We start from the raw sequence: 57,671 nt of genomic DNA on the forward strand, positions 1-57,671 counted from the left end.
TCCCACATTTGTTTCGGGCCAATTAATCCTGTGGCATAGGCGCGCGGCCCCGTGGTGCCCACGTTGATATCGAGACGGACAAACAAGGCGGTCGCGCGCAAATTTCCCAGACCTCACTGGCCCGAAATAAATGTGGGAGCAGCCTTGTGCTGCGATGCGCCGCGCGGGCGGCGCTCGATCTGATAGGCGCTAAAAATACCCATGGCATGCACCCCAACCCCACCCCTCATTTCGGATACAACGGCGGCAAGCTCCCGGTCTCCCCCGACGGCAGCAACACCTGCTCAGCCGGCGGAATCGTGCCGATCGCTCGCCACAAATCCTCACCCTGCCAATACTGCCCACTCTCGCTGTACAACGCCCCGTTCAACCCATCCAGCGCATCGGACAACGGCACGAACCGCGCTGCCATCTCCGCCAGGGTCTCCGGCTGCTGGCGCGCCCAGGCATCCAGCGCTTGGCGTGTGGTCTGGGGGTCGTTGGCTTGGCAAGCGCGCTTGAGGTCGTCCAGCAGCGTGCGGGGGCTTGGGCCTTGTTGCGCAGCGCGCAGTACCGCGGGTTGTGAACGGGCCCGCCACCACAAGGCGAAGCCCAGCAATGTGGTCAGGGCAAACACCAGCGTGGCCAACTGCCACGGCCACAACAGGCTATTGCCCGAACGGGTGTCGCCGACCGGCGTGTCGGCGCTCAGGGCCGGGTTGTCCTGCACGCTCAGGGTGCGTGCCGGCAGGCTGGTGTGCTCCAGGTGGTCTTCGCGGGTGTTCCACCAGGCCACCTCCAGCGCTGGCAAGGCCAGTTCGCCGCTGTGGGTCGGCACCAGCGCTTCGCGCTCTTCGCGGTTGGCGGTCATGCCGCGCTCGTTGATTTCGTTGCGCAGCAGCGGCTGGTCGGGGTAGCGGCGCAGGCCGGTGATTTCGGTGGCCGGCAGCGGTGGCAGTTGGGTGCTGGACAAGCCGTCGGCGCGCAAGGTGATGTTGCGGGTGAGCGAATCACCGATCTGCGTCTGCTGGCTGCCCGGGTCGGGGTTCCAGTGTTCTTCAAGGGTCAGGCTGCGTGCCGGCAGCCAGGGCGCACCGGCTGGCCAGGCTGCTGGAATCGGGCGCACGTCCAGGCGCAGGGGCAGCGAGCTGACCTGGATCTGGCGGCCGGCACGCGGGGCGGCCGTGGCGGATTGTTCGTTGTCGGCGCTGGCAGCCGCGGTGGCGGTGAAGGTCAGCGCCGGCACTTCGAGGCTGCCACTTTGCTGGGGGTAGACGGCATAGCGGGTTTCGATCACCCCGTGGCGCACGCCGTTGATTTCTTTCTCGTAGGTGCGCGACTCGCCCAGTGGCTCGACCTTGGCGTTTTCCAGCTGCAGTGGGCTGAGGCTGCTGTCGTCATACAGCGCCACCGAATGGTAGATGCGCAAGGTCAGCACGGCCTGGGCCTGAACATAGACCTCGTTGCTGTCCAGGGTCGCCTCGATGAACACCTGGGAGGCGCTTTCCTGGCGGCTGGCATCGGCTTGCAGCACTTGCAGGTCGATGGCCTGGCTGCGCGACTGGCCCAGTTGCAGCTCCGGGATGCGCAGGCTGCCGCTACGCCGTGGCAGCAGGGTGATGATCCAGCGGGTGCTGGCGCGGGTCTCGCCATCAAGGGTGTGCAGGCTGTTCAACTGGCGTGTGCCACGCACTTCGAAGTCGCCTTCAAGGGCACGCAGGTCGGGTTTGCCGAACTGGGTCACGTCCTGGCTTTCGAGGGTCAGTTCCAGGCTTTCGCCGGCCTCCAGGCGGGTGCGGTCGACGCTGGCTTGCAGCATGGGCTCGGCCTGGGCCATCAAGGCCCATGAGACACCGAGCAGAAAGACGCCGAAGCGACTCATCGTGGATTGTCCTGATGCAATTGCTGTTCATACCAGAATTTGCGCCGCAGCAGCTCCGCCGGGTTGTCGGGGATCTCCCGCAGCCATTGTTCAAGGGCCTGACGCTGTTCGGCGTCGAGGTTGGTCGACACCGGGCGCTGGGGGGGCACGGTGACGTTGTCGTCGGCGCCCCCCTGGTTGCCGGGTGTGGCCTGGCTGTTGGTGCTGCCTTCGCCGGGTTCTTCGGCGTTGGCGGGTTCGTCATTGCCAGGGGTGCCCTGGGCCGGGCTGCTGGCCGAACTGCTGTTGCCTTCGGTTTCGCTGCCGGGTGTGCCTTGGGCCTCGGTGCTGGCGGGTTGTTCTTCGGCCTTGGCCTCGCGCTGTTGCAGCAGCTGCTGGACCAGTGCCTGGTTGTCCAGTGCCGGTTGCAGGTCGGGTTGGCGCTCCAGGGCCTGCTCGTAGGCGTCCAGGGCGGCTTCCAGCTCGCCACTGCGGGCCAGGGCATTGCCTCGATTGTAGTGGTCCGCTGCCGTGTTGCCTTGTGAGAATGCCTGGGCTGCACCGGCGTAATCGCCAGCCTGGTACAACGCCATGCCGCGCCACTGTGGATTTTGGAAATGCCGTGCGGCGCTGGCCGGGCGGTTCTGTTCGAGCATGCGCTGGCCCTGCTGGTCGGGGCGCAGCCACAGGTCGTTGAACTCGAAGGCCTGGCTTGGCTGCGGCAAGGCCAGCAACAGGGGCAGGCAGAACAGCCAGCCGCGACGACCGGCGCAGGCCGCCAGCAGTAACAGCGGAATCAGCAGCCAGTAACCCTGGTCTGCCCAGCTGTCCAATTGCAGGGTCTGGCCGTCGCTGCGTGCGGTGCGCGGGGTGTCGAACAGGCCCAGGCCGCGCAGGTCGAGGTCGTCGACCCGGGCATTGCGGTAGCGCCCGCCGGTGCCGCTGACAAATGCCTTGAGGCTGGCGCTGTCCAGGCGCGGCAGCAGAATGCCGCCTTGGTCGTCTTTAAGGTATTCGCCGTTGGCTTGTCGCACCGGTGCCCCGTCTCGGCTGCCGATGCCCAACATCAGCAGGCTCGGGCCCTGGCGGCCGAGGGCCTGCGTGATGCCCTCGCGCTCCGCTGCGCTGAGCGAGGAACCGATCAGCAGCAGGCGCCCTTGCCCCAGGCCGCTCTGAGCCAGCAGGGCCAGGCCTTTTTGCACGGCCAAGTCGGCGCGCTGGCCGGGTTTGGGCATGATCGAGGGGTCGATCGCCTCAAGCAGGTTGCGGGTGGTGCCCAGGTCATCGGACAGTGGCACTAGGGTGTGGGCGGACCCTGCGTAGACGATCAGCGCGGTCTGGCTGTCGTGGCGGCGTTCGAGCAGGTCGAGGACCTTGCGCCGGGCCTGCTCCAGCCGGTTGGGCGGGCTGTCCTCGGCGAGCATCTGTGGGGTCAGTTCGAGCAGGATGACCAGCGGGTCGGCAGGGCGCTGACGGCTCTCTTCCACACGCTGCCAGCTGGGCCCGAGCAGGGCCAGCACCACCAGCGTCCACGCCAGGCCCAGCGCCACCCAAGGCAGTTTGCTGGTGCTGCCGCTGCCGCCGCCGAGCAGCACGGCGTGGAACGCGGGCGGCAGGATCATCTGCCAACGCCCGGCGCGTTTGCGTCGGTGCCACAGCTTGAACAGCAACCAGCCGAGCAGCGGCACTACCAACAGCCAGAGCGGGCGCAACCATTGTGGCCATAGGTCGATCATCGCCGTTTCCTCAGGCGCAGGCGTTTGAGGCGCTGGCGCCATTCCGGGTGCGGCTGCAGAAAGCGCGGTTTGCGCAGCAGGCGCTGCAAGCGGTTGTCTGGCCACTGCACGGCCACCACCAGCAGCACGCTGAGCAACAGTGCCAGGGCCAATGGCCAGGCGTACAAGGCCTTGGCGGTGCGCGCCTGGGTTGGCTGCTGGGCCACTGGCTCCAACTGGTCGAGGGCGTCGCCGATGGCGTTCAGTTCGGCGCCGTCGTGGGCGCGGAAGTAGGCGCCGTGGGTCAGCTCGGCAATTTCCTTGAGCGAGGCTTCGTCCAGGTCCAGGCTCGGATTGAGGCCCAGCAGGCCGGGCGTGCCGCTGGCCTCCGGGTTGGCGCCGATGCCGATGGTATAGATGCGCACGCCTTCCTGGGCGGCCAGGCGGGCGGCGGTCAGTGGGTGGATCTGCCCGCCGTTGTTGGCGCCGTCGGTGACCAGCACCAGCACGCGGCTTTGTGTCGGGCGCTGGCGCAAGCGCTTGACCGCAAGGCCGATGGCATCGCCGATGGCGGTGTTCTTGCCGGCGATGCCGATCTGCGCTTCGTCAAGGAAGGTGCGCACGGTACGCCGGTCGAAGGTCAGCGGCGCCTGCAGGTAGGCCTGGCTGCCAAACAGGATCAGCCCAACCCGGTCGCCTTCGCGGTCCTGCAGAAAGTCGCCAAGCAGCGCCTTGACCAGGTCGAGGCGGCTGATTTCGTCGTTCTTCCACTGCATGTCGGGGAAATCCATGGAGCCGGACACGTCCACCGCCACCAGCAGGTCGCGGCCGCTGGCGGCCACCGGTACTGGGTCGCCGAGCCATTGCGGGCGGGCCGCGGCCAACAGCAGCAACAGCCAGATGATGACAAAGGGCGCCTGCTGGCGCCAGGTGGGCAGGTTGAGCCGTGCCCGGCGCCCGGCCAGGCCTTCCAGCTCGTTCAGGAAGCCCACTTTGAGCACCGGCTCGCCACTGTCGGCGGCTGGCAACACCAGGCGAGCCAGCCACGGCAGCGGCAGCAGGGCGAACATCCACGGCCAGGCCAGTTCAAACATGCTTGCGGATCCAGGTTTCGACGGCCTGGCTAAGCCCGACGATGGCTTTGTCGTCGAGCTTGCACTCAGGCTTGTAGGCGCCCTCGACCAGCACCATCCAACGCGTGAGGCCGGCGGCCGGGCAGCGGTTGTCGAGAAACGCCAGCCACTGGCGGCCGTTGAGGGTATGGCTGTTGGCGCCCGGGTAGTGGCTGCGGCACAGGCGCTTGAGCAGGGCATTGATCTGTTGCAGCCAGGCGCCGGCCGGGGCGCCGTCATACGGGCGTGGCAGCTGGGCAAGTTCGGCCAGGGCGGCCACGCGTACCGGGTCGAGCGGTTGCTCGGCGCGCACGATGCGGCGTTTGCGCGGGCGCCAATGGCGTACGCGCCAGAGGGCCCAGGCAAGCAGCGGCAGCATGGCCAGCAATACCCACCAACCCGGTGCCGGTGGCCACAGGCCGACTGCCGGCGGGGCAATCAGCGGTTGCAACTGGTCCAGCGGGGTCATTTGCTGCTCCCCGGGCGCTGGGCGTTCAGGTATTCGCGCAGTTGCTCGATCATCTCGCTTTGCGTACTCAGCGGCATCAGCACCACGCGCAGCTTCTGTGCCATCAGTTCCCAGCGGGCGATACGTGACTCGGCCTGCTGGCGGTAAGCCTGGCGCAAGCTGGCGTCGAGGGTGTCGAGCTCCAGTTGCGCGCTGCGCTGGGCGAAGCGCAACAGGCCGGCGGCGGGCAGGGCATGGTCGAGCGGGTCGGAGACCGGTAGCAGCAGCAGGTCGCAGTGGCGCGAGAGCATGGCCAGGTGCTGTTCGACCTGGTCGGTCAGCGAGCGCTCGTCGCAGATGACGATCGCCAGGCTGCCAGGGCGCAGCACCTCACGCGCTCGGCGCAAGGCCAGGCCCAGGCTGTCGGCCTGGGGCGTGGCTTCGGTGTGCAGCGCCTGGTTGACCTTGGCCAGGCGGTTAAGCAGCTGCAGCAGGCTTTGCTTGCTGCGCCGGGGTTTGATTTCGTGGTGCTCGTTGTCGCCAAACACCAGCCCGCCGATGCGGTCGTTGTGGCCCAGTGCCGCCCAGCCGAACAGGGCCGCAGCCTGAGCCGCCAGCACCGACTTGAACATCAGCCCCGAGCCGAAGAACAGCCGTTGGCTCTGTTCGACCAGGATAAAGATCGGCCGCTCGCGTTCTTCATGGAACAGCTTGGTATGCGGCTCCTGGGTGCGGGCGGTGACCCGCCAGTCGATGTTGCGCACATCGTCGCCAGCCTGGTACACGCGCACTTGGTCGAAATCCACGCCGCGCCCGCGTAGCTTGGAGTGGTGCAGTCCCACCAGCGGGCTGCGCTGGCCGGGCCGGGAGAACAGCTGAATTTCGCGCACGCGGTGGCGCATGTCGATCAGCTCGGCAAGGCCGATGCGGATGCCGGGTTCGGCCAACTGCGCGGTGGGCATGGGGTCAGGCAACGGCGACGACGTCGAGGATGCGCTGGACCACGCGGTCCTGGTCGATCCCCGCAGCCTCGGCCTCGAACGACAGGATGATGCGGTGGCGCAGCACATCGAACAGCACTGCCTGAATGTCCTCGGGGCTGACGAAGTCGCGCCCGGCCAGCCAGGCGTGCGCACGCGCGCAGCGGTCAAGCGAGATCGAGCCACGCGGGCTGGCGCCGTAGGCGATCCAGTCGGCCAGTTCGGCGTCGAACTTGGCCGGCGTGCGCGTGGCCATGACCAGTTGCACCAGGTATTCCTCCACGGCATCGGCCATGTACAGGCCGAGGATTTCCTTGCGCGCGGCAAAAATGGCCTGCTGGCTGACCCGGCGCTCGGGCTTGGTCTCGCCGCCCAGTGCTTCGCCGCGGGCCTGCAGCAGGATGCGCCGTTCCACCGCAGCGTCGGGGAAGCCGATTTTTACGTGCATCAGGAAGCGGTCGAGCTGGGCTTCGGGCAGCGGGTAGGTGCCCTCCTGCTCGATGGGGTTCTGGGTGGCCATGACCAGGAACAGCGGTGACAGGTCGTACGTGCTGCGGCCCACGCTGACCTGGCGCTCGGCCATGGCTTCGAGCAGGGCCGACTGGACCTTGGCCGGGGCGCGGTTGATTTCGTCGGCCAGTACCAGGTTATGGAAGATCGGCCCCTGCTGGAAGACGAAGCTGCCGGTTTCCGGGCGGTAGATTTCGGTGCCGGTAATGTCGGCCGGCAGCAGGTCGGGGGTGAACTGGATGCGATGGAACTGCGCCTCGATGCCTTCGGCGAGCTCTTTGATGGCTTTGGTCTTTGCCAGCCCGGGGGCGCCCTCGACCAGCATATGGCCGTCGGCCAGAAGCACGATCAACAGCCGCTCGACCAGCTTTTCCTGGCCTAGGATCTGGGTGGAAAGAAAGGTGCGCAGCGCGATCAGCGCTTCACGGTGTTCCATCGGCGACGGTTCCTGGTATTGGGCCGCAGGCGCGCTGGGAACAGCTGCCTCGGCAAGGGGTGATACTTTAATCTATCCGGGGGGGTGGCGACCAATGGCGGCTGGCAAATTTATCCAGGCCGTCGGGCGTGGGCTTGTCGACAAGTCCTGCGCAACCTTCGGCGTTGGCTGATAGCCGGCCGCTGTGCCCTGGCGCTTGCTGATGCTCTTTGAGCAAGCAGGACGCAGGATGATGCAAACCCACCGCAGTACCTTCGATACCCCTGCGCCAACGACGGTGCGCGTTGGCGTGTTCTTTGATGGCACCGGCAACAACCTGGGCAATGCCACGGCGGCGGGCCAGGCTGCGGGGCCGCTGGCTGGTACCAGCTATGGCAATGCCTGGAGCAATGTGGCCTTGCTGCACGCGCTGTACCCAGCCCCCGGCAGCCCTGCGCCGGGCACGATGGCCTTTCTCAAGCTGTATGTCGAGGGCATCGGCACCACCGCGGGGGCGGCGGACTCCAGTTTTGCCTCGGCCACCGGGCGAGGGCGTACCGGCGTCGAGGCGCGCGTCGCCGAGGCCGTGACAATGATTGCCGACCAGTTGCGGGGCTGGTGCTCGGCGTATCCGCAGTCGCGGCTCGCGCGGGTCGAACTCGACCTGTTCGGCTTCAGTCGTGGCGCCGCTGCCGCCAGGCACCTGGCCAATGTGCTGTGTGATGACGCGAGCAACCTGTTGGGCGCCTCGTGTGCTGTGTGCATCAACTTCATTGGCCTGTTCGACACCGTGGCGGCCATCGTCGCGCCGTTGCAGGGGGACTTCGACCCCGCTGACGCTCGCCACGGCGGTTTGCGCCTGGGCCTGGGCAAGGGTATTGCGCGGCACGTGGTGCAATTGGTGGCCGGTGACGAGCGCCGGCATAACTTCCCGCTGGTGCGTAGCGAGGGTGACATTGTCGTGCCGGGCGTGCACTCGAACATTGGCGGGGGCTACCTGCCGTGCATGCAGGAGCAGGTGCTGCTGTGCAAACCGCAGTCGCAGCGGGTGCCTATGCGCACAAAAGCCGAATGCACCCGTGCCTACTCGGCGGCCAGCGCCTTGCTGACATCGGCGTTTGCTGAGCTGGGGGAGCCGCGGCCGTGGGTGCTGACCTGGGAGCGGCCGATTGCTGGCGGCAAGCCGGACGAGGCGCAGAAGCAGGTGTATGCGGCGGTTTATCGGGAGAGGGGCGTGGCCGGCCATCTTTCCCGGGTGTACCTGAGCATCATGCGTGAGTTGGCAGTGCGTGGGGGGGTGCCGTTTGCCGAGTTGGGCGGCGATGAAGCCCATCGGCTGCCCGATGACTTGCTGGACATCAGCCGCAAGCTGCATGGCTTTGCCTTGGGTACCCGCCCCGACGCCGGCCTGACCGAGGACGAGCAACGCCTGCTGCGCGACAAGTACATCCACACCTCGGCGCACTGGAACCCCGTGAAGGGCCTGCGCAACAGCACGCTGGACGTGCTGTTCGTCAATCGGCCTGGCGAAACGGGGCGGGTGGAGCATGCAGACCCGATGGTGTGATTACGGCTGAGTACGTTTGAACCCTGGGGCGCGCCCGTTCAGTATCGCGTAGGCCAGCAGGCCGATGACCAAGCCCCAGAAGGCCCCGCCGATACCCAATAGGGTGATGTTGGCAGTGGCTGCAAGAAAGGTGATCAGCGCGGCTTCGCGTGACTTCGCGTCGGCCATTGCACTGGCCAGGCTGGTGCCAATGGTACCCAGCAGCGCGAGGCCGGCGAGGGTGGTGATGAAGGTGGCAGGGAGTGCCATGAACACGCTGGCAAGCGTGACGCCGAATACCCCCACAAGGATGTAGCAGACCCCTGCGGCGATCCCCGCGATCCAGCGCTTGGCCGGGTCTTCATGGGCTTCCTTGCCGGTGCAGATGGCGGCGGTGATGGCCGCGAGGTTGAACGCGTGCGAGCCGAACGGCGCCATGAGCAAGGAGCCCAGGCCGGTGACTGCGACAATCGGGTTGGCGCTGGTCTTGAAACCGTCGTTGCGCAGCACCAGCATGCCGGGCATGTATTGCCCGGTCAGGGTGATCAGGAACAACGGCAGCGCGACGCTGAGGGCCGCGTTGAGGGTAAAGGCCGGGGCAGTGAACACCGGTGTCGCGATTTCCAGCGTCAGTTGCGAAAGGCCGGCCTGCCCCTGGATCAGCAGGTAAGCAAGGCCAAGGACGAGGATGCCCACGACTGCGTAACGGGCAGTAAAGCGTTTGAACACCGCATACGCCACGATGAGCAACCCGGCCAGCACCGGGTCGACCGACAGGCCGGCAAACGCGCCGATGCCGAACTGTAAAAGAATGCCGGCCAGCAGCCCTGCCGCGACCCCGCCGGGGATGATCCGGACCAGCCTTTCGAAGTAGCCGGTCAGGCCCAGCACTACGAAGCCGGCAGCGGACAGCAGGTACGCGCCAATGGCCTCGGCATAGGGCACGCTGGCCAGTGCCGTGACCAGAAACGCGGCAGCCGGGGTGGACCAGGCCGTTATCAAGGGTTCACGGCTGTACCAGGACAAGACAAGCCCGGTGATACCTACCCCGATCGACACCGCCCAGACCCATGACGAGGTCAGCGCCGGGCTTAGCCCGGCGACCTTGGCTGCCTGGAACACGAGGATGAACGTGCCGCCGTAGTTGACGATGACCGAAACCAACCCGGCGATGGCGGGGTGCAGGATGTCGGTCAGCCCAAGCGATGCCGATGGGTGTTGAGCAGGCGTTGTCACAAGTGGCCTCCGTGCTTATGTGATTGATGAAAGTCCGTGTAGTGAACAAGGTCGGTATTCAAGGCGCTCCCACAGTCCCCTTTAAATCACTGGGCTGAGACCAGCAAGCCTTTCAGGTAGGCACTGCCTTCAGCATCCAGTGGTTGCAGCGGCAGGCGCGGCGCCCCCACGTCAAGGCCAAGCATTTTCAGCCCGGCCTTGATGGTGGTGGGCAGGCCGCGCTGGGTGATGTACGCCAGCAACGCGTACTGTTGGTAGAACAGTGCCCGTGCTTCAGCCAGCTCGCCCTTCTGCACGGCGTCCCACAAAGCCAGGTTCAGTGCGGGGATCAGGTTCGGCGCTGCGGTGCACCAGCCGGCGGCGCCGGCAACCAGGGCTTCCAGGGTGAGCGGATTGCAGCCGTTGTAGAAGGCCACCTTGCCATCGGTCGCGGTGTACAGGCGGTGCATGCGCTGAATGTCGCCGGTGCTTTCCTTGACCATGGTCACATTGGCCACCTCGCCGAGGATGCGCAGGATCAGCTCCACCGACAGGTCGGTGCCGCTGGTGCCCGGGTTGTTGTACAGCATGATCGGGATGTCGATTGCCGCGCCGACCGCCTTGTAGTGGTCGACCACTTCCGCCTCGGTCAGCTTCCAGTAGGAGATGGGCAACACCATCACTGCCGTGGCCCCGCACGCCTGAGCCAGGCGGGCGCGCTGCACGGTACGTGCGGTAGTCAGGTCAGAGACGCTGACCACGCTGGGCACGCGACCAGCGATTTTCTCGAGGCTGTAGCGCACAACCGCTTCCCACTCGGCCTCGGACAGGTAGGCACCTTCGCCCGTGCTGCCCAGCGGGGCGATGGCGTGCACGCCGGCCTGGATCAGGCTGTCGATGGATGTGCCCAGGGCGTCCAGATCGACCGAGCCGTCTGCCGCGAAGGGAGTGATGGTGTAGCCGATGACGCCGCGAATTACAGGTGTAGACATGATCAGGCACCTTTGCCGTTGTTCAGAAAGGGGGACAGCTGCAATCAGCCCAGGCATTCGCCATGGGCACGCAAGGCCCGGCGCGCGTAGTAGCTGAACGCGGCGCCATGGCGTTTTGGCGTGGAAATCCAGTCATGGGCTTCTTTGCCAAGTGCTTCGGGGATGGGGCGGATTTCACCGGCGCCCATGGCCAGCAACTGCATCCTCGCTGCACGTTCGAACAGCAGGGCGAGCACGCAGGCTTCTTCGATCGAGCGACCGGCGATCAGCAGGCCATGGTGGGAAAGCAGAATCGCCCGCTTGTCGCCGATGGCACTGGCGATGATCTCGCCTTCTTCGTTGCCCACCGGCACGCCTGGCCATTCCTTGAGGAAGGCGCAATCGTCGAACAGCGGGCAGAGGTCCATGTGCGAGATGGCCAGCGGCACTTCGAGCATCGACAAGGCCGCGCTGTGCAGCGGGTGGGTATGGATGATGCAGTTGACGTCAGGGCGTGCGCGGTACAGCCAGCTGTGGAAGCGGTTGGCGGGGTTGGCCATGCCCTGGCCTTGCAGCACCGTCAGGTCTTCATCCACGACCAGCAGGTTGGAGGCCGAGATCTCGTCGAAGCCCAGGCCAAGCTGTTGCGTGTAATAGGTGCCAGGTTCTGCAGCGCGTGCGGTGATCTGCCCGGCCAGGCCCGAATCGTGGCCGCCGTCGAACAGAATCCGGCAGGTCAGTGCGAGCTTCTGCCGCGGGGTGTAGGTGTTGTCGGCTAGCGCAGTCAGCATTTGCTGTTGAGCACGCTTGACGAGCTGGTCCTTGGGGGTCTGCATGGTCGTGGTCACAGTGGGTACCTGCACGGGATAAGGGCGATGACGTCCTGGTTGCCGTGGCTGGCTTGAGGACACACGTCGATCTTAATGACACTTTGTGTCATATGCAAGCGAAGTGTCATCGCGCCATGGGATAACCCATGAAGGAAAGCTCACTCCAAGAGAATGCTGGGGCCGCTCCCATACGGACCGCGTTATGCCCCTATTTACAGGGCATGCGCGGACACTGTGGGAGCGGCCTTGTGCCGCGAAAGGGCCGCAAAGCGGCCCCAATACAGGCGACCGCTAATTCGGGTCTCTCTCCGACAGCATCCCGCCTGCGGTTTCTTTTTCCAGAATCCTCGCCCCTGCACCGTCCTTGCCCAGCACATCCTCGGGGTTGCGCAGCGGGCAGTCTTCCAGCGACAGGCAGCCGCAGCCAATGCAGTTGTCCAGGCTGTCGCGCAACGCTTCCAAAGTGCGGATGCGTGCGTTCAGGTCTTCTCGCCAGGCCGATGACATCTCGCCCCACTGCGCTGCCGTGAGTTTGCTGTTCGGCGGGTAGCGGCCAAGGGCACGCTTGATGACCTCGAGGGGGATACCCGTGCGCTGGGCCACCTTGATGATGGCAATGGTGCGCAACACTAGCGCGGGGTAACGCCGCTGGTTGCCGGCGGTGCGCGTGCCGGCGATCAGCCCCTTGGATTCGTAGAAGTGCAGGGCGGATACCGCAACGCCACTGCGCTTGGCGACTTCGCCGACAGTCAGCAGCCGCGTGCTGTTGGTGGATGATTTGGCTGTCACACCTGTTGACCTCAAGTTAAGTTGAGCTCTTATAGTCCTGCCCGATCTTTCCTGCAACCACCCCGCTGATCGGAGCAAGGCATGAACAAAAGGATGTTACTGGCCATGACTGTCGCCGCTGTCGCTGCCTTGGTCGGCGCCTACGCATTGACGGGCAGTAGGGTAGCGGCCCAACAGGCCGCGGCGTGGCCGGTCACCAAAGTTGCGCTGGCCACTGCCGAGCCGGTCGACCTGGCGCGGCAACGTTTTGCATCGGGGGAGCTGGAGGCGGTCAATCAGGTGCAGGTCGCGGCCGAGGTGGCAGGGCGCATCACCCACATCGCCTTCGCGTCGGGGCAGGCCGTGCGTGCCGGGCAGTTGCTGGTACAGCTCAACGATGCGCCCGAGCAGGCCCAGCGCGTGCAACTGCGGGCGAAGCTGCGCAATGCCCAGGTCGCGGCGCAGCGGGCCAGTAAGTTGCGCGCGCTGAATGCCGTTTCGCAAGAGCTGCTGGATAACGCGAGCACAGCGGTGGATGTGGCCGCGGGTGAGCTGCAGCATGTCGACGCGCTGATTGCGCAAAAAGCCATACGCGCGCCGTTTGCAGGCAATGTGGGTATCCGCCGTGTTCACCAGGGCCAGTACCTGGGCGCTGGCGAGGCGATTGCCAGCCTGACGGATACACGCCAGTTGCACGTCAATTTTTCCCTCAGCGAACAGGCGGCCCCCGAAGTGACTGTCGGGCAACTGCTGGAACTGACCGTCGATGCTGTGCGCGGGCGGGCGTTTCAGGCACGGGTAGTGGCGGTCGATCCGCTGGTCAGCAAGTCACGCCTGGTCCAGGTGCAGGCTGCCCTGCCGAACCTGGATGGGCAGCTGCAGCCGGGCATGTATGCCGGGGTCCGTCTGCCTGCCGCGCAGCCGTCGAGGGTGCTGGCCGTGCCGGAAACGGCGATCACCTACACCGCCTACGGGCAGACGGTGTTCATTGCCAGGCAGGATCAGCAGGGCGTCATCAGCGTCAACCGGGTACCGGTAACGACCGGTGAGCGCTGGCAGGGGCGTGTGGAAGTCACCTCGGGCCTCGCGCCGGGCGACAGGGTGGTGGTTTCCGGCCAGCTGAAATTGAGTGATGGCATGCAGGTCGAGCAGGTCGCAGAAGACAGCCTGCTGGACGTGGCCGGGGGGCAGCAACCGTGAACTTCACCGATACCTTCGTGCGTCGCCCCGTGCTGGCGCTGGTGGTCAGCAGCCTGATCGTGCTGATGGGGCTGTTCGCCTTGGGCAAGTTGCCGGTGCGCCAGTACCCCTTGCTGGAGAGCGCGACGATCACCATCAGTACCGACTACCCCGGCGCCTCCGCCGAACTCATGCAAGGCTTTGTGACCCAGCCGATCAGCCAGGCGGTTTCTTCGGTTGAGGGCGTTGACTTCATGTCGTCATCATCGTTGCAGGGGCGTAGCCTGATTACCCTGCGCATGCTGCTCAACCGAGACTCGACCCAGGCGCTGGCCGAGACCATGGCCAAGGTCAACCAGGTGCGCTACCGCTTGCCCGAGAAAGCCTATGACCCGGTGGTGGAGCTGTCTGCAGGTGACTCCACGGCGGTGGCGTATGTCGGCTTCTCCAGCCAGACCCTGTCCATCCCAGAACTCAGTGACTACCTGTCGCGGGTGGTTGAGCCGCTGCTTTCGGGGATCGACGGCGTGGCCAAGGTGCAGACGTTCGGCGGGCAGAGCCTGGCCATGCGCCTGTGGCTCGACAGCGAGCAGATGGCCGGGCGCGGGGTGACGGCTGCCGACGTCGCACAAGCGGTGCGGGCCAATAATTACCAGGCCACCCCAGGGCAGGTGCGCGGGCAGTTCGTGCTGGCCGATATCCAGGTCGACACCGACCTGACCCGCGTCGAGGACTTCCGTGACCTGATCATCCGCAACGACGGCACCGACCTTGTGCGCCTGCGTGATGTGGGCACTGTCGAACTGAGCGCGGCGGCCACCCGCACCAGTGCCACCCTGGATGGTAAACCCGCTGTGCACTTGGGGTTGTTCCCCACGCCATCGGGTAACCCACTGGTCATCGTCGACGGCATTCGCGAATTGTTGCCGCAGATCCAGCAAACGCTCCCGCCCGGCGTGAAGGTGGCGCTGGCCTATGAGACTGCGCGTTTCATCGAGGCTTCGATCGAAGAAGTGTTGCGCACGCTGGTGGAAGCGATGCTGATCGTCGTGCTGGTGATCTGGCTGTGCCTGGGGTCACTGCGCAGCGTGGCGATCGCGGTGGTGGCCATTCCGTTATCGATGCTGGGTGCAGCGGGGTTGATGCTGGCGTTCGGCTTCAGCCTCAACCTGTTGACCTTGCTGGCGATGGTGCTGGCCATCGGCCTGGTGGTGGACGATGCCATCGTGGTGGTGGAGAACGTGCACCGTCACATCGAAGAAGGGCAAACACCGGTGGCGGCGGCGTTGGCCGGCGCACGCGAAATCGCCGGGCCGGTGATCGCCATGACCCTGACCCTGGCCGCCGTGTACGCGCCCATCGGTTTGATGGGTGGCCTGACCGGCACGTTGTTCCGTGAATTTGCCTTGACCTTGGCGGGGGCGGTGATCGTTTCGGGTGTCGTTGCACTGACCTTGTCGCCGGTGATGAGTTCGTTGCTGCTCAAACCCGACCAGCAGGGCGGGGCCATGGCCCACTTCGCCGAAAGGGTGTTCGCTGCACTCACAGCGGCCTATGCCCAGGCCTTGGCGTTTACCTTGGCGCGGCGCTGGCTCAGTGCTGGTGTGGCCCTGCTGGTTTGCCTGAGCCTGCCCTGGCTGTACCTGTTGCCACAGCGCGAGCTCGCACCGCCGGAGGACCAGGCGGCCGTGCTGACGGCAATCAAGTCGCCGCAACACGCGAGCCTGGACTACGTCGAGCGCTTTGCCAGCAAACTCGACCAGGTGATGAAATCGATTCCCGAAACCACCGACACCTGGATCATCAACGGCACCGACGGCACGGCGGCCAGCTTCGGTGGCATCAACCTCAGTGCATGGCAGCAGCGCGAGCGCTCTGCCGCGCAGGTCCAGGCGCAGCTGCAACAGGCGGTCGCGGACATCGAGGGCAGCAGCATTTTCGCCTTCCAGGTGGCGTCGTTGCCAGGTTCCAGTGGTGGCTTGCCGGTACAGATGGTGTTGCGCAGTGCCCAGGATTACCCGGTGCTGTACCAGACCATGGAAGTGCTCAAGCAACGCGCCCGCGAGAGCGGTTTGTTCAGCGTGGTGGACAGCGACCTGGACTACAACAACCCGGTGGTCAAGGTCAGCATCGACCGCGCCAAGGCCGCCAGCCTGGGGATCAGCATGCAGGACATCGGCGAGTCGCTGGGCGTGCTGGTGGGCGAGCAGTACCTGAACCGCTTTGCCCTGTTCGGCCGCGCCTATGACGTGATCCCGCAAAGCATCCAGGACCAGCGCCTGACCCCGTCGGCCCTGAACCGCCAGTACGTGCGGGCCGAAGATGGCAGCCTGGTGCCGTTGTCCACGGTGGTGCGCCTGGACCTGCAGGTCGCGCCTAACCGCCTTTTGCAATTCGACCAGCAGAACGCAAGCACCCTGCAGGCCATCCCCGCGCCCGGTGTATCGATGGGCAAGGCGGTGGCATTTCTGCAGCAGCTTGCCGCCGAGCTGCCGCCTGGTTTCAGCCATGATTGGCAATCGGAGTCGCGCCAGTATGTGCAGGAAGGTTTTGCCCTGATGTGGGCTTTTCTTGCTGCCTTGGTGGTGATCTACCTAGTGCTGGCCGCGCAGTATGAAAGCCTGGTGGACCCGCTGATCATCTTGGTGACCGTACCGTTGTCGATCTGCGGCGCGTTGCTGCCGCTGGCGCTGGGCTGGGCTACGTTGAATATCTACACGCAGATTGGCTTGGTCACGCTGATCGGGCTGATCAGCAAGCACGGCATCCTGATGGTGGAATTCGCCAATGAGATTCAGGTGCGCGACAACCTTGACCGTGCGGCGGCCATTGTGCGCGCCGCGCAAATTCGCCTGCGCCCGGTTTTGATGACCACGGCGGCGATGACCTTCGGTGTGATACCGCTGTTATTTGCCAGTGGCGCAGGGGCCAACAGCCGCTTTGGGCTGGGTGTGGTGATCGTCTGCGGCATGTTGATCGGCACACTGTTCACCTTGTTCGTGCTGCCGGCGATCTACACCTGGCTGGCGCGTGATCACCGGCTGACCACCCTGCGGCAAGTGCAACTGGCAGAAGCCTTCAGCGACTCGCGCAAGAAAGCCAGCGCTCGCTGAAAGACGGGGTGGCACTCGGAGTAGGGCAAATGATCGAGTGGAGCCCAGAAAAACTCGAATGTGTGGCCATGGTCATCCAGCGTCTGGTGGGACCACCGCTCAGGTAGAAGACCGTCCACCCGGCACAGGTGAAACGACCAGATCTGCCCAAGATGGTCGGCATCCCAGCAGCCAAGGTCGTCCCTGATCGTGGCGTTGTGGATGCCAGACTCTTCACGCAGTTCACGCAGTGCGGCTTCCCCGGGCGTTTCACCGCGTTCGATCGAACCCTTGACCAGTTGTACGCCCGCCAACGGATGACGGAACAAGAGCATGCCGGGCGGCGCCGAGGGCGAGAGGACGACGGCGCAGGCCTTGTCTGGGAGCATGATGATTTCCGTATCGGCCATTATGGGCCGGGCATCATACGTGTTCAGACGGTCGCCGTGGCTGGCCCCCTCGCCACTCGAAGGGTGTTATTGGCTCTGCTTTTGGGTGATCGCATCGGTGATGGTGGTCATCAGCACCGGTGCATCCAGTTTCGGCAGCCTCGCCTCGATGAATCGCAGCCCCGCCCGCTCATCCCGCTCAGCGAGCACGTCGACCAGTTGCTGGTTGGTGGTCACGGTGTGTGTGTCATACGCCTTGCCTTTACCCATCAAGCCCGGCAATTGTGTCCAGTCCCACGCTGGCACGTCGTGGTAGGCGCGCTCGGGATTGCAGATCAGCCGTTCGATCGTGTACCCCTCGTTGTTCAGCAGAAGAATGGTCAGGGTCAGGTCGTCGCGCAGCATGCTGCCGATTTCCTGGGCGGTCAGCAGCGCGGAGCCATCCCCGACAATCAGCAACACGCGGCTGCCCGGTGCAGCTTTCTTCACGCCATAGGCAGCCGGGATCGAAAATCCGATGGAGCCCCACAACGGCTGGGCGACAAAACCTGCCCCTTGCGGCAATGTGATGGAGGCCGCGCCAAAGAAGGTGGTGCCCAGGTCGGCGACGATGATGTCGTTGTCCGTCAGCGACTGCCCGACAATCGTCCACAGGTCGGCCTGATTGAGTGCGGCATCGGGGGCGAAGCTGGCAGCGGGGGCTCGCGTGCTCGGTTGGGCCGGCAGGGGGCGATGGTCCTTGAGCACGTCATCCAGGCATTGAATTGCTTCGTGCATACACAGCGGGTAATCCAGGCCGTGCAGACGTGTGGAAAATGGCTGGATATCCAGCACCTTCGCGTGGTCCAGCCCGTCGGTAAAACCACCGGTCACGGCATCGGTAAAGGTAACACCCACGGCAATCACCAAGTCGCAGCCTTCGATCGCCTGTTTCACGTAAGGCTCGCTGGCCCCGCCGACATACAGCCCGATATGGCTATCGGCGCGCTCGTCCAGGGTCCCTTTGCCCATCAGCAAAGAGGCGGAAATCAGCGCGTGTGCCTGCACCAGCGAGCGCACGCTGTGCTTTGCGCCGAAGCGTTCGGCCAGATGGCCGGCGAGCAGCGAAACCCGCTTGGGTTGGGCAAGGCAGGCGGCGAGGGCGTGCCTGAAGTCTGCCAGTACAGCAGGGGGGGCGGGCTGCACGGGGCGTGTGGGCCATGGCTCCACTACCGCCACCAGATGGTTGACCACATCCATCGGTATTACCAAGTAGCCTGGTTTTTTTTGCTCGAGCACCAGGTTCAGCACCCGGTCGATCTCGCCCACGGCGTTTTCTGGCGTCAGCATCGAACAGCCTGCCGACACTTCAGCGTGAATGCGCAGGAAACGCTGGAAATCGCCGTCGCCAAAGGTGTGGTGCATTGGCGATTTCGTCGCCTGTGCAGACAGCGGCGGTGCCCCGACGATATGCAGTACCGGCACGTGCTCTGCCGCACTGCCGGCAATGCCGTTCAGCGCACTCAGTTCACCCACGCCGAAGGTGGTGATCAGCGCAGCAAGGCCTTTGGTCCGCGCATAGCCATCCGCCGCGTAGGCGGCGTTCAGTTCGTTGGCGTTGCTGGTCCATTCGATCTGGCCTTGCTGCAACAGGGCTTCGAGCAGCCACAGGTTGTAATCGCCGGGCACCCCGAACAGGTGGTCGACGCCGGCGTGTTTCAAGCGCTGGTAAAGATAATCGGCAACGCGAATTGAAGTGGTCATGCCCACCTCCTTGAGTTAAAGCGCAGTGGGCGGGGTAATGGCGAAGAAGAAGTGGGCATCCTGCGAGACATAGCGCACGGTCGACCCCTGAGGGATATGAATGACATCGCCGGCAGTGGCCTGGTGAACGACACCGTCGATTTCGGCGCCAAACACGCCAGCGATGACATAAATGACTTCTTCGTAATTCAGGGTTTTGAAGACGGTTTCATTGCCGTCGGAAGTGCCAAAACCGGCCAGTAACTTTGAATGTGTTACATTCACGGCCCAGCCGATTTTTGAAATACCGTTAATAATGGAAGTTGGGCGGTTTTTATAAGTTATGTCGGCGGCATTGATAATATTCATTGCAGTGTTTGTCCTTGTGCTTATACCGCTTCAAAGCTAATCTGGAACCGCCGCTGGTTAAACGGATAAATAAACATGCCGTGCATTCGCTTTTGCATGCAGGGCGAAAGCACACGCACATTGCAGTGAGGTAAAACCGGTGAATGGTTCGAGAAAGCGACTGCCCCCACTGAACACCATCGCTGCCTTCGAAGCGTCTGCCCGGTTGATGAGTTTTACCGGTGCGGCCGAAGAGCTAAGCCTTAGCCAGGGTGCTGTAAGCCGGCAGATTCAACGCCTGGAAGAGCGCATCGGCACCACCCTGTTCGAGCGCCGGCACAAAAAGATCGAGCTGACCCGCGCCGGCGATATCTTCTACCGGGCGATTTGCGAAAGCCTGGTGTCGATCCGCCATGCGGTGCAGGCTATCGAGCGGCTCAACAGCAACCAGGTGACCCTTTCCGCCAGCCTGGCCATGTCCAGTTTCTGGGTGATGCCGGCCATTCTGGCGTTCCGGCAGCGGGCGCCGCAGATCAACATTTCCATCCTCGCCAATGACCACGTCCTGGACCCTGCCCGCGAGGCGGTTGACCTGGCGATACTCTACGGCGACGGCGTGTGGCCGAACCTGAATGCACACAAGCTGTTCGACGAAATCATCTTCCCGGTGTGCAGCCCGGCGTATGCCGCCGAACAGCGTATCGAGTCGATCGAAGACCTCGCGCGCTGCACCTTGATCGAAGTGGTCACGGTGGATTCGGTATGCGGCAGTTGGGAGGAATGGCTCAACCGCGCAGGCTTGGCCGGTACGTTCAGCCAGGCCCCGACGTTGCGGGTTTCCAACCACGACCTTGCCTACCGCGCCGCCGAGGCGGGGCAGGGCATCACCCTGGCCTGGAACTACGGGCCGCAGGAACTGCTCAGGAGCCAGCGACTGATCAGGCCGGTGGAGGCGCACGTGACCACGGGTATGGCGGAATACCTGGTCAGCGCCCGCTACACGGATGAACGGCCAACGGTCGACCGTGTGCGCGAATTGCTGGTGGAGTTTTCGAAGGGGGAAGGGGCGCCAGTGTTCTGAAGTGCTGGCGTCAGGTGGCCGTCCCTGGCCGCGGTGACAGGGGATTACTCGGCGATGGCGCCAGCGGCGATCATGTCCTGGCGCAGGTAGCGGGTGCAGCGCAGGTAGTGGTAGCCCGCCCAGAAGCCAGTGAAGGCCATGACGAACAGCACGTATTTGAGCGAGTTTTGCGGGTCGGGTATGTGCTCGGCGACCGTGTCGCTGAGAAAGCCAATCAGCAGCGGTGCGAGCACCAGGTTGGTGATGTTCGCGGCAAACAGCATCAGCGCCACGATCTTGCCGCGCATCGAGCTTTTCACCAGGTTCTGCAGCAGCGCCGAGGTCGGGCCCAGGTAGATGTAGATGGCCGGGATGAATACCCACAACAGCAGCTCGACCCGCGGCAGGTCGTCGAGCGAGAAGATCAGCAGGGTGGCGCAGCTGCCGACGAGGGTGACCCAGCCCACGAAGCGTGCCTGAAACTCGGCGCTCAGCTTGCTGTTGCTCATGATCAGTGCCGTGACCAGCATGGCTACCAGCCCACCCACACCGTGGATCGAGCCAAGCATGGCACCGGCATCGCTGACCGTCAGGCCATGGGAGCGCACCAGGAAGGACGGCGTCCACCAGATCAGCCCCCAACCCCAGTAGGTCAGCACGGTGGTGCCAATCAGCACGTGGATCAATGCGCGTTGCCCGAGGGTGAACTGCAGGGTGCTCTTGATCGTGGACTGCTCCTGCGAGCGGGTGATGTCATGCAACCCCCTGGCGGGCTCGCGGACCAACAGCCAGAGCAGGGTGGCCACCGGCAGGCCGGCCAGCCCGAAAATCACCAAGGTGCCGCGCCAGCCGTGCTCGTTCACCAGCCAGGCTGCGCCGGAGCCGCCGAGCCATGCGCCCAGGCAGGCGCCAATGCCCCAGATGGTGAAGGCTGTGGCGCGCAAATGAGGCGGAAAGCGGTCGGCGATCATGCTGTGGGACGATGGCGTGGAACCGGCTTCGCCAACCCCCACGCCGATCCGCGCCAGGGCGAATTGCCAATAGGTCTGGCTCAGGCCGCAGAGCACGGTCATGCCGGACCACAGGCCGATGCAGGCGGCCGTGAGGCGTTTGCGGTTGACCTTGTCAGCCAACACGCCCATGGGGATGCCTGCGGTGACATAGAAAACCGCCAAGGTGACCCCGGTCAGAAAACCCACCGAGGTGTCCGAGAGGTTCAGGTCGTGCTTGAGGGGTTCGATCAGGGTAGACAGCACATAGCGGTCGGCGATGTTCACGGCATAGACCATCACCAGCATGAACAGCATGAACCAGGCGCCAAAACCGATGCGCGAGGGGGACGTGGCACGCGGGCTGGTATTGACGGCGCTAGCCGTCAATACCGCTTCATCATTGGGTGTGTACATGGGGATTTCTTACCTTTAATTGTTTTATTGTCACGGCAGAAATAAAAAGGCGACGCTCAGGCTTCTACATGGCCGGTCAGTTTCTCCTTCAGCAGATAGGCATTTACCCCGAGGTCTATTATCGGCCGGCCGGGGAGTGCGCAGGGTTGCCCCAGCGACATCATGTCGGAAACCATCTGGCTGTCCTGACCAGCGGCGAGATCGGCAACCGCCATGCCTGCAGCAGTCTGCCGGGCAATGCCCACGCCGCCGCAACCGACCGCGCAGTAGACGTTGTCGGCCAGTCGGCCAAAGCCGGGGGCACCGTTGCCGGTCATGGTCAACCAGCCCATCCAGAAGTGCTCGATATCCAGCGGCTCGATGAAGGGCGGAAAGCGCCGATCGAGGATGTCCCGGTGCAGGCCATTGAAGTGTTCCCTGCGCGTGTTCGAGCACCTGAACGAAGGCGAGTAGGCGAAACCGCTGCGAATCAGCAGGCGCTGGTCCTGGGTTCTTCTCAAGGTCGGCCCGACAGTGCCCAGGGCCGGCGTAATGCCCCAACTGCGTTCTCCTTGCAGGAGTTGCTGTTGTTCTGGGGTCATGGGTTTGGTCAGGCTGGCAAACAGAACGAACGGCAACAGGCGGTTCCTGAGATAGCCGAACTGTTCGGCAAAACCGTTCACTGCCAGTACCAGGTGCTTGGCGCTGACCATTGCGTGTGCTGTTTCGGCGCGGATGCCGTTGTCGGTCTGCAAGCGCAACACCGGGCTGCGTTCAAACAGCCTGACGTTGCCCGGCAGGCTGTCGGCCAGCCCACGCACCAACGCGGCGGGGTTCAGCAGCGCGGTGCCAGGGGTGTGCACGCCTGAATGGTAATGGCCAAGCCCGGTATTGGCGGCGATCTGTTCGCGGTCAAGCCAGGTGTAGGGCTCGCCCATCTGTTCCAGCAACTGGATATCGGCGTGCAGCAGCTTCCTGCTGATCTTGTCGGAGACCGCGCAATGGTATTTACCCTGGCGCAGCCAGTCGCACTGGATGGCATGGCGGCTGATGGTGTTTTCCAGGGCGTCGATACCGGCCCGGCTGAGCCGCGCATAGCGTTGGCCGGCGACGACATCCGGGTGGCCGACCTGGTGAGGCAGGTCGATGGCAAAGCCTGAGTTACGCCCCGAGGCGTTATCGCCGACAACACCGGCTTCGAGGATCGCAATGCTCTGGCCGGGGTGAAGTTCGGCGAGGCGTCTGGCCGCCGCCAGCCCGGCGAAGCCTGCGCCGAGAATCAGCCAATCGACATGCTGGTTGTGGCTGAGTGGAGAAGTTGGCGTTCTAAAGGGGGCAAGGGCCGACCAGCCGTTTGACTGGTCGTCGCAGGGGAGCAGTTTTATGTTCATTGTTATTCAATCATCGAGGGCAGGGCGTTAGGGGGATTTTCCTGATCAACTTTTACCCATGCAAACCACCATTGCTCATGCGGTGCATGCATTTTTGCATGCTGTGTTTCAAGGTTGATCAATGCGAAATGCATGCAATAAGTTGCTGTTTACGTGTTGGGGATTAAGGCGTGCAAGAGACGTTTTATAGGGTTGCCAGCGTGTAAGTCGTTAAACTTTATTCACCGACTTTAAGGTCGAGCGCCGCGCGGGTGGCGCTCGATTTACGCATCACCTAAAAACCTGGAAACAGGCACTGTTACCCTGCCTCAGATATCCAGTACCAAGGTGTCCGACAACGCGCGCGAACAACACGTCAGGATTTGCTCGTTCGCCTGTTTCTCTTCGTCAGTGAGGTACACATCCCGGTGATCCGGCCGGCCTTCCAGCACCGTGCACAGGCAGGTCCCGCACATCCCTTGCTCGCAGGCCACCTGGATGTTCACGCCAGCTGCCGCCAGTGCCCGGGCGATGCTATGGCCCTCGCTGACACGCACGGTCTTGCCGCTGCGGCGAGCCACCACGTCGAAGGCAGCGCCGTGGGTTTCAACGGCCGCCTGAAAATATTCGCTGTGGATATGGTCGGGTGCGAAACCGGCGGCCTGTGCGTGGCCGATCACCCAGTCCATGAACCCGCTTGGCCCGCAGACGTACACATGCACGCCCGCTGGCGCCTGGCCCAGTACTGATGCCAGGTCCAGCTTGCCACTGGCCGTTTCATCATCGAAGTGGGTGTGCACGCAGGCCGCGAAGCCGGCGTGCTCCAGCTCTTGGACAAAAGCCGAGCGCTTGCGCGAGCGTGCGCAGTAATGCAGTTCGAACGGCTGCGCTTGCGCGTGCAACTGATGGGCCATGGCAATCATCGGCGTAATGCCGATACCGCCGCCGAACAGCAGCGAACCGCTAGCGGCCTCCGCCAGCGGGAACAGGTTGCGGGGCTGGCCGATCGTTACTTCCCGCCCTTCTTGCAGCAACGCGTGCACCGCTGCCGAGCCGCCGCGCGAGCGCGGGTCGCGCAACACACCAACGCGGTACCGGGTAAGGTCCGCCGGGTCGCTACAAAGGGAGTACTGGCGGACCAGCCCGGCCCCCAGGTGAACGTCCACATGGGCGCCGGCGCTGAATGCCGGCAGGGCCCGGCCTTGCGGTTCCACAAGGTCGAGCACCACCACATCCTCGCCCTGCAGGTCGCGCTTGTGCACCTTGAGCGTCAGCAGCGGCCCGCTCATTCGGGCATTCCCGCGCGCTTCATGGCGTCCAGGTACCAGGTGATGAAGGCCATGACCCCGTACTCCGCCGACGGCGAATAGTGGCCCTTGCGATAGGCGGGCGAGTTGATGCCCAGTTGGTTGTTTTCGGCCAGGGTCTTGTCCTGGTCGTTGGTCGCCCGCCAAACCTTGAGCAGGTTGTCGAGCTGGTAATCGACGCCCTCGACGGCGTCCTTGTGCACCAGCCATTGGGTGGTGACGGCGGTTTTCTGCGGGCCTAGCGGCAATACCCGGAACGAGATGGCATGGTCGCCCAAGGCATGGTTCCAGGTGTTGGGGAAGTGCAGAACGCGCACGGAGCCAACGTCGAAGTCCGGCAACCGGCCCATCACCCGCTGCGAAGCGGGCTGGCCGTCCATGGTGAAGGACAGGCCGCGGTACATCGGCACCCGCACCACCTGCCAGCCTTGAGGGTTCGCCTGCAGCCGATGCGGCAGGCCTTGTTCATCCCAGCGCAGTTGGTCGGCGGCCGCCTTGGGCACGTACTCGGGCGGGCACCGCGGGTCGTTCACGTCCTCGACTTCGGCGATGGTGTTGAGCAGTTCCGGGTGGCCGCTGCGGCAGTGGTAGCACTCGCGGTTGTTTTCGATGACCAGCTTCCAGTTCGCCTCTTCGATAATGGTCATTTCGTGGGCGACCTTGGCGTCAGCCAGGTCGTGCGGGGCCAGGTACGGGGTGACGACGTTGGCGAAGGTGTCGAACGCATTCGGCGTGTCGGCCAGGCAGATGAACAGGTAACCGGCCAGCTCGCGTACGTGTACCTGCTGCAGCGCGTTGGCGGCCTTGTCGAAGTTTTCCGGCATTTCCCGGGCGAAGATCAATGAGCCCGTGTCATCGTAGGTCCACTGGTGATAGGGGCAAATCAGGTTTCGGGTCTTGCCTTTGTCGCCCACGCAGAGGCGTGAGCCGCGGTGCCGGCAGGTGTTGTGGAAGGCGCGAATGGCACCATCGCGGCCACGCATCACGACCACCGAGGCCGTGCCTATGTCGACCTTGAACCAACTGCCAGCGGTGTTGATGGTGCAGCTCATGCCGGCGAACAGCCATTCGCGGTGCCAGATCGCATCCATCTCGAACTGGAACAGCGCGTCATCGGTATAAAACGCTTGGTCCAGGGTTTCCCCCGGTACCTGACGGTCCAGCAGTGCAGCCAGTTGTGCACTACCCATATTCTTGTTTTTCATGGTTGAAGTCTCACGGCCAGGCGAACGAACAGTGCGTGTTCTTTTGCATAAAGGGCCATCGGACTATATGAGAGGTGTCGGTATTTGATTCAGTCAAATCTCGCGCCCCGCCGTCCGTTGCGGGCGATACTTGCTAACATGCAAGGCCACCTGGTGGCGCAGCAGTAGAGAGGGTGATGCCGTGAGCAGCGAGACAACAACAACGCCAGACGCCGCCGAACGCCTGCAGGGCATTAAGCATCCAGGCACATTGGAAGACATGATCGATTACCGGCTTTACCTGGTGTATCGGGATTGCGGGTATGTCACGGAAAAGGTCTGCAAGCAGGAGTACGGCATCAGCCGGCGCCGGCTGCGGATTATCTTCAGCCTGGTTCACGGCGAAGGGATCACCGTCAGTGAACTTGCCCAGCGGGCGGAGCTGGACATGGCGCAGACTTCACGCACCCTCGGCACCATGATGCGCGAAGGGTATTTGAGGCGGTTGTCGAACCCGGAGAATGCCCGCTTTGCCCAAGTGGTGCTGACGGACAAAGGGCGGCAGGTCTACAACGACATTCTGGGGCGTTATCGCAGCATCAATCAGTCACTGTTGGCACCTTTGAGTGACCCAGAATTGCTGATGCTCGACTACCTGCTGGATAAGCTGCGGGCAAGTGCCTCGGACCTTGAGTCAAGAACCCTCAAGGCCCCCGAGGCACTTGGGCAGGATCAGAAGTAATAACCGATATTGATGTTCAGCTGGTTTTCCCACTGGTCACTGCCGCCCGCTGCCAAGCTCTGGGTGTAACTGCTGCCGCCGACATACGGGTCGTTCTTGCCATGCATCCATTCGGTGGCGATCAGGACATGGTTGCCGACGAAGAACGAGGTGCCGAGGATGATGCGTTGGGAGTCTTTGAAGTCGCTGGCGCTTTTATCGTATTCGCTGTAGTCGGCATACAGCTTGATGCCATTGACCTGATCGAACAGGTAGCGTCCGGGGATGGCGTAGCTGACATCGGCCACGTACAGGTTGCCGCGGCTGGCCACGTTGAAGGTGCTGTCGTAGCCGCCGAAGGTTACCGTCGCGTCGCTGTCTGGGTTACGCGGGCTCATCACTTGCCGTGCGGCAAGCAGCTGCACGCCCCAGGCGCCGTGGGTGCCGCTGTAGTGCACGGCGAACGCGTTGCGCCGGCCGTCATCGTGGGTATCGTTGTTGTTCAGGTCGGCGGTGTAGCCGGAAACGCCCACTTCCGAGTCCCAGCCGGCAATGTTCAACGTGTGCGCCAGGCGTGCAACTACGGTGTTTCGCTCGCGGTTGTCGCTGCCGTTTTCCACGTACGGGTCGTGGCTTGAAACCACGTTGGAGTAGGTGACGCCCCCTTCGCTGGTGCCCTTGCCTTGCCAGGCGGGGCGCGCGTAGTAGCCGGCTTGGAAGTTCCAACCGCCGGCCTGTTGCACGTATTTGGCACCGACCATCGAGAGGTCCTCGAGGCCTAGGACGTAGCCCAGGGTTTCGGCGAACGTGCTGCCGAAGTAGCTGAGGTTGCCGAACGGCACCTGGTTGAGGCCCAGCTGGACCTGCCGCTGTTCGTCCAGCTTGTAGCCCACCCAGGCATATTCGGCAAACGCAATGTCGCCGACGGCGTCGGTGTACTGGTAAGGGTAGGCTTTGCCGTAGAAACGGTATTTTGCAGCGCCGATCCAGGTGTCCGAAGTGTATTTGGCGGTGATGAAAAAGGTGTCGAAGTTGAACTTGTTGATGTCGCGGTCCGGGTCGTAATCGAACCGGGTCCGTACAGCCCCGCCCAGGTCCAGGTTGTCGGTCACCTGGATGGCAAACACTGCCGGTGATGTGACAGCCCATGCCGCCGTGGCCATCGCTGTCAACGCGAGTCTGTTCATGAATTGCTCCCATAATTATTTGAGTTAGGCAGGCAGCTAAAACACGTTTGCAACTGACGCCAGACACAACCGGGCCCGCCGCGACCAAGGTTGGGCGCGGGGTATGTGCGTAGTTTTGGTTTGCAAGCGGTAGGCGAGAATCTATGCGGGGCGGCGATATTTGACTAAATCAAATCTGCAGGCAGGGGCGCGAAGGCGTTGTGCATGAACAACCGCGCCTTACGCCTAGGCTCTGTACGAAGAGTTTTGTGGGAGCGGGCTTGCCCCGCGATGGAGTGTGAAGCGCTCCTGTACCCGATATCGACTAGCGTCAAAGTCGTCGCGAATTCAGGCTTTGCTGCCGCGTTGCGGCAGATCGCGGGGCAAGCCCGCTCCCACAATGATGGATGACCATATTTTTCGTACAAAACCTAATAAGGCGCGTTCTGGTTTAAGGTGCGCGTAGGCCAAAATGGACTCTCACTGGAAGGACACGACACTGATGGACACTGCTTTTTCACCCGTCGCCGAGCGCCTGCACAATCGCCGATTCGCGGTAGCGAACAATGCACAAGGGCTCTCCGGTGCTGGCACGGTCTTTCATTACGTTGTCGATGGAAGCGCCATCACCAGCCACTATCAGGGCGGTAGGATCCGGATTGGCAATCAGGTAGGCCGTGTTACAGGCCCCGACACGATCGAGCTACTTTTTCAGTGTTTGACCACCGAAGGTGAAATGCTGGCCGGCTGGTCGCGCGGTACGGTGGGGCTCGATCAAGCCGGTCGCACCACGCTGCACTTCGTTTGGGGCTGGTTGTCGGGGGCGACGGGGGGTGGCGAATCCCGCTACGTCGAGCTCGTCGAGTAGCAGCAGCCCCCCCGCAGCGTTCACTTGCCGCTGATCACCCGGGTCCACAGCCGGGTGCTCAAACGCATGCCTGCCGGTGACAGGGTCTGGATCGGGAACAGCGTATCCAGCACGGCCTGGGGTGGGTACACCGCCGGGTTGTCACGCAGCGCCGCGTCTACATAGGGTAATGACGCCGCATTGCCATTCGGGTACTTCACCGCGTTGCTGATATGCGCCATGACCTGGGGGTCGAGCAGGTAGTTCAGGTAGGCATAGGCCGCGTCCAGGTGCGGCGCAGCTTTGGGAATCACCACCATGTCCACCGCCACCGTCGAGCCTTCACGGGGAATGCTGTAGCCCAGGTGCACGCCGTTGTTCGCCTGTTGCGCGCTGTTCATCGCTTGCAGCACATCGCCGCTGAAACCGATCGCAACGCAGATGTTGCCGTTGGCCAGGTCGCTGACGTACTTGGATTGGTGGAAGTAGCTGATGGAAGGGCGGATAGCCATCAGCGCCGCCTCGGCTTTTTTCAGGTCTTCAGGGCGCTGGCTGTGGGGGTCGAGCCCCAGCACCTTGAGGGTGATCGGCAACACCTGCGTCGGGTTGTCGAGAAACGCCACGCCACAGGCGCTCAGCTTGCGGATGTTGTCCGGGTTGAACAGCATCTGCCAGGACTGAGTGACATCGGCAGTGCCGAAGATGGCCTTGATCTTGTCGACGTTGTAGCCGATACCCGTGGTCACCCACATGTAGGGGATGGCATGGCGGTTGCCGGGGTCGCTGGTTTCCAGCAACTGCATCAGCTTGGGGTCAAGGTTGTGCCAGTTGGGCAGCTTGCTGCGATCGAGTTCTTGGATGGCACCGGCCTTGATCAGCCTGGGCAGAAAATGGTTGGACGGGCTCACCAGGTCATAGCCGCTGCCGCCGGTCATCAGCTTGGCCTCGGTCGTCTCGTTGCTGTCGATAAGGTCGTAGGTGGGCTGGATGCCTGTGCGGCGGGCGAACGCTGCCAAGGTGTCATCGGCAATGTAGCCGCTCCAGTTGGCGATGTTCACCGATTCGGCGGCCTGGGCCGTCAGGCTGAACAGCGCCGCGGACAGCACGGCCATGCAGGTACGTTTCATCATCTTGCCCTCTGTTGTTGTAAGTGTGCGCAAGTGCTCATGGCAGTCAACGTTCTAGCCGCGCGCGGCGTACTTCCCAGGCCATGCGCAGGGACGCGCCGATATCGAAGAACGGGCGTGGCGGCAGGTAACCGGGTTGGGCCTGGCCAAGCACGTCGCTGAGCAGCGTTGACGACGATGCGCTGGCCATGTCGACCAGCAGCCTGCCCCATAAGGTGCCGCGGGCGACCCCCGAGCCGTTGCAGCCGGCCACGGCATGCAGCCCTTCGTCGATCCGCGCGAAGCACGGCTCGCCAGAACGGGTGCCGCTCAGGTGGCCGGTCCAGGTGTATTCGAGGTCCTTGGCGGACAGCCCGGGGAAGCGCTTTTCCAGGCCTTGCAGATGCTGCTGTCGGCGGGCCTGCAACTGCGCGCCATTGAGGTCGCGCTGGCGGTATTCCACCGTGTTGCGAATCAGCAGCCGTCGGCCTGGCAGCAGGCGCAGGGTAGCGCCGCCCGGCAAGGTCGACAGTACGCCCCAGGTGTGGTCGCCGAACTGGCTTTGCCAACGCGCCTCGGTCAGTGGGCGGGTGATGCTGGCGCTCAGTTCCAGCGGGAAGGTGCCGCTGTGGTGCACGCCCACTCTGGGCAAGAATGCGCCGACGCAGGCCAGCACCTGGGGCGCATTGATCACGCCGGCTTCGGTTTTGGCTTGCCAGCCACGCCCGGCACGGCGCAGGCTCAGTACCGCACTGTGCTCGTAAACCTCCACCGCCTTGGGCAGGCTGTCTGCAAGGCCCCGGACATACTTCGCCGGTTGCAGCAAGGCGTTGCCCCCGGCGCAATGAATGGCGCGGGTATAGAAGCCGCTGCCAAGGCGCTGCTGCAGCGCTTGGCCTTCCAGGTAGCGTGCTTGGGCGCCTACCGCCTCGAGTGTGTGCATCACGGCCTCGGCCTGCTGCAGGTGCGCGGGCTGATGCACGGCGAAGTGATAGCCACCGTCGTCGTACTCGCAGGCGATGCCCAGCTCACCAATGCGCTGGCGCACTTCCTGAGCAGCGGCCACGCCAATGCGCGACGCCACTTCAAAACCTGCAAACCCAGAGTTGCCGAGCAGTTCGTTGGGTGAGGGCAGTTCATGGCTGACGGCAAAGCCCGAGTTGCGTGCCGAAGCCCCCTGGGCTACTCGCTGCCGGTCAAGCAGGACGATGCGTTGCCCTGGGAAGCGTGCCGCCAGTGTGTGGGCAGCCGCGAGGCCGGTGATGCCACCGCCGATGATCAGCCAGTCGCAGGTGTGCTGGCCTTCGAGGCGCGGGTGCGGGGCAGACTCGCCCGCCAGCGCGATCCATCCACAGCGGTTGTCGATTGCCATCAGCTTCTCCATAATCAATGCGCACGGGTTATCGGTGTTCGTTGTCAGTGCGCGTTCAAGGCTTAATCTACGAGGGCTGTGGCCGTGTTTCTAACGCTAATATTTCATTCAGCTATTCTTGAAACGCATGGATAAAATCTTTCGTGTGCCCTCGCTTCATGCCCTTCAGGCGCTCACTCACGTGGCGGACAGCAGCAGCTTTACCGAGGCTGCCCGGCAGTTGCACCTGACCCAGAGTGCGATCAGCCGCCAGATTCAGCAGTTGGAGGAGCATTACGGGGTGGCGCTGTTCGACCGCACCAGCCGCAAGGTGGCGCTGACGGAGCACGGCCGTGATGTCTATGCGGTGGCGTGTGAAACGCTGAACGATCTGCGCGCCCTGGCGCAGCGGCTTTCGCCAGCGCCCGTGGACCGGCCGTTTCGCATCCGCATCTTCGTGTCACTGGCGGTGCGCTGGTTGCTGCCGAGGTTGAGCAGCTTTTATGCGCTGAACCCGGCGTTGTGCCTGTCCATCGAAACGGTTAGCGGGGAGGTGGTGGAAACCAGCGGCGATTGCGATGCCTATGTACTGTATTTGCGAGATGGCCTTGATGATCGGCCGCTGACGGTGTTGTTCGATGAGTACCTGGTCCCGGTCTGCGCGCCGCGCCTTGGCGACGGACAGTTACCGCCACGCTCGCTGGAAACGCTGGGTGATCATGCCTTGATCCATGGCTCGACCGCGCGCCACGAGTGGAACCTGTGGTTGCAAGCGCATCAGGATCGCCCCGGGCGCAGTTACAAACACCTGATGTTCAACCTTGACGACCTGGCGCTGGATGCCGCTGCCCGCGGTTTGGGCGTGGCCATGACGGACCAGTTGCTGGCGCACGACGCCCTGGCCCGGGGGGATTTGATCGTGCCGTTTGGCGAGCCGCTGAAGACTGGCGGCGTGTATGCACTGTGGTTGCGCGATAGCGGGGTAGCGCACCCGGCCTGCACGGCGGTGTTGCACTGGTTTGAGGCGCAGTTGGAGCGTACTGGCGTTGGCATAGCGGTCAGGTAAGAGCCGCTTTCTTGCTCGCCCTGTTTAAAGCTCGCCCAGACCCTGTGGGAGCGGGCTCGCCCCGCGAAGCAACCGCCGCGGTGGGTGGCACGGGCTTCGCCCGTGTTCGCGGGACAAGCCCGCTCCCACAGGGGGCACGCCGTCTTTACAAACCCGAGCTAAACAGTTGCTCCCATCGGGCTGCGCCCTCAAACCTCGCAGACAAAGGTCCCCGTCCCCTCAAGAATGTTCTGTAGCGTCTCCTTCACCTCGTCCAGGTCGCTCAGTTCGCTGGTCAGGATGATCTCCAGCGCTTCATCCCCCTTCAGCGCATCGCGGTCCCCGGCCGCCACTTCGATCAGCAGGCGCTGCGCGCCCAGGGTCACTTTCAGCCCGTCCAGCGTCGACGGCTCGTCATCCAGGGTCAGGTCAACCGTGTCTTCATCCGGGTAACGGGTAAGCAGGAACATCTGACCCGTGTCGCTGTGGCAGCAGAGGGTTGCCATGTTGTCTTCCTCGTCATCGCAAGGGGTGGCGAAGAGCAGGGCGGTCTTGATTTGCATGGACAGGCTCGGGTCAAAGGAAACGGAAGGGAATTCTGACAGTCTTGCACGTATCCATAAACGTAAAGTTACCCCCCCTTGACCGAAATTGTCGCAGCGCTGCAAGCGTTGGTGACTACTCAGTCGTTAAGCTTCGGCGAGCCCTGGGCGTGCTGTGCACGTCCAACGCCTGGTTATAACCGTCCGCCATGCCACGGGTTGGCTATCGTTGATCCGTACACGGCGCACGCGAGCGACGCTTCAATTATTACAAAGCCCAAGCGGAGTACCACAGATGGCGTTTTTCACCGCAGCCAGCAAGGCCGACTTCCAGCATCAACTGCAAGCGGCTCTGGCGCAGCACATCAGCGAACAGGCACTGCCACAAGTGGCGCTGTTCGCCGAACAGTTCTTCGGCATCATCTCTATGGACGAACTCACCCAGCGCAGGCTTTCCGACCTGGCTGGCTGTACCCTTTCTGCCTGGCGCATCATCGAGCGCTTCGACGCCGAACAACCTCAAGTGCGGGTGTACAACCCTGATTACGAACGCAACGGCTGGCAATCGACCCACACCGTGGTCGAGGTGCTGCACCATGATTTACCCTTCCTGGTCGACTCGGTGCGCACCGAGCTCAACCGCCGGGGCTACAGCATCCACACCCTGCAAACCACGGTACTGAGCGTACGCCGCGGTGCCAAAGGCGAGTTGCTGGAACTGCTGCCCAAGGGTACCCACGGTGAAGGCGTGCGCCATGAGTCGCTGATGTACCTGGAGATCGACCGCTGCGCCAACGCCGCCGAACTGACGGTGCTGGCCCGTGAAATCGAACAAGTGCTGGCCGAAGTGCGGGTAGCGGTCGCCGATTTCGAACCGATGAAGGCCAAGCTGCGCGAAGTCGTGGCGCTGGTGGAACAGACCGCGTTTGGCCCGGCGCAGCATGACAAAGGCGAGGTGAAGGCGTTTCTCGAGTGGCTGCTGGACAACCATTTCACCTTCCTCGGCTACGAAGAATTCACCGTCCAGGGCGGCAGCGATGGCGGCCAGATGGTCTACGACGAACAATCGTTCCTTGGCCTGCCTCGTCGCCTGCGCGTGGGGCTGACGCCTGAAGAGCTGCGTATCGAAGACTACGCCGTAGCCTACCTCAACGAGCCGCTGCTGCTGTCCTTCGCCAAGGCCGCGCTGCCCAGCCGCGTGCACCGCCCGGCCTACCCGGACTACGTGTCGATCCGCCAGCTGGACGCGGATGGCAAGGTGGTCAAGGAACACCGCTTCATGGGCTTGTACACCTCCTCGGTGTATGGCGAGAGCGTGCATGCCATCCCGTACATTCGGGTCAAGGTTGCCGAAGTCGAGCGCCGTTCTGGCTTCGACCCCAAGGCTCACCTGGGCAAGGAACTGGCCCAGGTGCTCGAAGTGCTGCCGCGCGACGACCTGTTCCAGACCCCGATCGACGAGCTGTTCAGCACGGTCATGGCCATCGTGCAGATCCAGGAGCGCAACAAGATTCGCGTGTTCCTGCGCAAAGACCCTTACGGCCGCTTCTGCTACTGCCTGGCCTACGTGCCGCGCGAGGTCTACTCCACCGAAGTGCGGCAGAAGATCCAGCAGGTGCTGATGGAGCGCCTCAAAGCGAGTGACTGCGAGTTCTGGACCTTCTTCTCCGAATCGGTGTTGGCGCGCGTGCAGCTGATTTTGCGGGTCGACCCGAAGAACCGCATCGACATCGACCCGCAGCAACTGGAAAACGAAGTGATCCAGGCCTGCCGCTCGTGGCAAGACGATTACTCGACCCTGGTGGTAGAAAACTTCGGCGAAGCCCAGGGCACCAACATCCTGGCCGACTTCCCCAAAGGTTTCCCGGCGGGCTACCGCGAGCGCTTCGCGGCGCACTCGGCCGTGGTCGACCTGCAGCATGTGCTGGGGCTGTCTGAAAGCAAGCCGCTGGCCATGAGCTTCTACCAGCCGCTGACCCAGGTCGGCGAGCGTACCCTGCATTGCAAGCTGTACCACGCCGACACCCCGCTGGCGCTGTCCGATGTCTTGCCGATTCTGGAAAACCTCGGTTTGCGCGTGCTTGGCGAGTTCCCGTATCGCCTGCGCCACGCCAATGGCCGTGAGTACTGGATCCATGACTTCGCCTTCACCTACAGCGAAGGCCTGAGCCTGGATATCCAGCAGCTCAACGACACCCTGCAGGACGCCTTCATCCACATCGTCCGCGGCGATGCCGAGAACGACGCTTTCAACCGCCTGGTGCTGACCGCCGGCCTGCCGTGGCGCGATGTGGCGCTGCTGCGTGCGTATGCCCGTTACCTCAAGCAGATCCGCCTGGGCTTCGACCTGGGCTACATCGCCAGCACCTTGAACAACCACACCGGCATCGCCCGCGAACTGACCCGGTTGTTCAAGACCCGCTTCTACCTGGCGCGCAAACTGACCCAAGACGACCTGGACGACAAGCAGCAGCGTCTGGAGCAGGCGATCTTGACGGCGCTGGACGATGTTCAGGTGCTCAACGAAGACCGCATCCTGCGTCGCTACCTGGACCTGATCAAGGCCACCCTGCGCACCAACTTCTACCAGCCCGATGCCAACGGCCAGAACAAGTCGTACTTCAGCTTCAAGTTCAACCCCAAGCTGATCCCAGAGCTGCCAAAGCCGGTACCCAAGTTCGAGATCTTCGTTTACTCGCCACGGGTCGAAGGCGTGCACCTGCGCTTTGGCAACGTCGCCCGTGGCGGCCTGCGCTGGTCGGACCGCGAGGAAGACTTCCGCACCGAGGTGCTCGGCCTGGTCAAGGCCCAGCAGGTGAAGAACTCGGTCATCGTGCCAGTCGGCGCCAAAGGCGGCTTCCTGCCGCGCCGCCTGCCCCTGGGCGGCAGCCGTGACGAGATCGCTGCCGAAGGCATTGCCTGCTACCGCATCTTCATTTCTGGCCTGCTCGACATCACCGACAACCTCAAGGACGGGGGCGTGGTGCCGCCGGCCAACGTGGTGCGGCACGATGAAGACGATCCGTACCTGGTAGTGGCCGCCGACAAAGGCACCGCGACGTTCTCGGACATCGCCAACGGCATCGCCATCGACTACGGCTTCTGGCTGGGCGACGCCTTTGCCTCGGGCGGCTCGGCCGGTTATGACCACAAAAAGATGGGCATCACTGCCCGTGGCGCCTGGGTGGGTGTGCAGCGCCACTTCCGCGAGCGCGGCATCAACGTGCAGGAAGACCCGATTACCGTGATCGGCGTCGGCGACATGGCCGGCGACGTGTTCGGCAATGGCTTGCTGATGTCCAACAAACTCAAGCTGGTGGCGGCGTTCAACCACTTGCACATCTTCATCGACCCGAACCCGGAGCCGGCCAACAGCTTCGCCGAGCGCAAGCGCCTGTTCGACCTGCCGCGTTCGGCCTGGAGCGACTACGACACCAGCATCATGTCCGAAGGCGGCGGGATCTTCCCGCGCAGTGCCAAGAGCATTGCCATCAGCCCGCAGATGAAAGAACGCTTTGCCATCGAAGCCGACCGCCTGACCCCGACCGAGCTGCTCAATGCACTGCTCAAGGCACCGGTCGACCTGCTGTGGAACGGCGGCATCGGCACTTACGTCAAGGCCAGCAGCGAGAGCCACGCCGATGTCGGCGACAAGGCCAACGATGCTCTGCGCGTCAACGGCAACGAGCTGCGCTGCAAGGTGGTGGGCGAGGGTGGCAACCTGGGCATGACCCAGCTTGGTCGGGTCGAGTTCGGCCTCAATGGCGGCGCGACCAACACCGACTTCATCGACAACGCCGGCGGCGTGGACTGCTCGGACCACGAGGTCAATATCAAGATCCTGCTCAATGAAGTGGTGCAGGGTGGCGACATGACCGAGAAGCAGCGTAACCAGTTGCTCGGCAGCATGACCGAAGAAGTCGGCGCGCTGGTGCTGGGCAACAACTATAAGCAGACCCAGGCGTTGTCCCTGGCGGCCCGCCGCGCCCGCGAGCGGATTGCCGAATACAAGCGCCTGATGGCGGACCTGGAAGGCCGTGGCAAGCTCGACCGTGCCATCGAGTTCCTGCCGTCCGAAGAGCAACTGGCCGAGCGCCTGGCCGCTGGCCAGGGCCTGACCCGTGCCGAGCTGTCGGTGCTGATCTCGTACAGCAAGATCGACCTCAAGGAGCAACTGCTGAAGTCGCTGGTGCCGGACGACGATTACCTGACCCGCGACATGGAGACCGCGTTCCCGCCGTCACTGGTCAGCAAGTTTGCCGAGTCCATGCGCCGTCATCGCCTGAAACGCGAGATCGTCAGCACCCAGATCGCCAACGATCTGGTCAACAACATGGGCATCACCTTCGTCCAGCGCCTGAAGGAATCGACCGGCATGAGCCCGGCCAACGTGGCGGGCGCCTATGTGATCGTGCGCGATATCTTCCACCTGCCGCACTGGTTCCGTCAGATCGAAGCGCTGGACTATCAGGTGCCGGCCGAAATCCAGCTGACCCTGATGGACGAGTTGATGCGTCTGGGCCGCCGTGCCACGCGCTGGTTCTTGCGCAGCCGCCGCAACGAGCAGGATGCTGGGCGTGACACCGCGCATTTCGGGCCGAAGATCGCGCAACTGGGGCTCAAGCTCGACGAACTGCTGGAAGGCCCGACCCGCGAGCGCTGGATGGTGCGCTACCAGGGCTTTGTCGACGCCGGTGTGCCGGAGCTGCTGGCGCGCATGGTGGCCGGTACCAGCCACCTGTACACCTTGTTGCCGATCATCGAGGCGGCAGACGTGACCGGCCATGACCCGGCGCAGGTGGCCAAGGCGTTCTTCGCCGTGGGCAGCTCGCTGGACCTGACCTGGTACCTGCAGGAGATCAGCAACCTGCCGGTGGAAAACAACTGGCAGGCCCTGGCCCGCGAGGCGTTCCGCGACGATATCGACCTGCAGCAGCGGGCGATCACCATTTCTGTGCTGCAGATGGTCGATGCACCGCAGGACATGGATGCCCGCGTGGCGCTGTGGGCCGAGCAACACCGGGTGATGGTCGAGCGCTGGCGCGCGATGCTGGATGACCTGCGCAATGCCACCGGGACTGACTATGCGATGTACGCGGTGGCCAACCGCGAGCTGGTCGACCTGGCCATGAGCGGGCAGGCGGTGGTGGTGCCGTCCTGATCGGTGGTCTGAAATGAAAAAGCCCCGGCAGCGATGCCGGGGCTTTTTTAGGGGGGCTNNTGCCCCGCGAAGAGGCCGCTGCAGGCTTACTTGAACCGCCGCTCCACGCCTTTCTCCACCAGAATCTTCGCCGAAATCTCTTCCACCGAAAAATGCGTGGAATTGATATTGGGAATGTTCTCCCGCCGGAACAGGCTCTCTACCTCGCGCACCTCGAACTCGCACTGGGCAAAGCTGGAATAGCGGCTGTTGGGCTTGCGCTCGTGGCGGATGGCCGTCAGGCGGTCCGGGTCGATGGTCAGGCCAAACAGCTTGCTGTGGTGTTTTTTCAGCACCGCCGGCAGTTGCAGGCGCTCCATGTCATCTTCGGTCAGCGGGTAGTTGGCCGCACGAATACCGAATTGCATGGCCATGTACAGGCAGGTCGGCGTCTTGCCGCAGCGCGAGACGCCGACCAGAATCAGGTCGGCCTTGTCGTAGTAGTGCGTGCGCGCGCCATCATCGTTGTCCAAGGCGAAGTTGACCGCCTCGATACGCTCCATGTAGTTGGAGTTGCCGCCAATCGAGTGGGATTTGCCGACGGAATACGACGAATGGGCGGTCAATTCTTGCTCGAGCGGGGATAAAAACGACGAAAAGATGTCGATCATGAAGCCATTCGAGGTCGCCAGGATCTCGCGGATGTCCTGATTGACGATGGTGTCGAAGATGATCGGGCGCACACCATCGCGCTCGGCGGCAGCGTTGATTTGCTGCACCATGGTGCGCGCTTTGTCTGGCGTATCGATGTAGGGACGGGTGAATTTGTTGAACGGAATGCTTTCGAATTGAGCGAGCAAGCTTTGCCCCAGGGTCTCGGCGGTGATGCCGGTGCCGTCGGAGATGAAGAACGCGGTTCTTTTCATTTGCACCCTGGGCCTTAAGCTGATGACGTTTCTTGGATATGATAAGTTCGGTTTGCCGAATGCGGCTGTCGGCATTCTCACTTATTTTCCAGGTACAGGCCACAAACGCCCGGCCAAGTCAAAGCAGACAGGCGGGCGCCTTTGAGCTTTTCCAACACAGTTAGTGGAGAGATCACCTTGGTAGAGTACGTAGTTTCCCTCGATAAGCTCGGCGTCCATGATGTGGAGCATGTGGGGGGCAAGAACGCATCCCTGGGCGAGATGATCAGCAACCTTGCGGGTGCTGGTGTATCGGTGCCGGGCGGCTTTGCCACTACGGCGCAGGCGTACCGCGATTTTCTCGAACAGAGTGGTCTCAACGACCGGATCCATGCCGCACTCGATGCGCTGGACGTGGATGACATCAACGCCCTGACCAAAACCGGCGCGCAGATTCGCCAGTGGGTCATGGAAGCTGAATTCCCGGCGCGTCTGGATGCGGAAATCCGTACGGCCTTCGCCGAAATGGCCGCTGGCAACGACAACATGGCCGTTGCCGTGCGCTCTTCGGCCACCGCCGAAGACCTGCCGGACGCCTCGTTTGCCGGTCAGCAAGAAACCTTCCTCAACATCCGCGGCGTCGACAACGTGATCCGCGCGGCCAAGGAAGTGTTCGCCTCGCTGTTCAACGACCGCGCCATTGCCTACCGCGTGCACCAGGGCTTCGACCACAAGCTGGTGGCCCTGTCGGCCGGCGTGCAGCGCATGGTCCGCTCCGAGACCGGCACCGCCGGCGTGATGTTCACCCTCGACACCGAGTCGGGCTTCCGCGACGTGGTGTTCATCACCGGCGCCTATGGCCTGGGTGAAACCGTCGTGCAGGGTGCGGTCAACCCTGATGAATTCTACGTGCACAAGCAAACCTTGCAGGCAGGCCGCCCGGCCATTCTGCGCCGCAACCTGGGCAGCAAGGCGATCAAGATGATCTACGGCGACGAGGCCAAGGCCGGTCGTTCGGTCAAGACCGTCGAAGTCGACCGCGCCGAACGCGCCCGCTTCTGCCTGAGCGACGCCGAAGTCAACGAACTGGCCAAGCAGGCCATTATCATCGAGCAGCACTATCAGCGCCCGATGGACATCGAGTGGGCCAAAGACGGTGACGACGGCAAGCTGTACATCGTTCAGGCCCGCCCTGAAACCGTAAAAAGCCGTTCCAGCGCCAATGTCATGGAACGCTACCTGCTCAAAGAGAAAGGCACCGTACTGGTCGAAGGCCGCGCCATCGGCCAGCGCATCGGCGCCGGCAAGGTCCGTGTGATCAACGACGTGTCGGAAATGGACAAGGTCCAGCCGGGCGACGTGCTGGTCTCCGACATGACCGACCCGGACTGGGAGCCGGTCATGAAGCGCGCCAGCGCCATTGTCACCAACCGTGGCGGGCGTACCTGCCACGCGGCGATCATTGCCCGTGAGCTGGGTATTCCGGCCGTTGTCGGTTGCGGCAACGCCACCCAACTGCTCAAGGACGGCCAGGGCGTGACGGTCTCCTGCGCCGAAGGCGATACCGGCTTCATCTTCGAAGGCGAGCTGGGCTTTGACATCAAGCAGAACTCGGTCGACGCCATGCCGGACCTGCCGTTCAAGATCATGATGAACGTCGGCAACCCGGACCGTGCCTTCGACTTCGCCCAGCTGCCCAACGCCGGTGTCGGCCTGGCGCGCCTGGAGTTCATCATCAACCGCATGATCGGCGTGCACCCCAAGGCGCTGCTGAACTATGCCGGCCTGCCGGCAGAGCTCAAGGACAGCGTCGACAAGCGCATCGCCGGTTACGACGACCCGGTCGGCTTCTATGTCGAGAAGCTGGTCGAAGGCATCAGCACCCTGGCGGCAGCCTTCTACCCGAAAAAGGTCATCGTGCGCCTGTCGGACTTCAAGTCCAACGAATACGCCAACCTGATCGGCGGCAAGCTGTACGAGCCGGAAGAAGAAAACCCGATGCTGGGCTTCCGTGGCGCTTCGCGTTACATCAGCGAATCGTTCCGTGACTGCTTCGAGCTCGAATGCCGCGCGCTTAAGCGCGTGCGCAACGAAATGGGCCTGACCAACGTCGAAATCATGGTGCCGTTCGTGCGCACCTTGGGCGAAGCCAGCCAGGTCATCGACCTGTTGGCCGAAAACGGCCTGGCCCGTGGCGACAATGGCCTGCGCGTCATCATGATGTGCGAGCTGCCGTCCAACGCGATTCTGGCCGAAGAGTTCCTGGAATACTTCGACGGCTTCTCGATCGGCTCCAACGACCTGACCCAGCTGACCCTGGGCCTGGACCGTGACTCGGGTATCATTGCGCACCTGTTCGACGAGCGTAACCCTGCCGTCAAGAAGCTGCTGGCCAACGCCATCCAGGCGTGCAACAAGGCCGGCAAGTACATCGGCATCTGCGGCCAGGGCCCATCGGACCACCCAGACCTGGCCAAATGGCTGATGGAGCAGGGCATCGAAAGCGTGTCGCTGAACCCGGACTCGGTGCTCGAGACCTGGTTCTTCCTGGCCGAGGGCCAGGGCGCAGCCTGATGCAGTGAATTGCGGGGGCGCGTCTGGCGCGCTCCCGCCTGGTTTTATCCAGGGCGAGTTCCAGTAATGGTTCCCGCCCTTTTTTGTGCACCAAGCAACCTTATGCATAGCAGCAGCACTTTATTTCCCGTGGCCTTGCTCAGCGCAGAGCGCCGAGGCGACTTGAGCGAGGACGTGTACCGGATCAAGGCTGGCAACAGCCCCGACCCGAGCGTCGAGCTGGCCGTGACCCGCCTTGGGTTGGCCGACCAGCCAGGCGCCCAGGGCGCACCGGTCATTCTCTTGCACGGCAGTTTCTCCAACCGCCGTTTCTGGTATTCGCCCAAAGGCATCGGCCTGGGCGCGTTTCTCGCCCGCGCAGGTTTTGATGTGTGGATCCCAGAAATGCGTGGCCATGGCCTGTCGCCGCGCAATCGCCAGTGGCAGCACAACCGTGTCGCCGACTATGCCCGCGATGACTTGCCCTTGATTGCTGCATTCGTTCAGGAGCAGGCCGGCCAGGCGCCGCACTGGGTTGGCCATTCCCTGGGCGGTACCACCCTGGCCGCCGCGCTGGGTGGCGGGTTTTTGCCGCCTGAGCAGGTCGCCAGCGCGGCGTTCTTCGGCACCCAGGTCAGCCGCGTGTACTGGCCCTTGAAAGTGCCGCCGGTGGTGTGGGGGGCGAAGTTTTTGCTCAAGCGCTGGCGGCAGATTCCGGGGCAGCGCTTAAAGCGTGGCCCCGAGGACGAGCCGATCGGCCTGGCCCTTGAAAGCATGCGCTGGCATGGCCTGTTCGGGCGTTTTGGCGACAAGGACAATGACTGGTGGGCTGGGCTTGCACGGGTCGATGTGCCGGTGCTGGCTGTGGCCGGCGCGGGCGACTTCCAGGACCCTGTATGGGCTTGCCGCAAGCTGTTCGAGCAGTTGGGCGGGGCGCGCAAGCAGTTTCTGCGGCTGGGGCGCGAGGAAGGCTTCGAGGCGTTCGGGCATGTCGACATGCTGGTCAGCAAGGCGGCCCAGGCTCAGGTCTGGCCGTTGGTGGAGCGCTGGTTGAGGGCCCCCTTGGTGCCCGTGCATGCTTCGATTGTGATGGCGGAGCCTGTGTTGGCCAGCTGATTCTTTGCGGCCTGTACTGGCCCTTTCGCGGGCAAGCCCGCTCCCACAGGATCACTGCAGCTCCTAGGCCAGTGGTATTCCTGTAGGAGCGGGCTTGCCCGCGAAAGGGCCGGTACAGGCACAAGCTGACCACTCAGTCCTGGATGACTGCGACAGCCTCTCCGGTGTAGCCTTGGCCCACACCCGCTTTCGTTGTGACTGACAGGAGCTTCCCATGCAGCATTACGTAACGCCCGACCTCTGCGACGCCTACCCGGACCTGGTCCAGGTGCTCGAACCCATGTTCAGCAACTTCGGCGGCCGCGATTCGTTCGGCGGCCAAATCGTCACCCTCAAATGCTTCGAAGACAACTCGCTGGTCAAGGAGCAGGTCGAACTCGACGGCAAGGGCAAGGTGCTGGTGGTCGACGGCGGCGGTTCGCTGCGCTGTGCGCTGCTGGGCGACATGCTGGCCGAGAAGGCTGCCAAAAATGGCTGGGAAGGCTTGGTGATCTACGGCTGCGTACGCGACGTGGACATCCTGATCCAGACCGACGTCGGCGTGCAGGCCCTGGCCAGCCACCCGAAGAAGAGCAACAAGCGCGGCATCGGCGAGCTCGACGTGCCAGTGACCTTCGCCGGCGTGACCTTCCGCTCGGGTGAATACGTATATGCCGACAACAATGGCGTGCTGGTCTCGCCAAGCCCGCTGAAAATGCCGGAGTGATGCGCCGCACGCGCTGATGGAGCTTTGATGTTCGAGGAAGACAACGCGCAGTGGGGGCTGGTGCATGCCCTGGTGCTCGATGGCAAAGGCGGCGCGCGCTCGATTGCCCGTACCGAACTGGACGACCTGCAACTGCACCCCCAGGAAAGCCTCTGGCTGCACTGGGACCGCAGCCACCCGCAAACCCGTACCTGGCTGCTGCGCGACAGCGGCCTTAGCGAGTTTGCCTGCGATTTGCTGCTGGAAGAAAACACCCGGCCGCGCTTGCTGCCACTGGTGGATGAACAGTTGTTGCTGTTTTTGCGCGGGGTCAACCTCAACCCAGGCGCCGAGCCTGAAGACATGGTTTCGGTGCGCATTTTCGCCGAGGCGCAGCGGGTCATCTCGCTACGCCTGCGGCCGCTGCGGGCCAGCGACGAGATTCTGCAGTTGCTCAGCGAGGGCAGGGGGCCGAAGTCGGCTTCCGAGTTGTTGCTGTTGATGGGAGAACTGCTGACCGAAAAGGTCCAGGGCCTGGTCAGCGACCTGTCCGAACTGGTCGATCTCGAAGAAGAAAAGGTCGAATCCGACGAACGGTACACCCCAGAGCAGGGCAGCCTGCAGCAGATCCGCCGTCGGGCCGCTGGCCTGCGGCGTTTTCTGGCGCCGCAGCGTGAAATCTACGCCCAGCTGTCACGCAGCAAGTGGAGCTGGTTTGCCGATGCCGATGCCGACTACTGGAACGAGTTGAACAACAGCCTGATCCGCTACCTCGAAGAGCTCGAGCTGACCCGCGAGCGGGCCGCGCTGGTGCTTGAGAGCGAGGACCGGCGCCGCAGCGAGCGGATGAACCGGACCATGTACCGCTTCGGCATCATCACCTGTATTTTCCTGCCCATGAGCTTCGTCACCGGGCTGCTCGGCATCAACGTCGGCGGTATTCCGGGGTCGAACAGCCCGTATGGGTTCCTGTTCGCCAGCCTGCTGGTGCTGGGCTTGGCAGTGGGGCAGTGGTGGCTGTTCCGGCGGTTGCGGTGGGTGTGAATGGCTATTGACCTGCACTGTGTGACCCATCGCTGTGCCATCTCGTCTCTTGCTGATACTGCGCGAGGTGCCCATGCACGATCCGTTTGAAGAATCCCTGCGCGACCTGCTCAAGGCGTCACCGTCCGGCCAGGACCGAGATGACGCCGCCTGCTTGGGTCGTGTGCTGAAAACCGCCAACCGCCAGGTCGGTGCGGGTGATCTGTTCAGCCTGCTTGGCCGTTGGAGCCAGGCGCTGCTGATTGCCGTCAACAATGGCTCGGCGCATGTTGCGCCCGTGCGTAGAAACTCTACCCGCAACGCTGCCAGCGGCAGCAAAGCAGATAAGGCCGATTGAATATGGAACTGGATCTCTGGACCCAAAGCCTGGTCACTGCCATGACGGCCCTTTGGACCAAGGTGGCGAACTTCATCCCTAACCTGTTCGGCGCGCTGGTGGTGGTGCTGCTCGGTTTCGTGGTGGCCAAGCTGCTCGATGCGCTGCTCTCCAAATTGCTCGCCAAGCTTGGCCTAGACCGCCTGATGGCCGGTACCGGGCTGACCAAGATGTTGAGCCGGGGTGGCATTCAGGTGCCGATATCGACCCTGATCGGCAAGATCGTCTACTGGTTCGTGTTGCTGATCTTCCTCGTTTCGGCCGCTGAATCGCTGGGCCTTGAGCGGGTGTCGGCGACCCTCGACATGCTCGCCCTGTACCTGCCTAAAGTGTTCGGCGCGGCGTTGGTGCTGCTGGCCGGCGTGCTGCTGGCGCAGGTGGCTAATGGCCTGGTGCGCGGTGCAGCCGAAGGCATTGGCCTTGAGTATTCCGCCGGTATTGGGCGTATCACCCAAGGCCTGGTGATCATCATCAGCATCTCGGTGGCCATCAGCCAGCTCGAGGTCAAGACCGATCTGCTGAACCACGTGATCGTCATCGGGCTGATTACCGTTGGTCTGGCCGTTGCCTTGGCCATGGGCCTCGGCAGCCGCGAAATCGCTGGGCAAATTCTGGCTGGCATTTATGTGCGCGAGCTGTACCAAGTCGGCCAGCAGGTGCGGATTGGAGAGGTCGAAGGGCATATCGAGGAAATCGGCACGGTGAAGACGACGCTGTTGACCGATGATGGCGAACTGGTGTCGCTGTCTAACCGCGTGTTGCTTGAGCAGCGTGTCAATAGCCGCTAACCGCACAAAAGCTGTTAATGTATGCCGCCGCGAAATCGACCCCACGGGGTCGAGCGGCGACATTGACCTGACTGTCGGCCAGATCCGTTTTGAATAAAGTTCATTCGCCGCCCATGCGTTATGACCCCCGCGAGCTCACCGACGAAGAGTTGGTGGCGCGTTCGCATGAGGAGCTGTACCACGTTACCCGCGCCTATGAGGAGCTCATGCGGCGCTACCAGCGGACCCTGTTCAACGTCTGTGCACGTTATTTGGGGAACGACCGGGATGCCGACGATGTCTGTCAGGAAGTGATGCTGAAAGTGCTGTACGGGCTGAAAAACTTCGAAGGTAAATCGAAGTTCAAAACCTGGCTCTACAGCATCACCTACAACGAGTGCATTACCCAGTACCGCAAGGAGCGACGCAAACGTCGGTTGATGGATGCCTTGAGTCTGGACCCTATTGAAGAGGCGTCCGAAGACAAGGCACCCAAACCCGAAGAAAAAGGCGGGCTGGACAAATGGCTCGTGCATGTGAACCCGATCGATCGGGAAATCCTGGTGCTGCGATTTGTCGCAGAGCTGGAATTTCAGGAAATCGCGGATATCATGCACATGGGCCTGAGCGCGACGAAAATGCGTTACAAGCGCGCGCTAGACAAGCTTCGAGAGAAATTTCACGGGCTGGATGAAACTTAAGCGCGTGCAATAATCTCTAACGAATCGGCGAGTTCTGCTAGACTAGCCGTCGAGTTGTCCCCCTTGTTGTTGGTGGGACTGCTTAACTATCACCAGATGGGGATTTAACGGATGAAATTGAAAAACACCTTGGGCTTGGCCATTGGCTCGCTCGTAGCCGCTACTTCGTTCGGCGTTCTGGCTCAAGGCCAAGGCGCAGTCGAAATCGAAGGTAACGTTACCAAGCAGTACTACGACAGCGAGCGTAACTTCAAGAACGACGGCACCAATCCTGGTGTTCGCCTCGGTTACTTCCTGACCGACGACGTCTCCCTGGACCTGGGCTACAACGAGACTCACAACGCTCGTGGTGAAGTCTTCAACAAAGACATCAAAGGTTCGAAAGCCAAGCTCGACGCTACCTACCACTTCGGTACCGTAGGCGATGCTCTGCGTCCGTACGTTTCCGCTGGTTTCGCTCACGAGAGCCTGGGCCAAGCTACCCGTAGCGGCCGCGACCACTCCACCTTCGCCAACGTTGGCGCTGGCGCCAAGTGGTACATCACCGACATGTTCTTCGCCCGTGCTGGCGTTGAAGCCATGTACAACATCGACAACGGCAACACCGAGTGGGGCCCATCCGTTGGTGTTGGTCTGAACTTCGGTGGCAGCGGTGGCAAAGTTGCTCCAGCTCCGGCTCCAGTAGCTGAAGTCTGCTCCGACAGCGACAACGACGGCGTGTGCGACAACGTCGACAAGTGCCCAGACACCCCGGCCAACGTTACCGTTGACGCCGACGGCTGCCCGGCTGTTGCCGAAGTCGTTCGTGTTGAGCTGGACGTCAAGTTCGACTTCGACAAGTCGGTCGTCAAGCCAAACAGCTACGGCGACATCAAGAACCTGGCTGACTTCATGAAGCAGTACCCACAAACCACCACCGTGGTTGAAGGTCACACTGACTCCGTAGGTCCAGACGCTTACAACCAGAAGCTGTCCGAGCGTCGTGCCAACGCTGTTAAGCAAGTCCTGACCCAGCAGTACGGCGTAGAATCGAGCCGTGTTGACTCGGTTGGCTACGGTGAGACCCGTCCGGTTGCTGACAACGCCACCGAAGAAGGTCGCGCTGTTAACCGTCGCGTTGAAGCGCAAGTAGAAGCCCAAGCCAAGTAATTGGTTCGATGCTTCATGAAAAACCCGGCCTCGGCCGGGTTTTTCTTTGCCTGCGATTTCACGGGCGCTGGCTTGCCAGCGAAGAGGCCAGCACAAGCAACACACCGCTAGCCAGCGGCTGACCATTCCATCAGCTGTGCCTGAGCAACCCCAACCACCTCGCCAATCACCAGTATTGCCGGGCTGCAGAGCCCGAACACCCGCGCATCGTCAACCATCCCCTGCACATCACTGCGGCACTCACGCTGCTGCGGCAATGACGCATTCTCGATCATTGCCACCGGCATATGGGGCGCCATGCCACCGTGCAGCAGCCCTTGGCGAATCTGCTCCAGCCGCGCAACACCCATGTACACCACCAGCGTCGTGCCACCCTGCGCCAGCGCCGCCCAGTTCAGGTCGCTGTCATCCTGGGTATGTGCGGTTACCAGCGTTACACCGCGGCTCACCCCGCGTGACGTCAGTGATATGCCGCATTGCGTCGCCCCCGCCAAGCCTGCTGTGATGCCGTTGACCAGCTCGACCTCGATGCCATGGCCTTGCAGCCAGGCGGCTTCTTCGCCACCCCGGCCGAAGATGCACGGGTCGCCGCCTTTGAGCCGTACCACGCAGCGCCCCTGGCGCGCATGGCGCAACATCAGGCGCTGGATAAAGGCCTGCGGCGTGGAGCGGCAGCCACCGCGCTTGCCTACGGCAATCACCCGTGCCTGTGGGCAATGCTCCAGCACGGCGGGGTTCACCAGGTCGTCGATCATCACCACCTGGGCGTGCTGCAGTGCACGCACGGCCTTGAGGGTCAGCAGTTCGGGGTCACCAGGGCCAGCACCGACCAGCCAGACTTTTGCATTCATCAACGTTTCCTCATCGGCAAGGCGGCTCAGCCCTTGAGCAGGGTGAGCAGCAGTATCAGGTTACACAGCAGGGACAGCAGGGCCAGGGTGCGCCAGACCTTCAGCGGTTCGCGCTCCAGCAACGGCCGGGGGCGATTGGGCGCATCCTGGCGGTCGCCGCGTTCGAGCAGCAGCAACCAGTGTTCAGCGGTTTCAAAGCGGTGCGCCGGGTCGGCCGCCACCGCTTGCAGCAGGTTGTGCTGCAACCATTCCGGCAGGTCAGGGCGATAGCGCGAGGCATTGACCGGCTGGCCGAAGCGTGGCCGCTGGAACGGCTCCACTTCGCCATAGGGGTAGTGCCCGGTCAGCAGGTGGTAGAGCGTCACACCGGCGGCATAGAGGTCTTGCCGCGGGCCGGGGGGCTGGCCTTCGAAGGCTTCCGGGGCGATGAAGGAGGGCGTGCCGGGCAGCTCGTGCTGCGGGTCTTCGGACAGGCCAGGGCAGTAGGCCAAACCGAAGTCCAGCAGGCGCAGTTGGCCATCGGCGCCCAGGTGCAGGTTTTCTGGTTTGATGTCGCGGTGCAGCAAGTTGCGCCGGTGCAGCACGCCGACGGCTTGCAGCAGTTGACGGGCCATTTCCAGCCACTGCGCCAGCGGCAGCGGCCCGTGCTCGTTGAGCAGCGCCGAAAGGCTTTGGCCGGGGTATTCGCGCATCACGTAGTACAGGTGCTGGCGCTGGCTGGCGACGTGCAGTTCTGGGAAGTGCCGCCCGGCCACCCTGCGCAGGAACCACTCTTCCATCAGCAGCCCTTGCGCTGCCCCGGGCTCCTGTTCGCGGGCAGCGGGCAGGGTCTTGAGCAGCCATGCGTGGCCGTGGCCGTCGCGTGCCCGGTACAGCAGGGATTGGCGGCTGTGCGAGAGCAGCGTCTCGATCTGCCAGCCATCGATCACCTGGCCTTCGCGAAGGGGGGCGGGCACAGGCCACTGCTGCAGCTGTGCCAAGGTATCGCCCAGGTTGGTCGGCCCCAGTTGTTCAACCTGCACCAACAAGGCGCTGGCGTTGTCCTGGCTGCCATTGAGGTGGGCGCTGGCAACCAGGGTGTCGGCCGCCTGTTGCAGGTCGGGCTGCTCGCGCAAGACCGACTGGATGTGCTGGTCACCCAGGCTGGCCCAGACCCCATCGCTCAAGAGCACGAAGCACTCGCCTGCCTGCAGTTCGCCTTCCAGGTAATCGACCAACAGGTGCTGGTCCAGCCCTAGTGCGCGTTTGAGCACATGCTGCATGCCCGGTTGATCCCACACGTGGTCTTCGCTCAGGCACTGCAGGCGGCCGTGGTGCCAGCGGTAGACGCGGCAGTCGCCGACATGCGCCAGGGTAAAGCGCCGACCGCGCAGCACCAGTGCGCTGAGTGTGGTCAGCAGCGGCTGGCCGCTGCCCTGGGCGCGCAGCCAGCGGTTTTGCGCCAGCAGCAGGCGGTCCAGCGCCTGTGCCACGCTCCAGGTGGCGGGGGTGGCGTAGTAGTCCAGTGCCAGCGCCTGCAGGCTGGCCCGTGCGGCCAGGCCGCCATCGGCGCATTGGCTGACACCGTCGGCGAGGGCGAACAGGTAGCCCTTGCTGGCGGCCAGCTCTGGCGCCGGGGTGACCAGGCGCAGGGCATCCTGGTTTTCCGCGCGGGGCCCGGTGGCGCTGGCGTGGGCAAAGCTCAGTTGCAGGCTCATGGGGGCGCCTCAGACCCGCGCCGCGGTCACGGCAGCCGAGCCCCAGGTGGTGCGCCAGCGCTGCTTGACGCCATGCAGGCCGAACCAGGCCAGCAAGCCGAGGCTGGCGAACAGCCACAGCCCCAATTGATAGTCGCCGGTGTGTTGCTTGATGGTGCCAAGGCCCGCGGCCAGCAGGAAGCCGCCGATGCCACCGGCCATGCCGATCAGCCCAGTCATTACCCCGATTTCCTGGCGGAAACGTTGTGGCACCAACTGGAACACGGCGCCATTGCCAGCGCCCAGGCCGAGCATGGCGCTGACGAACAGCGCTAGGGCCGCCGCCGCGCTGGGCAAGTTGAAGCCTACGGCCGCGATGCAGATGGCGGCCACGCTGTACATGCCCAGCAGCGTGCGAATGCCGCCAAAGCGATCGGCCAGGGCGCCGCCGAGCGGGCGCATCAGGCTACCGGCAAACACGCAGGCGGCTGTGTAGTAGCCGGCGGTAACCGGGCTCAGGCCATACTGGTCGCTGAAGTAGCCGGGCAGGGCACTGGCCAGGCCGATAAAGCCGCCGAAGGTAACGCTGTAGAAGAACATGAACCACCAGCTGTCGCGGTCACCGAGGGCCTTGAGGTAGTCGGCCATGGCTTTGCGCTTGGGCCGCTCGGGCGCGTTGCGCGCCAGCAGCGCGAACACCACCAGGGTCAGTGACAGCGGGATCAGGGCGAAGCCGAACACGTTGTTCCAGCCAAAGCCTGCAGCCAAGGCGGGTGCCAACAAAGCGGCGAACACCGTGCCGGAGTTGCCGGCCCCGGCGATGCCCATGGCCTTGCCTTGGTGCTGCGGCGGGTACCACTGCGAGGCCAGCGGCAGCGAAACCGCGAACGAGGCGCCGGCAAAGCCCAGGAACACCCCTAGCAGCAAGGCCTGCTCATAACTGTGCACGCCCAGGTACCAAGCGCCAGCCAGGGCGACGATGACGATCACCTGGCCGATCAGGCCGGCGGTCTTGGGTGAAAGGCGGTCGACCAGCAGCCCCATGGCAAAGCGCAGTATTGCGCCGGCCAGGATCGGCGTGGCCACCATCAGGCCCCGTTGCTGTGCGCTCAACTGCAGGTCGGCTGCGATTTGCACCGCCAGCGGGCCGAGCAGGTACCAGACCATGAAGCTCAGGTCGAAATACAGGAACGCGGCGAACAGCGTGGGCACATGCCCGGATTTCCAGAAGCTGGTACTCATTGAACACCTCACTCGGTAAAGCAACGGAACGAAAAAGACGCCGCTACCCGGTCCACGGCTGTGGAAGGGTGAGCGACGTCTTTGTCGGGATTTAAGTGGGGCAACCGCCGTTGGCTACCGGTGATGTTTGTTCAGCAAGAGATGGGCCAAGAATTGGCTGGGACTGTTTTTAGATTTTTGGGGCCTGTCAGATCGAGCGCCGCCCGCGCGGTGCTCGATCTGACAGGCCCCAAAAAATCTCATGGCGAGCACATCAACCCAGCATCTCGTGCATGGCGATGATCTGCTCGGCCACCTGAATCAGCTTCTGCTGTCGGCTCATGGCCTGGCGGCGCATCAGGGTATAGGCCTGCTCTTCGTTGCAGTCTTTCATCTTCATCAGCAGGCCCTTGGCCTGTTCGATCCGCTTGCGTTCGGCCAGTTGCTGGTCACGCGCCTGCAACTGCGCCTTGAGGGCCTGGTCGCTCTCGAAGCGGGCCATGGCCACATCCAGAATCGGCTGCAAACGCGCAGCATGAATGCCCTCGACGATATAGGCGCTGACCCCCGCCTGGATCGCCTGGCGCATCACGCCGGGGTCATGCTCGTCGGTAAACAGCACGATGGGCCGCGGTCGGTCGCGGCTGACCAGTACCACGTGTTCCATCACGTCGCGGTCCGGTGAGTCGGTATCGATCAACACGACGTCCGGATGCACCGTTTCGACGCAGGCGGGCAAATCGATGGTCAGGCCAGGGGCTTCGATCACGTCGAAACCGGCCTCGCTCAAGGCGGCCTTGAGCCGGCCCAGCTTGTTTAGAGTGTCGTCGATCAGCAGGATACGCAGCATGTTCATCCCCCTCACAGGCCAACGCGGGCTTCGGGTGTGTCGCCCAAGGCGTGCAGGCTGAAGCTGCGGGCGTAGCCGTAGGGGTCGCTGCCGTCCCAGCGGGTACCGTCGATCAGCAGGCTGCTTCGCATCGGTTGCTCAAGGCTCGCTATGCCTAGGGCGTCTGCCGCTTCCTGGTAAAGCGCCAGTTGCTGAACCTGGCTGGCCACGCCGAGGTAGTCGGGGTCGTCTCGCAGTAACCCCCAGCGGCGGAACTGGGTCATGAACCACATGCCGTCGGACAAATACGGCAGGTTGGCCCGGCCCTGGTCGAACAGGCGCAAAGCGTGGGGGTCTTGCCACTGGTTGCCCAGCCCGTCTTGGTAGTCACCCAGCAGGCGGGGCTCGACAGTGCTCGTCGGCGTGTCCAGGTAAGCACTGCCGCTGAGCAATTGCGCGGTGCTGCGGCGGTTCTCGGGGCTTTGCTCGATGAAGCGGCTGGCTGCGAGGATCGCCTTGATCAGGGCGCGGGCGCTGTTGGGGTACTGCTCGGCGAAGGCGCGGGCGCAAGCGAGCACCTTTTCCGGGTGGTCTGGCCAGATCGACTGGCTGGTTGCCAGGGTGAAGCCCTGGCCCTTGGCGACGGCATCCGCCGCCCAAGGTTCGCCTGCACAAAACCCGTCGATGCGGCCAGCCTGGATATGCGCGGCCATCTGCGCGGGCGGCACCACCACGCTGTCGACATCGCGCAGCGGGTGGATGCCCTGGCTCGCCAGCCAGTAGTACAACCACATGGCGTGGGTGCCGGTGGGGAAGGTCTGGGCAAAGGTCAGGCGTGCGCCCTGCTGGTGCACCAGGCGCGCCAGTGCCTCAGGGCTGGTCACGCCCTTGCGTTGCAGAGCCGGGGACAGGTTGATGGCCTGGGCATTCTGGTTCAGCCCCATGAGCACAGCCATGTCGCTGGCAGGCACACCGCCAATGCCCAGGTGCACGGCATAGGCCAGGCCATACAGGCAGTGCGCGGCATCCAGTTCGCCGCTGACCAGTTTGTCGCGCAGGCCCGCCCAAGAGCCCTGGCGCTTGAGGTTGAGGGTCAGGCCGTGTTGCTGGGCAAAGCCCTGGGTGGCGGCGACCACCACCGAGGCGCAGTCGGTCAGGGCCATGAAGCCAATGTTCAGGCTGGTTTTTTCCGGTGCGTCGCTGCCGTTGACCCAGGCCAGGGGCGTTGCTCGGGGTGCTGTGTTCACAAGGATCCTCGCCCGTACTGAAAAGGCAGTGTGTGGTAAGCGAAGCAACGCATGTGCCAAGCGGCCGAGGATTTACTGTCATGCCAGCCGTGCGCTGGCTATAATCGCCCCCTCATTCACCCCGAGCCTTGCCCGCCCATGTATACCCTGGCCCGCCAGCTGCTGTTCAAGCTTTCCCCGGAAACCTCCCACGACCTGTCCCTGGACCTGATCGGTGCCGGTGGCCGTCTCGGCCTCAACGGCATGCTGTGCAAACAGCCGGCGGCGTTGCCGGTGTCGGTCATGGGCTTGAACTTTGCCAACCCGGTGGGCCTCGCCGCTGGCCTGGACAAGAACGGCGCGGCAATCGACGGCTTCGCCCAACTGGGCTTCGGCTTCGTCGAGATCGGTACCGTCACACCGCGCCCGCAACCCGGCAACCCGAAGCCGCGGATTTTCCGTCTGCCAGAGGCAACGGCGATCATCAACCGCATGGGCTTCAACAACCTGGGCGTCGATCACCTGCTCGAACGCGTGCGGGCATCGCGCTACAACGGCGTACTGGGCATCAACATCGGCAAGAACTTCGACACCCCGGTCGAGCGGGCGGTCGATGACTACCTGATCTGCCTGGACAAGGTCTACACCGAAGCCACCTACATCACCGTCAACGTCAGCTCGCCGAACACACCGGGCCTGCGCAGCCTGCAGTTTGGCGACTCGCTGAAGCAGTTGCTCGATGCCTTGGCCGAGCGCCGTGAGCAGTTGGCAGTCATGCACGGCAAGCGCGTGCCGTTGGCGATCAAGATCGCCCCTGACATGAGCGACGAAGAAACCGCACTGGTGGCTGCTGCGCTGATGGAATCGGGCATGGATGCGGTGATCGCCACCAACACCACCCTGAGCCGCGAAGGCGTCGAGCACTTGCCTTATGGCGGCGAAGCCGGTGGTCTGTCGGGGGCGCCGGTGCTTGAGAAGAGCACCCACACGGTGAAGGTGTTGGCCGGTGAACTGGGCGGCAAGCTGCCGATCATTGCGGCGGGTGGCATTACCGAGGGGCGTCACGCCGCCGAGAAAATCGCTGCGGGTGCCAGCCTGGTACAGATTTACTCGGGCTTCATTTATAAGGGGCCGGCGCTGATTCGCGAATCGGTCGATGCGATTGCCGCTCTGCCTCGCGCATAAATCGCGGGCATAAAAAGGGCCCCATCAAGGGGCCCCTGGGCCTTCGCCCGCCGCCCGGATGGGGCGTGCTTGGTAAATCGAATTCAGTGTCCTCGTTCAGCCAAAGGCGTGATTTTCGGAGAGCCTGTGGATGCCAGCGATGCCTGTTTCACCGGCGCACCTCGCATCGAAACCTTCTCGCCAGCCATTGTTCCAGTTGAATTGTTTTTCACCCTCGTAGGGGCAAAGCTCCTTGGATTTACCGGCGATCCCGTATAGGAAACCACGTTTGTATGCTCTTTCCAACGGATCACGCTTAAGTCTTCTCATAGGGTGCTGCCCTCACTTGTTGACTGTAATGTCCCGTCGGCCTCTCCGAGGCCGGGCAGAATCGTTCTGCCGGTATGCGCTCGCTGCCGGCGTGGCGAGCGGAAGGTGCCGCCTCGTTGCGAAGCGGCCTGAGACCAGTTCTAACGAATGCGCGTCACAGTGTGAATGATCGATTTGTCATAAGGACGTAACGTTTCTAAGGGTGAAGGGATAAGTAAATAAATGCGACTCAACCTTATTTGTCGTTGAGCCCGCAATGATCGGGGTTTGCCGATCATTGACGTCATTTCGCCAGCGTCGCTGCGCGATGACAGAATTATTTTGAAATGCGACGAAGGGTCACATCGGCCCCTGCATCGCTCGAATTTTTAATACTGCCTGATGATCTAAGCTGTCTTTGCCCCTGGCGAAGTGCTGGTCGGTCAGGCGGCCCGGTCGCTGCGTTGCGCAATTGTGCGCAGGCAATGGCCACTCGGATGCCTGCTGGAAGGGTGTTCGGGCAAACATCGCGGGGCGATGCGTCGCCTCGTCAGTCAAATAGCCCAAGGCTCTGGAATACTCATGTCGGACCGTTTCGAAATTTACCTCACCTGCCCCAAAGGCCTGGAAGGCCTGCTCGCGGAAGAGGCCAAGGGCCTCGGCCTTGATGAAGTGCGTGAGCACACCTCGGCCATTCGCGGCGCCGCCGACATGGAAACCGCCTACCGCCTGTGCCTGTGGTCGCGCCTGGCGAACCGGGTGTTGCTGGTGCTCAAGCGCTTCAACATGAAGAACGCCGACGACCTCTACGACGGTGTCAACGCGGTTGACTGGGCAGACCACCTGGCGGCCGACGGCACCCTTGCGGTGGAATTCAGTGGCCATGGCTCGGGCATCGACAACACCCACTTCGGTGCGCTCAAGGTCAAGGACGCCATTGTCGACAAGCTGCGCAACCGCGAAGGCCTGCGCCCGTCGGTGGAAAAGATCGACCCGGATGTGCGCGTGCACCTGCGGCTGGACCGTGGCGAGGCGATTCTCTCGCTCGACCTGTCCGGCCACAGCCTGCACCAGCGCGGCTATCGCCTGCAGCAAGGCGCCGCGCCGCTCAAGGAAAACCTTGCGGCAGCCGTGCTGATCCGCGCCGGCTGGCCACGCATCGCTGCCGAAGGCGGCGCCCTGGCCGACCCGATGTGCGGTGTGGGTACCTTCCTGGTCGAAGCTGCCATGATCGCCGCCGACATCGCCCCTAACCTCAAGCGCGAACGCTGGGGCTTCAGCGCCTGGCTTGGCCATGTGCCGGCACTGTGGCGCAAGGTTCACGACGAGGCGCAAGCGCGTGCGCAGGCCGGTTTGGCCAAGCCACCGCTGTGGATCCGTGGCTACGAGGCCGACCCGCGGCTGATCCAGCCGGGGCGCAACAACGTCGAGCGCGCGGGCCTGAGCGAATGGGTCAAGATCTACCAGGGCGAGGTCAGCACCTTCGAGCCGCGGCCTGACCAGAACCAGAAAGGCCTGGTGATCAGCAACCCTCCGTACGGCGAGCGTCTGGGTGACGAAGCCAGCCTGTTGTACCTCTACCAGAACCTTGGCGAGCGTCTGCGCCAGGCGTGCATGGGCTGGGAAGCCGCGGTGTTCACCGGGGCACCGGAGTTGGGCAAGCGCATGGGCATTCGTAGCCACAAGCAATACGCCTTCTGGAACGGTGCATTGCCGTGCAAGCTGCTGTTGTTCAAGGTGCAGCCTGACCAGTTCGTGACTGGCGAGCGCCGTGACGCCCAGGCTGAACCCACCGATGCCCGTCGTCAGGAGCCGCAGGCCAGCGAACCGGCGCGTTTGTCGGAAGGCGCGCAGATGTTCGCCAACCGCCTGCAGAAGAACCTCAAGCAACTGGGCAAGTGGGCCCGTCGCGAGCAGGTCGACTGCTACCGCCTGTACGATGCCGACATGCCCGAGTACGCCCTGGCAGTCGACCTTTACCACGACTGGGTGCACGTACAGGAGTACGCCGCGCCACGCTCGATCGACCCGGAAAAGGCCCAGGCGCGCCTGCTCGATGCACTGGCGGCGATCCCGCAGGCGTTGGGTATTTCCCCTCAGCGCGTGGTGCTCAAACGCCGTGAGCGGCAGAGCGGCACCCGCCAGTACGAGCGCCAAGCCACTGAGGGGCGCTTCCAGGAAGTCAACGAAGGCGGCGTCAAGCTGCTGGTCAACCTCACTGACTACCTCGACACCGGCTTGTTCCTCGACCATCGCCCGATGCGCATGCGCATCCAGCGCGAAGCCGCCGGCAAGCACTTCCTCAACCTGTTCTGCTACACCGCCACGGCCACCGTGCATGCGGCCAAGGGCGGTGCTCGCAGCACCACCAGCGTCGACCTGTCGAAAACCTACCTGGACTGGGCGCGGCGCAACCTTGCGCTCAACGGCTTCTCCGAGCGTAACCGCCTGGAGCAGGGCGATGTGATGGCCTGGCTGGAAGCCAACCGTGACAGCTATGACTTGATCTTCATCGACCCGCCGACCTTCTCCAACTCCAAGCGTATGGAAGGGGTGTTCGACGTTCAGCGTGACCATGTGCAGCTGCTCGACCTGGCGATGGCGCGCCTGGCGCCGGGTGGCGTGCTGTATTTCTCCAACAACTTCCGCAAGTTCCAGCTCGATGAACACCTGATGGCACGTTACGCGGTGGAGGAAATCAGCGCCCAGACCCTGGACCCGGACTTCGCCCGCAACAACCGCATCCACCGGGCGTGGCGCCTGCAATTGCGCTGAGGCGACGAGGTACATTGCGTAGCTAATGGCCAATAGCTATAACTGATGCCAGGGCAAGATAATCCGCAGGACGCTGACGTGACGAGATGGGTGTATGTCCAAGTTTGGCGTGCGTGCGAGGTTACTTGGCCTGTGCACGGAAGGCGTGTCCGCGTGGGCGGTTGCGCTGGTGGCATTGGTGGCCGGCTGCCTGTTGTCGGCCGTCCTGGCCCTTGCCGCGCAGGCGTTCTACAAACAGCAGCTGCGCCAGCGCTTCGAGTTGCTGGCCAGCGAGCGCTTCAGCCGCATCGCTGAGCGCTTTGACGATCAGCAGCAGCGCCTGGACGGGCTGCGGCGGTTCTTCAGTTTCTCCAACGAGGTTACCCCCCGCGAATTCGAGGGCTATGCACGGCCTTTGTTGCGCCGCACCCTGGCTTACGCTTGGGCGCCGCGGGTCGAGGCCGCGCAGCGCGCCGAATTCGAGCACAGCACCGCTACCTGGTTGGGCCAGGACTATGTGATCCGCGATCAGGATGCGCAGGGCGCTTGGCAGCCTGCGCCCCTGCGTGATCACTACTTCCCTGTGCGCTTCACCCAGTCGACAGACGCGCCCGCGCTCCCTTACGGGCTTGACCTGGCTGGCAAAGGTGCGCGGCAAGCCACCCTGGCGCGTGCGTTGGAACCTGGCAGCATGGCGGTGTCGGAACCCCTGGCCATGCTGGAGACTGGCGCCGTTCGGCCGGCGGCGGATGCGCGTGGCCTGTTGATGGTGGCACCGGTGTTTTCCGACGCAGCCCCACAAGGCACGGCGGTGGGCTATGTGATTGCGTTGCTCAACCTGCGCGATCTCATCAGCGATGGTTTGCCAGCGGCAACCGATGACAACCTGGTCGTGCGCATCGAAGACCCTTCCGGGCTGAAAGGGCCGGAAGTGGTGTTCGACTCACGGAATGAGGCCGCGCCCCTGGCCCTGGCCAGCAGCCAGTTGCTGTACTTGGCCGATCACCCTTTCCAGTTGCTTATCCGGCCGAGCCAGGCCTT

At 63.3% G+C, this 57,671-nt stretch carries 47 protein-coding genes (1 of these 47 running past the window's edge); 19 read left to right on the top strand and 28 right to left on the bottom strand.

Features of this window, described 5'->3' with window-relative positions; genetic code table 11:
- Positions 1-226: 226 nt before the first annotated feature.
- Genes MFF34_RS13485 through MFF34_RS13510 form a run of 6 tightly spaced genes read right to left on the bottom strand, consistent with a single transcriptional unit; the run spans position 227 to position 7,041 of the window.
- Complete coding sequence (locus MFF34_RS13485; RefSeq protein ID WP_238214569.1) at positions 227-1,861, bottom strand: BatD family protein; 1,635 nt, start codon at positions 1,859-1,861, stop codon at positions 227-229.
- Positions 1,858-3,576 (bottom strand): tetratricopeptide repeat protein, encoded by a 1,719-nt coding sequence (locus tag MFF34_RS13490; RefSeq protein ID WP_238214571.1) that lies wholly within the window; start codon positions 3,574-3,576, stop codon positions 1,858-1,860. The genes MFF34_RS13485 and MFF34_RS13490 overlap by 4 nt, the downstream gene beginning before the upstream one ends.
- Positions 3,573-4,649, bottom strand: a complete 1,077-nt coding sequence (locus MFF34_RS13495; RefSeq protein WP_238214574.1) for a VWA domain-containing protein — start codon at positions 4,647-4,649, stop codon at positions 3,573-3,575. Before MFF34_RS13495 ends, MFF34_RS13490 begins: the two co-directional genes overlap by 4 nt.
- Positions 4,642-5,136, bottom strand: a complete 495-nt coding sequence (locus MFF34_RS13500; protein ID WP_238214576.1) for a DUF4381 domain-containing protein — start codon at positions 5,134-5,136, stop codon at positions 4,642-4,644. The genes MFF34_RS13495 and MFF34_RS13500 overlap by 8 nt, the downstream gene beginning before the upstream one ends.
- A complete protein-coding gene (locus MFF34_RS13505) occupies positions 5,133-6,077 on the bottom strand; it encodes a DUF58 domain-containing protein (protein ID WP_186683325.1) in 945 nt (314 codons plus the stop codon). The genes MFF34_RS13500 and MFF34_RS13505 overlap by 4 nt, the downstream gene beginning before the upstream one ends.
- Positions 6,078-6,081: 4 nt before the next feature.
- Positions 6,082-7,041: a MoxR family ATPase gene (locus tag MFF34_RS13510; RefSeq protein ID WP_027596692.1), complete on the bottom strand. Its 960-nt coding sequence runs from the start codon at positions 7,039-7,041 to the stop codon at positions 6,082-6,084.
- Between the two features lie 229 nt (positions 7,042-7,270).
- Between MFF34_RS13510 and MFF34_RS13515 the strand changes: the two genes are divergently transcribed.
- Positions 7,271-8,587, top strand: coding sequence for a DUF2235 domain-containing protein (locus tag MFF34_RS13515; protein ID WP_238214578.1), 1,317 nt, complete (start codon positions 7,271-7,273; stop codon positions 8,585-8,587).
- Here MFF34_RS13515 and MFF34_RS13520 read toward each other — a convergent pair whose 3' ends face one another.
- The 4 genes from MFF34_RS13520 to soxR form a co-directional block, all read right to left on the bottom strand.
- Positions 8,588-9,802, bottom strand: a complete 1,215-nt coding sequence (locus tag MFF34_RS13520) for a benzoate/H(+) symporter BenE family transporter (RefSeq protein WP_238214580.1) — start codon at positions 9,800-9,802, stop codon at positions 8,588-8,590.
- An 86-nt stretch (positions 9,803-9,888) separates the two neighbouring features.
- Positions 9,889-10,773, bottom strand: a complete 885-nt coding sequence (locus tag MFF34_RS13525) for a dihydrodipicolinate synthase family protein (RefSeq protein ID WP_238214582.1) — start codon at positions 10,771-10,773, stop codon at positions 9,889-9,891.
- A 44-nt stretch (positions 10,774-10,817) separates the two neighbouring features.
- Positions 10,818-11,588 carry an aldolase gene (locus MFF34_RS13530; RefSeq protein ID WP_189662755.1) on the bottom strand — a complete coding sequence of 257 codons (771 nt, stop codon included), beginning with the start codon at positions 11,586-11,588 and terminating at the stop codon, positions 10,818-10,820.
- Positions 11,589-11,873: 285 nt separating this feature from the next.
- A complete protein-coding gene (soxR, locus tag MFF34_RS13535; protein ID WP_186704098.1) occupies positions 11,874-12,338 on the bottom strand; it encodes a redox-sensitive transcriptional activator SoxR in 465 nt (154 codons plus the stop codon).
- Positions 12,339-12,452: 114 nt separating this feature from the next.
- Here soxR and MFF34_RS13540 point away from each other — a divergent pair, with 114 nt between their 5' ends.
- A complete protein-coding gene (locus MFF34_RS13540; protein WP_238214586.1) occupies positions 12,453-13,550 on the top strand; it encodes an efflux RND transporter periplasmic adaptor subunit in 1,098 nt (365 codons plus the stop codon).
- A complete protein-coding gene (locus MFF34_RS13545) occupies positions 13,547-16,642 on the top strand; it encodes a MexW/MexI family multidrug efflux RND transporter permease subunit (protein WP_238214588.1) in 3,096 nt (1,031 codons plus the stop codon). The genes MFF34_RS13540 and MFF34_RS13545 overlap by 4 nt, the downstream gene beginning before the upstream one ends.
- Here the strand turns inward: MFF34_RS13545 and MFF34_RS13550 are convergent.
- The 3 genes from MFF34_RS13550 to MFF34_RS13560 all read right to left on the bottom strand — a co-directional run bounded on the left by MFF34_RS13550 (position 16,564) and on the right by MFF34_RS13560 (position 19,101).
- Positions 16,564-17,010 (bottom strand): NUDIX domain-containing protein, encoded by a 447-nt coding sequence (locus tag MFF34_RS13550; RefSeq protein WP_238214590.1) that lies wholly within the window; start codon positions 17,008-17,010, stop codon positions 16,564-16,566. The genes MFF34_RS13545 and MFF34_RS13550 overlap by 79 nt on opposite strands.
- An 87-nt stretch (positions 17,011-17,097) precedes the next feature.
- A complete protein-coding gene (locus tag MFF34_RS13555) occupies positions 17,098-18,753 on the bottom strand; it encodes an alpha-keto acid decarboxylase family protein (RefSeq protein WP_238214592.1) in 1,656 nt (551 codons plus the stop codon).
- 15 nt (positions 18,754-18,768) lie between these two features.
- Positions 18,769-19,101 (bottom strand): hypothetical protein, encoded by a 333-nt coding sequence (locus MFF34_RS13560; protein WP_238214594.1) that lies wholly within the window; start codon positions 19,099-19,101, stop codon positions 18,769-18,771.
- A 139-nt stretch (positions 19,102-19,240) separates the two neighbouring features.
- On the opposite strand from MFF34_RS13560, the gene MFF34_RS13565 reads away from it, so the two are divergent.
- On the top strand, positions 19,241-20,161 hold the full coding sequence (locus tag MFF34_RS13565) for a LysR substrate-binding domain-containing protein (protein WP_238214596.1): 921 nt from the start codon (positions 19,241-19,243) through the stop codon (positions 20,159-20,161).
- Between the two features lie 44 nt (positions 20,162-20,205).
- Here MFF34_RS13565 and MFF34_RS13570 read toward each other — a convergent pair whose 3' ends face one another.
- The 4 genes from MFF34_RS13570 to MFF34_RS13585 form a co-directional block, all read right to left on the bottom strand.
- Positions 20,206-21,546: an MFS transporter gene (locus tag MFF34_RS13570; RefSeq protein ID WP_238214598.1), complete on the bottom strand. Its 1,341-nt coding sequence runs from the start codon at positions 21,544-21,546 to the stop codon at positions 20,206-20,208.
- A gap of 56 nt (positions 21,547-21,602) precedes the next feature.
- Positions 21,603-22,916: an FAD-binding oxidoreductase gene (locus MFF34_RS13575; protein ID WP_238214600.1), complete on the bottom strand. Its 1,314-nt coding sequence runs from the start codon at positions 22,914-22,916 to the stop codon at positions 21,603-21,605.
- A gap of 308 nt (positions 22,917-23,224) precedes the next feature.
- Positions 23,225-24,184 (bottom strand): PDR/VanB family oxidoreductase, encoded by a 960-nt coding sequence (locus MFF34_RS13580; protein WP_238214602.1) that lies wholly within the window; start codon positions 24,182-24,184, stop codon positions 23,225-23,227.
- Positions 24,181-25,407 carry an aromatic ring-hydroxylating dioxygenase subunit alpha gene (locus MFF34_RS13585; protein WP_238214604.1) on the bottom strand — a complete coding sequence of 409 codons (1,227 nt, stop codon included), beginning with the start codon at positions 25,405-25,407 and terminating at the stop codon, positions 24,181-24,183. Before MFF34_RS13585 ends, MFF34_RS13580 begins: the two co-directional genes overlap by 4 nt.
- Before the next feature lie 181 nt (positions 25,408-25,588).
- Between MFF34_RS13585 and MFF34_RS13590 the strand changes: the two genes are divergently transcribed.
- Positions 25,589-26,128 carry a MarR family winged helix-turn-helix transcriptional regulator gene (locus MFF34_RS13590; RefSeq protein ID WP_238214606.1) on the top strand — a complete coding sequence of 180 codons (540 nt, stop codon included), beginning with the start codon at positions 25,589-25,591 and terminating at the stop codon, positions 26,126-26,128.
- Here the strand turns inward: MFF34_RS13590 and MFF34_RS13595 are convergent.
- Positions 26,119-27,294: a hypothetical protein gene (locus MFF34_RS13595; protein WP_374707399.1), complete on the bottom strand. Its 1,176-nt coding sequence runs from the start codon at positions 27,292-27,294 to the stop codon at positions 26,119-26,121. The two genes, MFF34_RS13590 and MFF34_RS13595, sit on opposite strands and share 10 nt — an antisense overlap.
- Before the next feature lie 481 nt (positions 27,295-27,775).
- Between MFF34_RS13595 and MFF34_RS13600 the strand changes: the two genes are divergently transcribed.
- A complete protein-coding gene (locus MFF34_RS13600) occupies positions 27,776-28,141 on the top strand; it encodes a hypothetical protein (RefSeq protein WP_027596684.1) in 366 nt (121 codons plus the stop codon).
- 20 nt (positions 28,142-28,161) lie between these two features.
- On the opposite strand, the gene MFF34_RS13605 is transcribed toward MFF34_RS13600, so the two are convergent.
- Both MFF34_RS13605 and MFF34_RS13610 read right to left on the bottom strand, forming a co-directional pair.
- Entirely contained in the window at positions 28,162-29,250 is a 1,089-nt protein-coding gene (locus MFF34_RS13605; protein WP_238214608.1) for a polyamine ABC transporter substrate-binding protein, read from the bottom strand.
- A gap of 43 nt (positions 29,251-29,293) precedes the next feature.
- Positions 29,294-30,592: an FAD-binding oxidoreductase gene (locus tag MFF34_RS13610; RefSeq protein ID WP_238214685.1), complete on the bottom strand. Its 1,299-nt coding sequence runs from the start codon at positions 30,590-30,592 to the stop codon at positions 29,294-29,296.
- 133 nt (positions 30,593-30,725) lie between these two features.
- Here MFF34_RS13610 and MFF34_RS13615 point away from each other — a divergent pair, with 133 nt between their 5' ends.
- Positions 30,726-31,643 (top strand): LysR substrate-binding domain-containing protein, encoded by a 918-nt coding sequence (locus MFF34_RS13615; protein ID WP_238214611.1) that lies wholly within the window; start codon positions 30,726-30,728, stop codon positions 31,641-31,643.
- Between the two features lie 188 nt (positions 31,644-31,831).
- On the opposite strand, the gene MFF34_RS13620 is transcribed toward MFF34_RS13615, so the two are convergent.
- Positions 31,832-32,185, bottom strand: a complete 354-nt coding sequence (locus tag MFF34_RS13620; protein ID WP_238214612.1) for a hypothetical protein — start codon at positions 32,183-32,185, stop codon at positions 31,832-31,834.
- 274 nt (positions 32,186-32,459) lie between these two features.
- Between MFF34_RS13620 and MFF34_RS13625 the strand changes: the two genes are divergently transcribed.
- The gene (locus MFF34_RS13625; RefSeq protein ID WP_238214619.1) at positions 32,460-37,325 is read left to right on the top strand and encodes an NAD-glutamate dehydrogenase; all 4,866 of its coding nucleotides are present in this window, start codon (positions 32,460-32,462) and stop codon (positions 37,323-37,325) included.
- Between the two features lie 86 nt (positions 37,326-37,411).
- Here the strand turns inward: MFF34_RS13625 and MFF34_RS13630 are convergent, their stop codons facing one another.
- Positions 37,412-38,230, bottom strand: coding sequence for a pyruvate, water dikinase regulatory protein (locus tag MFF34_RS13630; RefSeq protein WP_027596678.1), 819 nt, complete (start codon positions 38,228-38,230; stop codon positions 37,412-37,414).
- Between the two features lie 177 nt (positions 38,231-38,407).
- Here MFF34_RS13630 and ppsA point away from each other — a divergent pair, with 177 nt between their 5' ends.
- The 8 genes from ppsA (at position 38,408) to MFF34_RS13670 (ending at position 46,600) form a co-directional block, all read left to right on the top strand.
- Positions 38,408-40,783 carry a phosphoenolpyruvate synthase gene (gene ppsA / locus MFF34_RS13635; protein WP_238214622.1) on the top strand — a complete coding sequence of 792 codons (2,376 nt, stop codon included), beginning with the start codon at positions 38,408-38,410 and terminating at the stop codon, positions 40,781-40,783.
- 102 nt (positions 40,784-40,885) lie between these two features.
- A complete protein-coding gene (locus MFF34_RS13640) occupies positions 40,886-41,878 on the top strand; it encodes an alpha/beta fold hydrolase (protein ID WP_374707400.1) in 993 nt (330 codons plus the stop codon).
- Between the two features lie 214 nt (positions 41,879-42,092).
- Positions 42,093-42,584: a ribonuclease E activity regulator RraA gene (gene rraA / locus MFF34_RS13645; protein WP_027596675.1), complete on the top strand. Its 492-nt coding sequence runs from the start codon at positions 42,093-42,095 to the stop codon at positions 42,582-42,584.
- A 27-nt stretch (positions 42,585-42,611) separates the two neighbouring features.
- Positions 42,612-43,607: a zinc transporter ZntB gene (locus tag MFF34_RS13650; protein ID WP_027596674.1), complete on the top strand. Its 996-nt coding sequence runs from the start codon at positions 42,612-42,614 to the stop codon at positions 43,605-43,607.
- 73 nt (positions 43,608-43,680) lie between these two features.
- Complete coding sequence (locus tag MFF34_RS13655) at positions 43,681-43,944, top strand: hypothetical protein (protein WP_027596673.1); 264 nt, start codon at positions 43,681-43,683, stop codon at positions 43,942-43,944.
- Positions 43,945-43,946: 2 nt separating this feature from the next.
- Entirely contained in the window at positions 43,947-44,771 is an 825-nt protein-coding gene (locus tag MFF34_RS13660) for a mechanosensitive ion channel domain-containing protein (protein WP_027596672.1), read from the top strand.
- A gap of 113 nt (positions 44,772-44,884) precedes the next feature.
- Positions 44,885-45,451 carry an RNA polymerase sigma factor SigX gene (gene sigX, locus MFF34_RS13665; protein WP_033694384.1) on the top strand — a complete coding sequence of 189 codons (567 nt, stop codon included), beginning with the start codon at positions 44,885-44,887 and terminating at the stop codon, positions 45,449-45,451.
- Between the two features lie 111 nt (positions 45,452-45,562).
- Positions 45,563-46,600, top strand: coding sequence for an OmpA family protein (locus tag MFF34_RS13670; protein ID WP_027596670.1), 1,038 nt, complete (start codon positions 45,563-45,565; stop codon positions 46,598-46,600).
- Positions 46,601-46,707: 107 nt separating this feature from the next.
- On the opposite strand, the gene cobA is transcribed toward MFF34_RS13670, so the two are convergent.
- The 5 genes from cobA to MFF34_RS13695 form a co-directional block, all read right to left on the bottom strand.
- Complete coding sequence (cobA, locus tag MFF34_RS13675; RefSeq protein ID WP_238214624.1) at positions 46,708-47,451, bottom strand: uroporphyrinogen-III C-methyltransferase; 744 nt, start codon at positions 47,449-47,451, stop codon at positions 46,708-46,710.
- A 26-nt stretch (positions 47,452-47,477) separates the two neighbouring features.
- On the bottom strand, positions 47,478-49,148 hold the full coding sequence (locus MFF34_RS13680; protein WP_238214625.1) for a bifunctional protein-serine/threonine kinase/phosphatase: 1,671 nt from the start codon (positions 49,146-49,148) through the stop codon (positions 47,478-47,480).
- Positions 49,149-49,157: 9 nt separating this feature from the next.
- Positions 49,158-50,369, bottom strand: a complete 1,212-nt coding sequence (locus MFF34_RS13685; protein WP_027596667.1) for a NarK/NasA family nitrate transporter — start codon at positions 50,367-50,369, stop codon at positions 49,158-49,160.
- Positions 50,370-50,622: 253 nt separating this feature from the next.
- A complete protein-coding gene (locus tag MFF34_RS13690; protein WP_238214626.1) occupies positions 50,623-51,198 on the bottom strand; it encodes an ANTAR domain-containing response regulator in 576 nt (191 codons plus the stop codon).
- An 11-nt stretch (positions 51,199-51,209) separates the two neighbouring features.
- Entirely contained in the window at positions 51,210-52,424 is a 1,215-nt protein-coding gene (locus tag MFF34_RS13695; protein WP_238214629.1) for a CmpA/NrtA family ABC transporter substrate-binding protein, read from the bottom strand.
- A gap of 138 nt (positions 52,425-52,562) precedes the next feature.
- Between MFF34_RS13695 and MFF34_RS13700 the strand changes: the two genes are divergently transcribed.
- Positions 52,563-53,588, top strand: coding sequence for a quinone-dependent dihydroorotate dehydrogenase (locus MFF34_RS13700; protein ID WP_238214631.1), 1,026 nt, complete (start codon positions 52,563-52,565; stop codon positions 53,586-53,588).
- Positions 53,589-53,684: 96 nt separating this feature from the next.
- Here MFF34_RS13700 and rmf read toward each other — a convergent pair whose 3' ends face one another.
- Positions 53,685-53,897, bottom strand: coding sequence for a ribosome modulation factor (gene rmf, locus MFF34_RS13705; RefSeq protein WP_186682375.1), 213 nt, complete (start codon positions 53,895-53,897; stop codon positions 53,685-53,687).
- A gap of 561 nt (positions 53,898-54,458) precedes the next feature.
- On the opposite strand from rmf, the gene rlmKL reads away from it, so the two are divergent.
- Complete coding sequence (gene rlmKL, locus MFF34_RS13710) at positions 54,459-56,651, top strand: bifunctional 23S rRNA (guanine(2069)-N(7))-methyltransferase RlmK/23S rRNA (guanine(2445)-N(2))-methyltransferase RlmL (protein WP_238214637.1); 2,193 nt, start codon at positions 54,459-54,461, stop codon at positions 56,649-56,651.
- Between the two features lie 94 nt (positions 56,652-56,745).
- Positions 56,746-57,671, top strand: the beginning of a protein-coding gene (locus MFF34_RS13715; protein WP_238214638.1) for a diguanylate cyclase. The gene runs 1,480 nt beyond the window's last position; 926 of the gene's 2,406 nt are visible here — the first part of the coding sequence; its start codon is at positions 56,746-56,748; its stop codon lies off the right edge, out of view.

The sequence above is a fragment of the Pseudomonas sp. PAGU 2196 genome (assembly GCF_022179005.1).
GTDB lineage: Bacteria > Pseudomonadota > Gammaproteobacteria > Pseudomonadales > Pseudomonadaceae > Aquipseudomonas > Aquipseudomonas kermanshahensis.

Bases quoted from the DNA above. Each gene is read 5' to 3' on its own strand.
- MFF34_RS13495 (WP_238214574.1), bottom strand. From the start codon at position 4,649: ATGTTTGAACTGGCCTGGCCGTGGATGTTCGCCCTGCTGCCGCTGCCG.
- MFF34_RS13585 (WP_238214604.1), bottom strand. From the start codon at position 25,407: ATGAAAAACAAGAATATGGGTAGTGCACAACTGGCTGCACTGCTGGAC.
- MFF34_RS13500 (WP_238214576.1), bottom strand. From the start codon at position 5,136: ATGACCCCGCTGGACCAGTTGCAACCGCTGATTGCCCCGCCGGCAGTC.
- MFF34_RS13530 (WP_189662755.1), bottom strand. From the start codon at position 11,588: ATGCAGACCCCCAAGGACCAGCTCGTCAAGCGTGCTCAACAGCAAATG.
- MFF34_RS13540 (WP_238214586.1), top strand. From the start codon at position 12,453: ATGAACAAAAGGATGTTACTGGCCATGACTGTCGCCGCTGTCGCTGCC.
- MFF34_RS13660 (WP_027596672.1), top strand. From the start codon at position 43,947: ATGGAACTGGATCTCTGGACCCAAAGCCTGGTCACTGCCATGACGGCC.
- MFF34_RS13600 (WP_027596684.1), top strand. From the start codon at position 27,776: ATGGACACTGCTTTTTCACCCGTCGCCGAGCGCCTGCACAATCGCCGA.
- cobA (WP_238214624.1), bottom strand. From the start codon at position 47,451: ATGAATGCAAAAGTCTGGCTGGTCGGTGCTGGCCCTGGTGACCCCGAA.
- MFF34_RS13555 (WP_238214592.1), bottom strand. From the start codon at position 18,753: ATGACCACTTCAATTCGCGTTGCCGATTATCTTTACCAGCGCTTGAAA.
- MFF34_RS13580 (WP_238214602.1), bottom strand. From the start codon at position 24,184: ATGAGCGGGCCGCTGCTGACGCTCAAGGTGCACAAGCGCGACCTGCAG.
- MFF34_RS13680 (WP_238214625.1), bottom strand. From the start codon at position 49,148: ATGAGCCTGCAACTGAGCTTTGCCCACGCCAGCGCCACCGGGCCCCGC.
- MFF34_RS13505 (WP_186683325.1), bottom strand. From the start codon at position 6,077: ATGCCCACCGCGCAGTTGGCCGAACCCGGCATCCGCATCGGCCTTGCC.
- MFF34_RS13525 (WP_238214582.1), bottom strand. From the start codon at position 10,773: ATGTCTACACCTGTAATTCGCGGCGTCATCGGCTACACCATCACTCCC.
- MFF34_RS13490 (WP_238214571.1), bottom strand. From the start codon at position 3,576: ATGATCGACCTATGGCCACAATGGTTGCGCCCGCTCTGGCTGTTGGTA.
- MFF34_RS13550 (WP_238214590.1), bottom strand. From the start codon at position 17,010: ATGCTCCCAGACAAGGCCTGCGCCGTCGTCCTCTCGCCCTCGGCGCCG.
- rlmKL (WP_238214637.1), top strand. From the start codon at position 54,459: ATGTCGGACCGTTTCGAAATTTACCTCACCTGCCCCAAAGGCCTGGAA.
- MFF34_RS13595 (WP_374707399.1), bottom strand. From the start codon at position 27,294: ATGAACAGACTCGCGTTGACAGCGATGGCCACGGCGGCATGGGCTGTC.
- MFF34_RS13515 (WP_238214578.1), top strand. From the start codon at position 7,271: ATGATGCAAACCCACCGCAGTACCTTCGATACCCCTGCGCCAACGACG.
- MFF34_RS13570 (WP_238214598.1), bottom strand. From the start codon at position 21,546: ATGTACACACCCAATGATGAAGCGGTATTGACGGCTAGCGCCGTCAAT.
- sigX (WP_033694384.1), top strand. From the start codon at position 44,885: ATGCGTTATGACCCCCGCGAGCTCACCGACGAAGAGTTGGTGGCGCGT.
- MFF34_RS13615 (WP_238214611.1), top strand. From the start codon at position 30,726: ATGGATAAAATCTTTCGTGTGCCCTCGCTTCATGCCCTTCAGGCGCTC.
- MFF34_RS13575 (WP_238214600.1), bottom strand. From the start codon at position 22,916: ATGAACATAAAACTGCTCCCCTGCGACGACCAGTCAAACGGCTGGTCG.
- MFF34_RS13685 (WP_027596667.1), bottom strand. From the start codon at position 50,369: ATGAGTACCAGCTTCTGGAAATCCGGGCATGTGCCCACGCTGTTCGCC.
- MFF34_RS13605 (WP_238214608.1), bottom strand. From the start codon at position 29,250: ATGATGAAACGTACCTGCATGGCCGTGCTGTCCGCGGCGCTGTTCAGC.
- MFF34_RS13630 (WP_027596678.1), bottom strand. From the start codon at position 38,230: ATGAAAAGAACCGCGTTCTTCATCTCCGACGGCACCGGCATCACCGCC.
- MFF34_RS13640 (WP_374707400.1), top strand. From the start codon at position 40,886: ATGCATAGCAGCAGCACTTTATTTCCCGTGGCCTTGCTCAGCGCAGAG.
- MFF34_RS13700 (WP_238214631.1), top strand. From the start codon at position 52,563: ATGTATACCCTGGCCCGCCAGCTGCTGTTCAAGCTTTCCCCGGAAACC.
- MFF34_RS13690 (WP_238214626.1), bottom strand. From the start codon at position 51,198: ATGCTGCGTATCCTGCTGATCGACGACACTCTAAACAAGCTGGGCCGG.
- MFF34_RS13625 (WP_238214619.1), top strand. From the start codon at position 32,460: ATGGCGTTTTTCACCGCAGCCAGCAAGGCCGACTTCCAGCATCAACTG.
- MFF34_RS13650 (WP_027596674.1), top strand. From the start codon at position 42,612: ATGTTCGAGGAAGACAACGCGCAGTGGGGGCTGGTGCATGCCCTGGTG.
- rmf (WP_186682375.1), bottom strand. From the start codon at position 53,897: ATGAGAAGACTTAAGCGTGATCCGTTGGAAAGAGCATACAAACGTGGT.
- MFF34_RS13510 (WP_027596692.1), bottom strand. From the start codon at position 7,041: ATGGAACACCGTGAAGCGCTGATCGCGCTGCGCACCTTTCTTTCCACC.
- MFF34_RS13620 (WP_238214612.1), bottom strand. From the start codon at position 32,185: ATGCAAATCAAGACCGCCCTGCTCTTCGCCACCCCTTGCGATGACGAG.
- MFF34_RS13670 (WP_027596670.1), top strand. From the start codon at position 45,563: ATGAAATTGAAAAACACCTTGGGCTTGGCCATTGGCTCGCTCGTAGCC.
- rraA (WP_027596675.1), top strand. From the start codon at position 42,093: ATGCAGCATTACGTAACGCCCGACCTCTGCGACGCCTACCCGGACCTG.
- MFF34_RS13560 (WP_238214594.1), bottom strand. From the start codon at position 19,101: ATGAATATTATCAATGCCGCCGACATAACTTATAAAAACCGCCCAACT.
- MFF34_RS13485 (WP_238214569.1), bottom strand. From the start codon at position 1,861: ATGAGTCGCTTCGGCGTCTTTCTGCTCGGTGTCTCATGGGCCTTGATG.
- MFF34_RS13655 (WP_027596673.1), top strand. From the start codon at position 43,681: ATGCACGATCCGTTTGAAGAATCCCTGCGCGACCTGCTCAAGGCGTCA.